Origin of the sequence: Stecheria intestinalis (genome assembly GCF_009696165.1) — a bacterium.
Classification (GTDB): Bacteria; Bacillota_I; Bacilli_A; order Erysipelotrichales; family Erysipelotrichaceae; genus Bulleidia; species Bulleidia intestinalis.
In genome coordinates, this window is the sequence record NZ_VUMN01000022.1 from 1 (window position 1) to 52679 (window position 52679).

General features: G+C 49.3%; 47 protein-coding genes and 5 tRNA genes. 6 read left to right on the forward strand and 46 right to left on the reverse strand.

Annotation, left to right across the window (positions count from 1 at the left end):
* The coding region (gene tnpA, locus FYJ51_RS09085) for an IS200/IS605 family transposase (RefSeq protein ID WP_235897269.1) at window positions 1-376 on the forward strand (376 nt) is incomplete at its 5' end.
* A 73-nt stretch (window positions 377-449) separates the two neighbouring features.
* On the opposite strand, the gene FYJ51_RS09090 is transcribed toward tnpA, so the two are convergent.
* From FYJ51_RS09090 to FYJ51_RS09180, 20 genes are all read right to left on the reverse strand, one after another.
* The gene (locus FYJ51_RS09090; RefSeq protein WP_154505126.1) at window positions 450-1796 is read right to left on the reverse strand and encodes a sedoheptulokinase; all 1347 of its coding nucleotides are present in this window, start codon (window positions 1794-1796) and stop codon (window positions 450-452) included.
* 14 nt (window positions 1797-1810) lie between these two features.
* Window positions 1811-3289, reverse strand: coding sequence for a sucrose-6-phosphate hydrolase (locus tag FYJ51_RS09095; protein WP_154505128.1), 1479 nt, complete (start codon window positions 3287-3289; stop codon window positions 1811-1813).
* 151 nt (window positions 3290-3440) lie between these two features.
* Window positions 3441-4223 (reverse strand): ZIP family metal transporter, encoded by a 783-nt coding sequence (locus FYJ51_RS09100; RefSeq protein WP_154505130.1) that lies wholly within the window; start codon window positions 4221-4223, stop codon window positions 3441-3443.
* An 83-nt stretch (window positions 4224-4306) separates the two neighbouring features.
* Window positions 4307-4540, reverse strand: a complete 234-nt coding sequence (locus FYJ51_RS13745) for a uracil-DNA glycosylase family protein (protein ID WP_235897270.1) — start codon at window positions 4538-4540, stop codon at window positions 4307-4309.
* A 352-nt stretch (window positions 4541-4892) separates the two neighbouring features.
* A tRNA-Gly gene (locus tag FYJ51_RS09110) sits at window positions 4893-4966 on the reverse strand.
* Window positions 4967-4970: 4 nt separating this feature from the next.
* Window positions 4971-5046 (reverse strand) — tRNA-Lys (locus tag FYJ51_RS09115).
* Window positions 5047-5117: 71 nt separating this feature from the next.
* Window positions 5118-5202 (reverse strand) — tRNA-Tyr (locus FYJ51_RS09120).
* 5 nt (window positions 5203-5207) lie between these two features.
* A tRNA-Thr gene (locus tag FYJ51_RS09125) sits at window positions 5208-5283 on the reverse strand.
* 6 nt (window positions 5284-5289) lie between these two features.
* Window positions 5290-5365, reverse strand: a tRNA-Val gene (locus FYJ51_RS09130).
* A gap of 95 nt (window positions 5366-5460) precedes the next feature.
* A complete protein-coding gene (locus tag FYJ51_RS09135; RefSeq protein ID WP_154505132.1) occupies window positions 5461-5916 on the reverse strand; it encodes a hypothetical protein in 456 nt (151 codons plus the stop codon).
* A 1-nt stretch (window position 5917) separates the two neighbouring features.
* Window positions 5918-6724 (reverse strand): metallophosphoesterase, encoded by an 807-nt coding sequence (locus FYJ51_RS09140; protein ID WP_154505134.1) that lies wholly within the window; start codon window positions 6722-6724, stop codon window positions 5918-5920.
* 59 nt (window positions 6725-6783) lie between these two features.
* Window positions 6784-7737 (reverse strand): ROK family glucokinase, encoded by a 954-nt coding sequence (locus FYJ51_RS09145; protein ID WP_105304321.1) that lies wholly within the window; start codon window positions 7735-7737, stop codon window positions 6784-6786.
* Between the two features lie 108 nt (window positions 7738-7845).
* Window positions 7846-9021 carry a cation:proton antiporter gene (locus FYJ51_RS09150; RefSeq protein ID WP_105304322.1) on the reverse strand — a complete coding sequence of 392 codons (1176 nt, stop codon included), beginning with the start codon at window positions 9019-9021 and terminating at the stop codon, window positions 7846-7848.
* Between the two features lies 1 nt (window position 9022).
* Window positions 9023-9367 (reverse strand): hypothetical protein, encoded by a 345-nt coding sequence (locus tag FYJ51_RS09155; RefSeq protein WP_105304323.1) that lies wholly within the window; start codon window positions 9365-9367, stop codon window positions 9023-9025.
* Window positions 9368-9442: 75 nt separating this feature from the next.
* Window positions 9443-9769, reverse strand: coding sequence for a GlpM family protein (locus FYJ51_RS09160; RefSeq protein ID WP_167836566.1), 327 nt, complete (start codon window positions 9767-9769; stop codon window positions 9443-9445).
* A gap of 1 nt (window position 9770) precedes the next feature.
* A complete protein-coding gene (locus FYJ51_RS09165) occupies window positions 9771-11123 on the reverse strand; it encodes a replication-associated recombination protein A (RefSeq protein WP_154505138.1) in 1353 nt (450 codons plus the stop codon).
* 61 nt (window positions 11124-11184) lie between these two features.
* Window positions 11185-11319, reverse strand: a complete 135-nt coding sequence (locus tag FYJ51_RS13825; protein ID WP_268892645.1) for a hypothetical protein — start codon at window positions 11317-11319, stop codon at window positions 11185-11187.
* Entirely contained in the window at window positions 11316-11570 is a 255-nt protein-coding gene (locus tag FYJ51_RS09170; protein WP_154505140.1) for a hypothetical protein, read from the reverse strand. Before FYJ51_RS09170 ends, FYJ51_RS13825 begins: the two co-directional genes overlap by 4 nt.
* Window positions 11571-12011: 441 nt before the next feature.
* On the reverse strand, window positions 12012-12326 hold the full coding sequence (locus FYJ51_RS09175) for a hypothetical protein (protein WP_154505142.1): 315 nt from the start codon (window positions 12324-12326) through the stop codon (window positions 12012-12014).
* A 65-nt stretch (window positions 12327-12391) separates the two neighbouring features.
* On the reverse strand, window positions 12392-13141 hold the full coding sequence (locus tag FYJ51_RS09180; RefSeq protein WP_154505144.1) for a DUF134 domain-containing protein: 750 nt from the start codon (window positions 13139-13141) through the stop codon (window positions 12392-12394).
* Window positions 13142-15117: 1976 nt separating this feature from the next.
* Here FYJ51_RS09180 and FYJ51_RS14005 point away from each other — a divergent pair.
* Window positions 15118-17298 (forward strand): DEAD/DEAH box helicase, encoded by a 2181-nt coding sequence (locus FYJ51_RS14005; RefSeq protein ID WP_456243041.1) that lies wholly within the window; start codon window positions 15118-15120, stop codon window positions 17296-17298.
* 61 nt (window positions 17299-17359) lie between these two features.
* Here FYJ51_RS14005 and gpmA read toward each other — a convergent pair whose 3' ends face one another.
* The 14 genes from gpmA to FYJ51_RS09260 form a co-directional block, all read right to left on the reverse strand.
* Entirely contained in the window at window positions 17360-18103 is a 744-nt protein-coding gene (gene gpmA, locus FYJ51_RS09190) for a 2,3-diphosphoglycerate-dependent phosphoglycerate mutase (RefSeq protein WP_154505148.1), read from the reverse strand.
* 551 nt (window positions 18104-18654) lie between these two features.
* Window positions 18655-20352 (reverse strand): DUF885 family protein, encoded by a 1698-nt coding sequence (locus FYJ51_RS09200; protein ID WP_154505152.1) that lies wholly within the window; start codon window positions 20350-20352, stop codon window positions 18655-18657.
* 103 nt (window positions 20353-20455) lie between these two features.
* On the reverse strand, window positions 20456-21307 hold the full coding sequence (locus FYJ51_RS09205; RefSeq protein WP_154505154.1) for an aminotransferase class IV: 852 nt from the start codon (window positions 21305-21307) through the stop codon (window positions 20456-20458).
* Between the two features lie 111 nt (window positions 21308-21418).
* On the reverse strand, window positions 21419-22738 hold the full coding sequence (locus FYJ51_RS09210; RefSeq protein WP_154505156.1) for a gamma-glutamyl-gamma-aminobutyrate hydrolase family protein: 1320 nt from the start codon (window positions 22736-22738) through the stop codon (window positions 21419-21421).
* A gap of 57 nt (window positions 22739-22795) precedes the next feature.
* The gene (locus FYJ51_RS09215) at window positions 22796-23749 is read right to left on the reverse strand and encodes an ABC transporter ATP-binding protein (protein ID WP_154505158.1); all 954 of its coding nucleotides are present in this window, start codon (window positions 23747-23749) and stop codon (window positions 22796-22798) included.
* On the reverse strand, window positions 23736-24839 hold the full coding sequence (locus FYJ51_RS09220; RefSeq protein ID WP_275656064.1) for an ABC transporter ATP-binding protein: 1104 nt from the start codon (window positions 24837-24839) through the stop codon (window positions 23736-23738). Before FYJ51_RS09220 ends, FYJ51_RS09215 begins: the two co-directional genes overlap by 14 nt.
* Before the next feature lie 12 nt (window positions 24840-24851).
* Entirely contained in the window at window positions 24852-25889 is a 1038-nt protein-coding gene (opp3C, locus tag FYJ51_RS09225) for an oligopeptide ABC transporter permease (protein ID WP_105304340.1), read from the reverse strand.
* A gap of 1 nt (window position 25890) precedes the next feature.
* A complete protein-coding gene (locus tag FYJ51_RS09230) occupies window positions 25891-26826 on the reverse strand; it encodes an ABC transporter permease (protein ID WP_105304341.1) in 936 nt (311 codons plus the stop codon).
* Between the two features lie 79 nt (window positions 26827-26905).
* Window positions 26906-28561: a peptide ABC transporter substrate-binding protein gene (locus FYJ51_RS09235; protein ID WP_154505160.1), complete on the reverse strand. Its 1656-nt coding sequence runs from the start codon at window positions 28559-28561 to the stop codon at window positions 26906-26908.
* A gap of 295 nt (window positions 28562-28856) precedes the next feature.
* Window positions 28857-30506 (reverse strand): peptide ABC transporter substrate-binding protein, encoded by a 1650-nt coding sequence (locus FYJ51_RS09240; protein ID WP_205946272.1) that lies wholly within the window; start codon window positions 30504-30506, stop codon window positions 28857-28859.
* A 326-nt stretch (window positions 30507-30832) separates the two neighbouring features.
* Window positions 30833-32284, reverse strand: coding sequence for a beta-Ala-His dipeptidase (pepD, locus tag FYJ51_RS09245; RefSeq protein WP_205946273.1), 1452 nt, complete (start codon window positions 32282-32284; stop codon window positions 30833-30835).
* Window positions 32285-32298: 14 nt separating this feature from the next.
* Window positions 32299-33939, reverse strand: a complete 1641-nt coding sequence (locus FYJ51_RS09250; RefSeq protein ID WP_205946274.1) for a peptide ABC transporter substrate-binding protein — start codon at window positions 33937-33939, stop codon at window positions 32299-32301.
* A gap of 510 nt (window positions 33940-34449) precedes the next feature.
* Window positions 34450-35334 (reverse strand): YitT family protein, encoded by an 885-nt coding sequence (locus FYJ51_RS09255; protein ID WP_235897271.1) that lies wholly within the window; start codon window positions 35332-35334, stop codon window positions 34450-34452.
* A gap of 127 nt (window positions 35335-35461) precedes the next feature.
* Window positions 35462-36805, reverse strand: coding sequence for an FAD-dependent oxidoreductase (locus FYJ51_RS09260; protein WP_154505169.1), 1344 nt, complete (start codon window positions 36803-36805; stop codon window positions 35462-35464).
* Window positions 36806-36951: 146 nt separating this feature from the next.
* Here FYJ51_RS09260 and FYJ51_RS09265 point away from each other — a divergent pair, with 146 nt between their 5' ends.
* Entirely contained in the window at window positions 36952-37860 is a 909-nt protein-coding gene (locus FYJ51_RS09265) for an RluA family pseudouridine synthase (protein ID WP_154505171.1), read from the forward strand.
* Here FYJ51_RS09265 and FYJ51_RS09270 read toward each other — a convergent pair.
* The 8 genes from FYJ51_RS09270 to FYJ51_RS09305 all read right to left on the reverse strand — a co-directional run bounded on the left by FYJ51_RS09270 (window position 37835) and on the right by FYJ51_RS09305 (window position 42942).
* On the reverse strand, window positions 37835-38305 hold the full coding sequence (locus FYJ51_RS09270; RefSeq protein ID WP_154505173.1) for a YbaK/EbsC family protein: 471 nt from the start codon (window positions 38303-38305) through the stop codon (window positions 37835-37837). The genes FYJ51_RS09265 and FYJ51_RS09270 overlap by 26 nt on opposite strands.
* A 15-nt stretch (window positions 38306-38320) precedes the next feature.
* Entirely contained in the window at window positions 38321-38623 is a 303-nt protein-coding gene (locus tag FYJ51_RS09275; RefSeq protein ID WP_154505175.1) for an AzlD domain-containing protein, read from the reverse strand.
* The gene (locus FYJ51_RS09280) at window positions 38620-39372 is read right to left on the reverse strand and encodes an AzlC family ABC transporter permease (RefSeq protein ID WP_205946275.1); all 753 of its coding nucleotides are present in this window, start codon (window positions 39370-39372) and stop codon (window positions 38620-38622) included. The genes FYJ51_RS09275 and FYJ51_RS09280 overlap by 4 nt, the downstream gene beginning before the upstream one ends.
* A gap of 265 nt (window positions 39373-39637) precedes the next feature.
* Window positions 39638-40447 (reverse strand): BtpA/SgcQ family protein, encoded by an 810-nt coding sequence (locus FYJ51_RS09285; RefSeq protein ID WP_154505177.1) that lies wholly within the window; start codon window positions 40445-40447, stop codon window positions 39638-39640.
* A 13-nt stretch (window positions 40448-40460) separates the two neighbouring features.
* Complete coding sequence (locus FYJ51_RS09290) at window positions 40461-41288, reverse strand: PTS system mannose/fructose/sorbose family transporter subunit IID (RefSeq protein ID WP_154505179.1); 828 nt, start codon at window positions 41286-41288, stop codon at window positions 40461-40463.
* 1 nt (window position 41289) lies between these two features.
* The gene (locus FYJ51_RS09295) at window positions 41290-42036 is read right to left on the reverse strand and encodes a PTS mannose/fructose/sorbose/N-acetylgalactosamine transporter subunit IIC (RefSeq protein ID WP_154505181.1); all 747 of its coding nucleotides are present in this window, start codon (window positions 42034-42036) and stop codon (window positions 41290-41292) included.
* A gap of 19 nt (window positions 42037-42055) precedes the next feature.
* Window positions 42056-42529 (reverse strand): PTS system mannose/fructose/N-acetylgalactosamine-transporter subunit IIB, encoded by a 474-nt coding sequence (locus tag FYJ51_RS09300; RefSeq protein WP_154505183.1) that lies wholly within the window; start codon window positions 42527-42529, stop codon window positions 42056-42058.
* On the reverse strand, window positions 42526-42942 hold the full coding sequence (locus FYJ51_RS09305; protein WP_205946276.1) for a PTS sugar transporter subunit IIA: 417 nt from the start codon (window positions 42940-42942) through the stop codon (window positions 42526-42528). Before FYJ51_RS09305 ends, FYJ51_RS09300 begins: the two co-directional genes overlap by 4 nt.
* A gap of 251 nt (window positions 42943-43193) precedes the next feature.
* Here FYJ51_RS09305 and FYJ51_RS09310 point away from each other — a divergent pair, with 251 nt between their 5' ends.
* The 3 genes from FYJ51_RS09310 to FYJ51_RS09320 all read left to right on the forward strand — a co-directional run bounded on the left by FYJ51_RS09310 (window position 43194) and on the right by FYJ51_RS09320 (window position 47880).
* Window positions 43194-45680, forward strand: a complete 2487-nt coding sequence (locus FYJ51_RS09310; RefSeq protein WP_205946277.1) for a PRD domain-containing protein — start codon at window positions 43194-43196, stop codon at window positions 45678-45680.
* A gap of 44 nt (window positions 45681-45724) precedes the next feature.
* Window positions 45725-46660, forward strand: a complete 936-nt coding sequence (locus tag FYJ51_RS09315; RefSeq protein ID WP_154505189.1) for a LysR family transcriptional regulator — start codon at window positions 45725-45727, stop codon at window positions 46658-46660.
* 92 nt (window positions 46661-46752) lie between these two features.
* Entirely contained in the window at window positions 46753-47880 is a 1128-nt protein-coding gene (locus FYJ51_RS09320; RefSeq protein WP_154505191.1) for an IS110 family RNA-guided transposase, read from the forward strand.
* A 952-nt stretch (window positions 47881-48832) separates the two neighbouring features.
* On the opposite strand, the gene FYJ51_RS09325 is transcribed toward FYJ51_RS09320, so the two are convergent.
* The 4 genes from FYJ51_RS09325 to FYJ51_RS09340 form a co-directional block, all read right to left on the reverse strand.
* A complete protein-coding gene (locus FYJ51_RS09325; protein WP_154505193.1) occupies window positions 48833-49315 on the reverse strand; it encodes a hypothetical protein in 483 nt (160 codons plus the stop codon).
* Window positions 49316-49400: 85 nt separating this feature from the next.
* Complete coding sequence (locus FYJ51_RS09330) at window positions 49401-50645, reverse strand: hypothetical protein (RefSeq protein WP_154505195.1); 1245 nt, start codon at window positions 50643-50645, stop codon at window positions 49401-49403.
* Window positions 50642-51319 (reverse strand): LytR/AlgR family response regulator transcription factor, encoded by a 678-nt coding sequence (locus FYJ51_RS13945; RefSeq protein WP_154505197.1) that lies wholly within the window; start codon window positions 51317-51319, stop codon window positions 50642-50644. Before FYJ51_RS13945 ends, FYJ51_RS09330 begins: the two co-directional genes overlap by 4 nt.
* Window positions 51320-51577: 258 nt before the next feature.
* The gene (locus FYJ51_RS09340; protein ID WP_205946279.1) at window positions 51578-52477 is read right to left on the reverse strand and encodes a patatin-like phospholipase family protein; all 900 of its coding nucleotides are present in this window, start codon (window positions 52475-52477) and stop codon (window positions 51578-51580) included.
* Window positions 52478-52679 lie beyond the last annotated feature (202 nt).

A 52679-nucleotide genomic window follows, 5' to 3' on the forward strand; every position in this document is an offset into this window, starting at 1 on the left:
TAACAAGAATCTGCTCATGGTACATCTGATCTTTGCGACAAAGTATCGCAAAGCCTTACTGTTCGGCACGTTCAGAACTGACGTTAAGCAATACATGTTTGATGCTTGCATCGAACATCACTGGTATATCAGGCGTATGGAGACAGATAAGGATCACATCCATATTCTTCTGCAATATAATCCTATGGATAGTATCACTGGTATCGTTTCGGTGTTCAAACAATACAGCACATATCAGGCGTGGAAAAATCATGGGCATATGCTGAAAAAACATTACTGGAAAGAAAAAATGTTATGGTCAGATGGCTATTTTGCTGCATCGATAGGACAGGTATCTCAGGAAACCATTGAACACTATATTGAGAATCAGGGCTAAACAACGTAAAACCGCCCCGTAAAGGGGCGTGGCTTCTACCGAATGACATTTTGTGAAAAGCACATAGCTTCAGTCAGTCCTGTTCAGCTTCATAGCTGATCATGTTCCGGATTTCTTCCATGGAGTGTTTTCCGGAATTGTACATTGCCATCAGCGCAGCCCCGTACGCTGCTTCTTCGCTGCACTTGGGAATCACCAGTTTCCTGGAGAATATCTTCCGGATGATCTCCCGCTCCACGCTGCTATTCCGGATCCCATTGCCGCTGCCGATCAGCACATCATTTGCGCGAAGATTCTCCGGGACTGACTGATAGAACTCATAGAGTTCTGTGCATATTCCATTCAGGGTGGCAAAGGATAAGCTGCCGGCAGTCAGGTTCCGGTCGCTGATGTTCTGAATCGATCCCCGGAGAGACGGATCGATTCTGGTTCCAGAGAACCTGCTATCCACGCGCAGCTCAGTATCCGTATACATGCCTGCCTGTGCATCCATGAATGCATAAAGGTTCTCCGGCACTTGGGCTCCTGCCATGCGGATCACGCTCTGGAAAAAGTCTCTCAGGATTTTATAAGCTCGGCCTCCGCATAAGCTTGCGCCGACCAGCAGATAGTTACCGTTCAGATAGGGCCGGCAGTCCAGGAGGCGATGTGAGATGATCTGATCCGAAAGGACAGAGATCTGAGAACCTGTTCCGATATTGATCAGAGTGCTGCTATGACCATTCACAGAACCGAAGAAACTTGCCTGGTTATCTCCGATCGCCGCTGAAAGCGGGATGCCATTATTCATACAGCCGATGAGTTTCTCGGAACAGACTTCCGGGAACAGGGAACTGTTCATCCCCGCTTTTTCAATCGCAGTGAAATCAAACCCGCTGGTTCTCAGATCGAATAGTCCCAGGCTTGCCGCATTCGATAAATGCGTTTGCGGGCTTGTGAGATGGCCGAGTTTCATTTCGATAAAGTCGGCAATCGTGCAGATCTTCTTCGCCTGCTTCGGAACTGTTCCATGCATCGTGTCATAGAACAAGGACAGTGATCCGAAACCGGAAGAAACCGAATAACCTGTCTTTTCCTTCAGAAGATCCGCATAGGTCAGATCCTCCTGATATAGTTCATTGCCCCTCTGATCTTCCCAGGTATAGAGATTGCTGCAGGAATTTCCGTCTTCATCAATATAGAGAATGCCATGCATCTGTCCGGTAATGCCGATGCCATCAATCTGAAATTGTTCTGAGACCTCCCTGATAGCAGATGTAACTGCTGACAGAATTACGTCCGGATCCTGAAGGTATTCATTCGTTCTGCCGCTGATATTTGCAGTATTGGGCAGCGTCATCTGTTTCAGCACATCACCGGAGTCCTCTGCCAGGATGAAGCTGATGGTCGAAGTTCCGAGGTCAATTCCAAGGTAATTCATAGAACCTCTCTGATTCAGATCACGAAATCATCTCTGATCGCACGCTTCAGTGTCCACATGCGCAAGAACGTATCGCCAGCTACCTGGAAATGGGTTTCTTCTCCCTTCGGGAAGACTCTGGATGTGAAGACCGCATCGCCATCATTGACAAAGATTTCAATACTGCTGCGGTCAATGAAAATTCTGAGATGTGTCAGACCGTTATTGAGATTTCTCGTTCTGGACTCCCCCTGTTCTTCATTGAACCGGACTTCCATGCCGGATCGGTCAATCGTGATATTTCCAGTCTTCTGATTGTAGTCTAATCTGAGACCTCCCTCTCCATCTGCTCTGCAGAACAGGCGGAGATGATAATCACCAGGACGGCAGTAAAATTCCATCTCGCATACTCTCGGCAGATTGCATACTGCTCCGTTTTCGGCATTGGTCACATCAAGTTCGAGATCGCGGAGTTCCTTAAGCTGCGGCAATGGCTGCTGAACAAGACGGCGGCCGCGGATTCTCAGTTCTCTTGGCAGTGTGAGGCATCCCTGCCAGTCTTCTTCATCGGTCGGGTAGCTGCTGTCCGGAAGGCCCATCCAGGCAACCAGGATTGCTTTGTCCGGATCACTGACATTGTTTGCACAGGCTGCCGCATAGGAATCAAACCCGAAATCCAGCACATGGAACTGGGTTACCGGCTGAAACGTCAGACTATTCCAGTCCATGCTGCCGATGATATAGCCATTATGATTCTTCGAATTTCCTCTGCCGGGAATCGAGAGATGCTGCGGGCAGAACATCAGGATTTCCTTGCCTCCGATTTTCTCAATCGTCGGGCATTCCCACATATCCCCGAAGTTCTCAAATCCAGGCACATTCAGCTGACCAGCAAAGACCCAGCCATGCAGCAGATCTTCACTGCGGTAGATCAGGGCGCAGCCATGATGATCTGCTGTCTGAGCACCGAGAATGATGTAATAGCAATGCATCTCCGGCACATACAGAATCTTCGGATCACGCTGATGTTCCGTATAGTTCGGATTCGGTCCGAATAACGGCAGGGGATACTTCTCGGTCCAGCCATCATCGCGCAGCTTTGCAAGACACGTATACGGATGTCTCACCCAGTTTGCATCCCGGCTGTTGCCAGTATAGTACAGATATAATGAATCTCCGATCGGCATCGCAGAACCGGAATAAGCACCTTTATTGTCATACTCCCGGTCCGGCATCAGGCAGACCCCTAGATTCTTCCAGGTAACAAGGTCAGAAGAAACGATGTGATACCAGTATTTGAGGCCATGTACTGCGCCCCATGGACACCACTGATAGAACAGATGCCATTTGTTATCATGCCAGACAAAGCCATTCGGATCATTCATCAGCCCGGTCACAGACTGAATATGATACGTCTGCCGGAAGTCTGACTTCGCGGTCTTCTCATGCAGTTCCCATAATTCCTGCGGATCTTTCAGAACCCGGTATTTCTCTTCTCTTGTCCATTCTTTCATCGTGTGTATCCTCCCTGCAGCAAAGTCCCAGTTTCTCTGCACAGCTGTCCCTGCAATCTGAATGTAGAAGAAATCCAGGTTCAGCACAAGCCGAAAAAAGCATTCTCTTTCTGACTCGGAAATCCCGAATCAGAAAGAGAATGTGATCAGATCAGCCTAATGCGATATCAAGCACCATCATCAGCGTGAAGCCCACGGCAAATGCGATCGTGCCGAGATTGGAATGTTCCCCGGAACTCATCTCCGGAATCAGTTCTTCCACGACGACATACATCATTGCGCCTGCTGCAAAGCTGAGCAGATACGGCATGACCGGAACAATTGCGTCTGCCAGCAGAATGGTGATGAACCCTGCCACCGGCTCCACAGCTCCGGAGATCACGCCATACCAGAATGATTTCGGTTTCGGCACTCCCTCAGAATGCAGCGGCATTGAGATGATTGCGCCTTCCGGCACATTCTGAATGGCAATACCGACTGCTAAAGCAAGGGCTGCCATGGAAGTGATGCCCATATTTCCCTGATGCAGACCCGCATACAGTACTCCGACCGCCATGCCTTCCGGAATATTGTGAATGGTCACTGCCATCAGCATCAGCATGGTTCTGGAGTAATGTCCAGACTTTCCCTCCGGCCTATCCGCATGCAGGTGAAGATGCGGAACCACATGGTCCAGAACGAGCAGGAACATGATTCCAGCCCAGTATCCGAGCACTGCTGGAATAAACCTCATCGCCCCGCTGGTCGGAGACTGTTCCATCGCCGGCAGCAGCAGACTCCAGATACTTGCAGCAATCATGACTCCGGAAGCAAAGCCGTTCATGACCCGTTCTGTATTCCGGCTCAGCTTATCCTTCAGAAAGAATACCAATGCACTGCCCGCACTTGTTCCCGCTAATGGGATCAGCAGGCCTCTCATAATCTCGCTATTCATAAAATTCCTCCGTACTTATTGATATTTTCTTCTAGGCTCATTATATCGGAATGACTTGCATTTCATGGTTCAAATACTCTCAATCATAGTATTTCATGAACAATCTTCTTCAGATCCGGGATCACCTGTTCTTCAAACCACGGATTCCCTGCCTGCCACCTGAAGTTCAGGGGACTCGGATGAACCATCGGACAGTATTCCGGAAGATATTCCTGATATGCCCTGACCGTTTCAGTCACATTCTGTATCATCCGCTTCTTCAGGTAGTATTCCAGCGAATATCTTCCGATCAGAATCGTCAGCCTGATATCCGGCATCAGCTCCAGAAGTTCCGCATGATAGTCCTTGGCAATGAACTTTCCGGGAGGGAGATCCCCGGAGAATAGAACAGATTCCGGTCAATGCTCATCAGCTTCTCGCCGGACTTATCATCAAACGGAATTCCGGATTGTTCGGATTATCTGCCAGGTGCCTGGCCGATAATCAGAATTCTTGCTAGATTGCTGACCTGAAGTATTCGAGAGATTCCTATTTCCGTATAAGAACGATTCCGGGGATCTGATTTCAGTGCTTCAATGAGTTCTTACATGGTCATGGAATATTCCTTCAAGTCCAATGCGTACCTTTGATAAAGCAAAAGAAAACCGCATCATTGTGCGGTTGCTTTGATGGAGCGGATGAGGGGAATCGGACCCCCGTATGCAGCTTGGAAGGCTGCCGTTCTTCCATTGAACTACATCCGCAGCGTGGTGACTCGGAGGAGACTCGAACTCCCGACCCACTGATTAAAAGTCAGTTGCTCTACCACCTGAGCTACCGAGTCATGGTGGTAAACGGGCTCGAGTGCTGCCCAGTATATATATAGACATCACTAGGATGTTTATATCAAATAGATGGTGGAGACGGGTGGTTTCGAACCACCGAACCCAGTGGGATCTGATTTACAGTCAGACGCGTTTAGCCTCTTCGCTACGTCTCCATCTCTGGTGCCGACTAGAGGAATCGAACCTCCAACCTACTGATTACAAATCAGTTGCTCTGCCAATTGAGCTAAGTCGGCATTCGATGGTGGAGGTTAACGGGCTCGAACCGCTGACCCTCTGCTTGTAAGGCAGATGCTCTCCCAGCTGAGCTAAACCTCCACAGATGCGCTTTTCCTCAAGTGCCCTATTAATATATCATGGCCCAAAATAGGAGTCAACGAGAAATTAACGGCATTTCCAAAGGTACAGATCTGTCATTCTGAATGCTTCAGACGGCCGCGTCTTACCGTGAGATCCAGGCCGGATAATGCCTGCATGGCTGCTTCTGCATCGGTACGGATATTCTGAGAAGAGATACCTTTTTCTTCCAGTTCCTGAAAGACATGTTCTGCCGCAGCGGCATAGTCCCGCTTGTACTGATCGTTCCATTTCTTCCATGGGACGTTCTTCATCTTCTCTGCGTTTTCTTTATGGTATGGAAGTTTTCCCTGCAGCATGAGCACAGCCAGAACCGGGTAGCCAGGGTAGCCCTGCCAGTAGGTTGCGTTATCAGAAGATGAATAGACATTGTCCTTCCAGTCTACTTCATAGGTCTTCTTTCCATCGCTGGACTTCACGAGCGCATACGTATCATGCATGATGATCCGCTCATCAGCGATGGCCGAATATGCTTCATACACTTTCTCAATCGGAGGCATCTTCTCTGGCATATCAGTTCTCCTTCGGAACCAGATTGATCACGACAAGTTCCGGGTTATTGTAAAGTCTCGGGATATGGTGGTAATGGCGTACCAGGCCTCTGCTGATGATCAGCTTTGCCTTGCCGAGGTCATGCATGCCTTCGGTCCATTTCGGGAAGAAGCCTTGCTGAGGAGCAGCGACGCCGATCGAGGTTCCTGGAATCTTCCACTGGCCGCCATGGGCATGGCCGCTGACAATCAGATCGCAGTTGATCTGCCGGTACAGATCTACCCAGTTCGGACGATGGCTTAATAAAATTCTGAAATCATCCGTGGTGAACAGGCCATTGACCTGTTCCGGTGTGAATTCGGATTCGCGATGCCGGCAGGAAATCCCGGCAATCTCCAGTTCTGTTCCGCGGATCGTGATCACGGAGCTCTTCTCATCCAGAACGGCAACACCGGCTTTGCGGAACCGTTCTTTCAGATCCGTGAGGTCCCAGCGGTATTCTTCATGGTTTCCGGTGGAATAGAACATCGGTATATCTTTCAGCTGATTCAGGAGAATCAGGGTATGGTCCTGATGGCGGTGTTCTTCTGCCATGTCTCCAGGCATCAGGATCAGGTCCGGGTTTTCTCCCCGGATCGGGATCTCCAGACCCTTCATGTTCTCTCCATAGGAGTCATCGTGAAGATCAGACAGCAGGACAATCCTGATCGGAGACTTGATTCTTTCATCAGCGATCGTATAGCGGGTAATATCAAGACCCCTCGGCAGGCCTGCGGCTGCAGCAGCAGCAGCTGCCGGGACCAGGAGAAACCATTTCTTATTATTCATCACGTTACCTCAGAAACAGTGTAGCACGAAAAGAAAGGAGCCGCCGCAGCGGCTCCTCATCAGTCTCCGAGTACCTGACGGGCAGCGCCATAGATGCCGGCGTCATTGCCCAGGGTTGCCAGGGCGATCTCCGGCTTCTTCTTCAGAAGCGGAGTGAACTGATTGAAGTACTTCGTGATCAGATCAATCAAGATCTGTCCGGCCTTGGATACTCCGCCGCCGATGACATAGATCTCCGGATCGATAATCTGCGTGACTAAGGCAAGTGCCCAGCCCAGATATCTGCAGCACGTCTCCAGAGTTCCAAGGGCAAGTGCATCGCCCTCCTTTGCACAATCGCACACATCCTTGGCGGTCAGCGCATCGCCGAATTCTCTCATTTTCGAAGGAATCTCGGTATTGGCAAGATTCCGTTTTGCCTCACGGACGATGCCGGTTGCGCTGGCTACCTGTTCCAGACATCCCTGGCCGCCGCAGTTGCAGAATTCCTTTTCTTCTTCGCGGATATGCATGTGTCCGATCTCGCCAGCCAGGCCATGGGTTCCAGTCACGATTCTGCTGTTCAGAATCACGCCGCCGCCAACGCCGGTACCAAGGGTAACCGCAACAAGGCTCGTATGGCCCTTGCCGCCGCCCTGCCACATCTCGCCAAGCGCTGCGACATTGGCATCATTGCCGGCAACAGCTCTGATCTTTCCGCCTAGTTCTGAACTCAGTTCCTTGGCCGGATAACGGTCTTTCCAGCCGAGGTTCACGCATACTGCCACGTGTCCATCCGGTTCAATCGGTCCCGGCACGCCCATGCCGATGCCGGCAAGATCCGTGTCCTGCATGCCCTTTTCTGCCATCTTCTTCTTGATTGAAGCGGCAATGTCCGGAATGATCCATTTCCCTTCTTCATCCTTGCGGGTAGGAATCTCCCACTTATCCATCAGGGCACCCGTTACGGTGAAAAGACCGAGCTTAACGGATGTGCCTCCGATATCAACGCCGATGCAATACTGTGCTCCCATTTTTATTCTGCCTCCGATCATGAAACCCTTTTCATCATTATAAATGCATGTCTGGAAAAAAGCATCTCCAGGAAGAAAAAGAACCGCTTTTCAGCGATTCCTGAATGATTATGCGTTTGCGTGAATTTCGCCAGCACGCTTCAGCGCATTCTTTGTAGCAATCGGTCCGACCACTTCATAGACCAGCGTAGCACTGAGAATGACCGTCTGAATCTGCTGGCCATATTCCAGCGGCAGCTGCGAAAGGGCCAGGGTTGCCATGCCGATCGCAACACCAGCCTGCGGCATCAGAGCCCAGCCCAGGTTGTCTTTGACAACCGGCGGCTGATGGGTGATCGTTCCGCCGAGCCAAGCGCCGAGGAACTTGCCGCCGAACCGTGCGAAGATATAGACGATGCCGATCAGACCGACTTTCGGCAGAACCGCGAGGTTCAGCTGTGCACCGGAAATGACGAAGAACAGCATGAACAGCGGATAGGTCCAGTCATCCACGCACTTCAGAATCTTCTCCGCATCATTGCTGAGATTGACATACATCGCACCAAGTGCCATGCAGAGCAGAAGGTTGGAAAGACCCAGCCAGTCCGCAATGCCTACACCAAGCATGACAAACGCGATGCAGAAGCTCATGCGGTTGGAATGAGAGCGGAAGAAGCGATGGGTCAGCGCCAGCAGAGTGCCAAGGCCTGCTCCGATAGCCAGTGCTTCAATGATATGAAGCAGCGGCAGCAGCACGGTATTGGCTGCAGTCAGAGTCTCGCCGTTGATGATGCTCAGAGCAATGCTGACACAGATGGAATACGCAATCAGCCCAGTCGCATCATCGGCCGCCACCACCGGCAGCAGCATCTTCGTGAGCGGTCCGTCTGCCTTATACTGACGTACCACCAGCAGCGTAGCAGCCGGCGCGGTCGAAGCAGAGAGGGCGCCGAGCATGATGCAGAGAATCTTATCAAAGCCCAGGGCCATCGTGATGCTCATGACGCAGACCACTGCACCCACAGACTCGAGTACCGTGATCAGAAGGGCTGGTCCGCCGATTTCCTTCAGCGTGGAGATCTTGAATTCATCGCCGATGGAGAAGGCGATGAAGCCAAGTGCACACTCTGTGATCACACTGAATGTGGCCAGCTCCTCAGAACCTACGAGATTAAAAACGCATGGTCCGATCAGTACGCCGGCAATCAGATACGCAGTGACATTCGGCAGATGAATGAGCCGGATGAGACGCGTCATCAGAAGACCAGCCGCCATGCAGATGGCAATATAGAATAATGCACTCATATTACTTCGTGCTTACCCCTTCCCAGGTGGTAATCGGCATCGTGAACAGAATACCGGTATTCGGAAGCTTCAGATCGCCTGACACGGAATGAATGACCTCAACTGCATCACTCACTTCTTCATCCTTCAGAACGACCAGAATCATCTTGTTGACCTGACGATCCGGATTCACGAATTTTCTGAGCCCGCCGAAGATGGCCGGCGCATCGACACTGTCTTCATTGACTGCTTTCAGCATTCCCTCGCAATCCACTACAGAGCCTCCATGGAACCCTTTTTCCATGAGCTTCTTCATAATCGGATTCACGCTGTCTTCATGACTCGTGATATAAACAAGCAGCTGCATAATAATCCTTTCCTTTCCTTTGCAACACCCGCATTATAGGCACTTCAGATACCCATTTCAAGGAACAGCATTCTCTCAGTGCTTCCAGAGAAACACCAGAATTCCTGCCGCCATCAGCCAGATGAAAAACGCCCCGCACAACGAGGGACCAATCGTATGTTTCTTCAGAAGCAGATACAGAGACAGCAGAAAACAGAAAAACGGAATCTGGGAAAACATTGCAAACTTCACGGTTCCCATCACCTGCCCTGCGCCATGTTCCTGATACATGAAATAGTATGCAATCATGCTGAGGCCTGGAAAACTGAGCATGATCGCCGAGATAAAATAGACCGGCGACTTCGAGATGAAGTGCACCGCCAGCATGATCAAAGCACCTGCAAGGCATTTGATCCACAGCATCTTACTTTCCTTCTTTCTTTCCCTCATGGCCGTAATCATTCCGGCCGATATAGTCGAAGTACTTCTGAAGCCTTGCTTCATAAGCAACATCGCTGATTTCATAGAACTTCCGGTTCCGGATCGCATCCGGCAGGTACTGCTGTTTCACATAATGATTCGGATAATCATGGGCATACTTGTAGCCCACTCCGCTGCCAAGCCTGGAAGCACTCTTGTAATGTGCATCCTGCAGATAAGCAGGAATCTCCAGATTCCCGCTCTTCTCTACTTCTTCCATGGCCTTGAAGATTCCTTCCGAGCAGGCATTCGACTTCGGTGCAGTCGCAACATAGACCGCTGCTTCTGCCAGGATGATCTGTCCCTCCGGCATGCCGACCCGTTCCACTGCTTCCGCAGCGCTGACCGCAATCTCGAGCGCCCGCGGGTCAGCAGTTCCGCATTCTTCTGCTGCCGCAATCATGATTCGCCGGGAAATGAATCTCACATCTTCCCCGGCCGAAAGCAGCCTTGCCAGATAATACAGCGCCGCATCCGGGTCAGAACCGCGCATGCTTTTGATGAACGCAGAAATCGTATTGTAATGATTGTCGCCATCCTTGTCATAACGGATGTTCTTCTTCTGAATGCATTCTTCTGCCACTGCAAGCGTGATATGCACATAGCCATCGTCTGCCCGGTCTGTTGTCATCACCGCCAGTTCCAGTGCGCCTAGAGCAGCTCGCGCATCCCCGTCCGCCATCTCTGCCAGAAATCTGACGGCATCTTCATCCATCTGTACCATCTCTCCGGCAATTCCTTTCATCGGGTCTTCAAGAGCACGATGCAGGAGCGTGATGATATTTTCTTCTGTCAGCGGCTTCAGCTGAAAGATCCTCGATCTCGACAGCAATGCCCCGTTGACTTCAAAATACGGATTCTCCGTCGTCGCTCCGATCAGGATCACCGTGCCATCTTCTACATACGGCAGAAGATAATCCTGCTGCCCCTTATTAAACCGGTGAATCTCATCGATGAAGAGAATGGTGCGCTGGCCTCTCATCGCATAGTTCTCTTTTGCCTTGGCAACAATCTCTTCGAGATCCTTCTTTCCGGCAATCGTCGCGTTCACCTGATAAAACGCAGCTTTCGTACTGTTCGCAATCACATGGGCAAGCGTTGTCTTGCCGGTTCCAGGCGGGCCATACAGAATAATGGAACTGAGCCGATCCGCCTTGATGGCCCGATACAGCAGCTTTCCCTTTCCGATAATCTCTTCCTGTCCTACGACATCTTCCAGCGTTTCCGGACGCATCCTGGACGCAAGCGGTTCTTCTTTTCTGCGGTTTTCTTCTCCGGCACTCTCAAACAGATCCATGGTGTCATTATATCGTTCATGCCTTTTCTCTGCAGAAGAAAAACCAGGAAAACCCCCTGGTTCACGCCTGAATCACCATCGCCTTTTGAGACAATGCATACAGCCTCATATAGCAGAGGCTGGTGCACATCGGCAGAACATCCTCATTGAGAACCACGCCCGGCACTTCACGGATATACGTTCTTCTCGCCATCATCCTGGCATAGAGATCCCCGGATACCCGGGCATCGAAGGAATCACATCCGTCTGCAGGATCATTCCGCTTCCCAATAATTCCTCAGATCCATTAAATACCGGCGAACACATCCATTCTTCTTCCCCGGCAAGATGCCTCGGATTCAGCTTCCAGTGATATTCCCGCGAAGGAAGCAACTGCTCCATCAGGTCATACAGTTCTCCGCCCGTCATTCCTGCATGGATCTGTTCCAGCCAGACCGCAATGGCCATGAAATACGGAATGCATAGCTTCTCCAGATAGTCTTTCTGTCCCTCCGGCAGTTCCTCTCCTGCATCTGATCCGCGGGCTGTTTATGGAATCACCCGATCTTATGACCAAAGTCTCTGGGATCGGGAGTGGAACCCAAAGGACGTTAGCTGACCTGTGGAAGATCAACAGGGCTATGTGCTCTCTTCTTCCCGCAGCAGTCTGACGATCCTGACATCAGTCTGAGAAACGTTAGTGCAGATGGGTACATAAGCTTCGGCTTGTGTGCTGTGCTGTCACCGAATCGTTTAGCAGACGAAAGTCTGAGGGCACACAAGCCCTTGGAAGCCCCGTCTATCGTGCATCAGCACTTAGGCGGGGAGGTTCACGAGCGTCTCTCCATGTCTCATCAAGTATATTTTCTTCATAAGGGGAGTTCCTTTCTTACCGTCATTCTATCGGAATCAGTCCAGGAACGCATCCCAGCCCTCAAGCTCATCAATCCAGCTCAGCGGGTCGTAATACGTCTTTCTCATGCCATGAGAACGGATCTCATAGCGAAGCTTCTTACTGGATAGAAATGAGGAGGTGGAAATGATGAAGTCCAGCTGCCCGTCATTCAGAACATTCTTTCCGACTGAGACCGTGACATTGTCATATCCTCGCAACGCTTCTGCAATTCTATGAAGATCTGACTCATTCACATAAGAACCTTCCCGGAAAGAACCATGGATATAGGGAGATATTCTGCTTCTCACTTCATTCTCGGACGCTTTCATGGGAGAACTTCCTTTCAATTCCATCATAGCATCGATGAAAAAGCCGGAACACCTCCGGCAAAGAATCAATGGCAGCACGAACCTCCTTCGTGTCCGCAGCCGCCTTCATGATCATGATGATTGCACTGCACGTCTTCCTGGTAATTCAGATTTCCGGAAAGATATGCCTTCACTGCTTCATCTGCACTTCCTGCACAGCCGCCATAGAAGCGGATGCCGGCAGCAGCCAATGCATTCTGCGCGCCAGCACCGATGCCGCCGCAGATCAGTACCTCCGCACCAAGACTTGCTAATACGCCTGCCAAGGCTCCATGGCCCTGTCCATTCGTGCTTCTTACTTCCGCATTCACCACCTGATTGTTTTCAATGTCATAAACCTTGAAATACTCTGTTCTTCCGAAGTGCTGGAAAATCTCTCCGGTCTCAGGATCATACGCTGCTGCGATCTTCATGTTCTTCTTTCCTCCAAGTTCCTTCACAGATCCGACTTTCGCGATGGTTCTGTCTGAGCAGCTTCCGTAGATCGGATCATCTTCGAGCAACACATTGCCGCCTTCTATCTCAAGCGTTTTCCCATTTACCAGTGCATCCGCAATCTTCTCATGCGCAGAATTGAGAATCTTCTGAAACGTCGTTCTAGCAATATTCATCCGTTCCGCACCTTCTGACTGATCCAGATGAATCAGATCAGAAAGGCGCACTGCTTCCAGTTCATCCAGAGTAAGGTTCACTTCTTCCTCTGTTTCATGATCCGGCCGGAATCTGCAGTACTTCGGTTTCTGATAGATAGTCCGCTTTCTGACAGGTCTTGGCATGTATTCCTCTGTTTGTGGCATATGCTATTAACTACATTGTAAATATCAGATCAGAAAAGTCAAATCAGATCAGTGATATTTCCTTCTCTCTTTCCAGATGATAGGATGCACATAGAAAGAAGAACCTGATGATGAAAACTGATGACGACAAAACAGCTCTGCTCAGCAGAGAAGAAAAGAAGAACCTTTTTCATCTGAACGATGATCCGAAGTCGGAAGAACCGATGCGCACGGAAATCGAATGGCGGAATCTGTTTGATGCCGAAACACTGAGACAAGCCAGGAAGCCGGAAACTCAGGAAAAAGTCGATGCTGATATCCGCTGGGGAAGTGCAGATGGATACTATTATCCTGGCCGGGATGAATTTGCTGAATACGGAAGACCGTCGAGAGGATCGTATCGCGGGGATTGCTATTTCATTCAGATCAGAAAATTTCCTGAGCATCCTGGAGAAAAACTGGATCCCTCGAATATCTCATGTACCTGCCGGGAATCACGCAAGGGAATACTCTGCATGCATGAAGCCGCAGTGCTTTATAAGCTGGAGGAAGAGAAAGGCGGGCTGCTGGTTGCGGAAGAGACTTCCAGAGAAGCAGAAAAACGGATTTATCAGATCAGACACGCAAAGAAACAGGCCATGCTGGAAGCAGCACAGCTGTCATACGGAACAGCAGAGCGTCCTGTCCTGGATCTGTTTCAGGATCGTGCTGTTCCAAAAGGACTTGTTCTGTATGATCTTCGAGCTGCGCTGAAGGATTATGTCACGGATGAATTCAGTATCCGGATGGCAGAGCAGGCCCTCATAGAACACCGGAAAGACATTTTCCCATCCTTTGACGAAAACGTGACCAGGGAAGGAAAGCATATCTTAGCCGGAGAAGTGTGGATGGCTGATGATCTCACACATACTCAGTTCATCGCCGGCACCATCAGTCTTCAGGGAAATCAGCTTACCTGCCAGGCAGCAGATGGTTATTTCGATGAAACCAGGACCGTGAAGCCCGCTGATGGCTGGCTGAATATCAATGGTCTCATCATAGTCTCGCTACTCTGGGATAAGATTGATGAGCTTTCTTCGAAGATTCCTGATTTCACCGACGCCAACGCGCTTGGTTTCTTTGCAAGTCTGGAAAAAGCAGAAAATCAGGAAGAAACTGAAGATACCGCTGCAGAAGACAGACGCCTTGAAACCGCCGAACTGCTGCCGCGCATTGCGATGGAAGACGGCAGTGCTAAGCTCACATTCAAAATCCGCAGCGGACCAGGCAGAAGCTTCGTGATCCGCAATCTGCAGGAACTTGTCTGGGCTTGTCATTCCGAGCAGCCCATGGCCCTTTCCAAAACAGAATCCATCGACTTCGGAACATACCGGTTCACGAAAGAATCTCTGCCGCTGTTTGACTTCATCCAGAGAAGAGTCGGCGATGTGGAGAATGTGAATGATCAGATTGAGAACCGGAATATGTTCCGGAATGTGCGCACGCTGAAAGTCGGATCTTCGCTGGAACTTACNGGAGCCGTGCTTGATAACTTCTATGACGCCGCGAAAGGACTGCAGGCAGAATACCAGGACAAGACGAATCAGATCAAAGCAGCAGACATTCCGGTCGGTCATCATGATATTCATATCTCTCTGACTGCGGATCCTGTTCAGGATGCCAGAGGTACCTTTGCAGGAGTTGCCGTGCAGGGACTGATCCCGGTCATGCTGGCAGGGAGCGGCTCACATCGTTATGTGCTGGACAGCAGCGGATTATCAAGAGTCTCCGGAAAAGAGCTCGGTATGATGAAACCATTCCTGGCTGTCGCAGACTCGTCCGGCTATTTTCGTTTCCAGGTCGGCATCGATCATCTGCAGGAATTCTATTACCGGGTAGTACCTGCCCTGCTGCAGAGCTCGTATGTCACATTCACAGACCATGCGTCTGAGCAGGCAGAAAAGATGCTGCCGCCGGAGCCTCGTTTTGATTTCTGGATGGACTGCACAGATCTTTCGGAAGTGGCTGATCCTTCTGCTGCCCTGCTTTCAATCAATGTACCGATCAAGGCTCTGATCGGATCAGGCAATGCCAATTATCTAGTCACGCTCATCGCGAAAGTCAGCTATGAAGATCATCCGGACGAAGAAGCACGTACCTATACCATGTCACCTGAACAGAACGTTCCCTGCACCGAATATCGCGATCATGTTCAGGAGAAACGGGTATCGGACGTTCTGAAGAATCTATTGCCGCTGACTTCTGATCAGGGAAAACAATCTGCTTATGCTGCCTTGATGACAGAAGAAAATCTGTTCCGATTCCTCAGAAGAGATCTCTCCAGGCTGGAACGGTATGGAAGATTACATGGAACCGATGCGTTCCGCAGGCATACGATCCGTCCGGTTCCTCAAGTGAAGATCGGTGTCTCCGTGCATAGCAGTGTTATGGATCTGTCCATGACTTCTGATCTCAGCGAAGAAGAGCTGCTCGGAGTATGGAACAGCTACCGCCTGAAGAAACGGTATCACCTGCTCTCTTCCGGTGATTTCATCGATCTTTCTGATCCAGGCAGTCTGAAAGAGATCGACTCCCTGCTTGCAGGTCTTGAGCTGAAGCCGGAAGAAGTAGCATCTTCCGGAGCATCGCTTCCTCTGTATCGAGCATTATATGTAGATCATCTGCTGGAGGCACATGAACAGATCGTCTCTTCGAGAGATCGGGTATACCGTGCTCTGATCCGCAGTTTCAAGGCTATTGACGATGCAGAGCTGGAACCGCCAGCTGAACTTGCAGATACGCTGCGTCCTTATCAGACGTATGGATATAAATGGATCCGGACACTGGAGAATGCCGGGTTTGCCGGGATCCTGGCAGATGAGATGGGACTTGGCAAGACGCTGCAGATGATCTCCGTACTGCTGGAAGATTACAAAGAAGACTCTTCCCGGTCTCCTTCGCTGATCGTATGTCCTGCTTCGCTGGTCTACAACTGGAAAGAAGAATTTCAGAAGTTCGCACCGGATCTGAAAGTCACGCCGATTGCAGGAAGCACTGTGGTGCGTAAGAAAGCAATGGCAGAGAAAGACACGAAGGTTTATATCATCTCCTATGATCTTCTGAAGCGCAGCATCACCGAGTTTTCCGACAAGCAGTTCTGGTATGCGGTGCTCGATGAAGCACAGTACATCAAGAATGCAGGGGCTGCGGTATCAAAGGCTGTGAAGACCCTGAAGGCAGAGCACCGCTTTGCCCTGACCGGAACGCCGATTGAGAATCGTCTCAGCGAGCTCTGGAGCATCTTCGATTTCCTGATGCCAGGCTTCCTGTATGATCGCAAAACCTTCGAGCAGCGCTTTGAGATTCCGATTGTCCGCAATGAAGACAAGGAAGCTTCTGAAAAGTTGAAGAATATGACAGCACCGTTTATCCTGAGGCGGAAGAAAGCTGATGTGCTCAGAGATCTTCCGGAACGTCTGGAGGAAGTGCGCTATGTTCCGATTTCCGGAGAGCAGGAAAAACTCTATTCGGCTGAAGTAGTGAGACTGAAAAACATGATCGGTCAGCCCGATGAGAGCGGCGCGAAGATCCGGATCTTTGCCGAGCTGACCAGAATCCGCGAAATCTGCTGCGACCCTTCTCTGTTATTTGAAGATTATCATGGCGAAAGCGCGAAACGGGAAGCGCTGACGGAACTGATCCAGCAGGCCATTGACGGCGGCCATCGGATGCTGATCTTTTCGCAGTTCACGTCCATGCTTGCACTGATCGAGCAGGATCTGAAACAGGCCGGCATTGAATACTACATTCTGACCGGATCTACTTCCAAGGAGAAGCGGATTCAGCTTGTTCACTCGTTCAATGAAGGACGTGTTCCGGTCTTTCTGATTTCTCTGAAAGCCGGAGGCACCGGACTGAATCTGACTGGTGCAGATACAGTCATCCATTATGATCCATGGTGGAATCTGGCAGCCCAGAATCAGGCAACGGATCGGGCCCACCGCATCGGTCAGACGAAGCAGGTCACCGTATACCGTCTAATCACGAAAGGAACGATCGAAGAGAAGATTCTGAAACTACAGGAAGAGAAACATGATCTTGCCGAATCGGTACTGAGCGGTGACAGCAAGTCTCTGTCCGAACTGACCAGCGAAGAGCTGATGGAGCTGTTTCGCTGAAGCAGAAGAAAACCGGAACCAGTAAACTTGATTCCGGTCATAAGCCTGAGGCAGTGATGCTTCAGGCTTTCTTTCCCTGATTAGCAACTGCATTCATCTTTGCGGCGATTTCTTCCTGATTGCCGAGGTAATAGTGCTTTACCACATGGAACTGATCATCGAACTCATAGACCAGCGGTACTCCGGTAGGAATATTCACGGAGATGATTTCTTCCTTGCTGAGATGATCCAGATACATGACCAGAGCACGCAGGGAATTTCCATGGGCTGCGACCAGCACGCGCTTGCCATTCTTCATTTCCGGAAGAATGGTTTCTTCATAATACGGAACCACACGCTGCACGGTGGTCTCAAGGCTCTCTGCTAATGGCATAAGATCCTTATCTTCATTGCGGTACATTTCCTGATTGGCAGGATTGCGCGAATCATCTGCTTCCAGCAGCGGCGGTTTCACATCATAGGAACGTCTCCAGATCTTGACCTGAGCTTCGCCGTATTTCTCTGCGGTTTCTGCTTTATTGAGTCCCTGCAGAGCACCATAGTGGCGTTCATTGAGCTTCCAGCTCTTCTCTACCGGGAGCCAGTCGCGGTCCATCTCATCCAGAATATGATTCAGAGTATGGATTGCCCGCTTCAGATACGACGTATAGCAGAGATCGAAGTCATAGCCCTGTTCCTTCAGGAGCTTACCCGCCTGCTTGGCTTCTTCGTGTCCCTTCTCGCTCAGATCGACATCGGTCCATCCGGTGAAGAGGTTTTTCTGATTCCATTCGCTTTCGCCATGCCTTACGAGTACCAGTTTCATATCATCTCCTTTTAATTAGTTAGTTCTAACTTATATGTTAGGAAGAAGCAGGTCATGCCCGCTTTCCTTGTTACATCTGGATTATCTGAAATTGCCGGACTTCTGTCAACGAAGATGATCACTCGTACCGAAGTGCATCGATCGGATTCAGCTTTTCCGCCTTGCTGGCAGGATAGTAACCGAAAAATACTCCGGTGCACCCCCTCCGATCCGGATATTTTTTCCAATCACAGAAAAAGGCATATCCGCATGGAATACGCTTCGTAGATTCATATGCCCTGGAACAGTTCCTGATAGATCCTTCGATCCTCATCCCGGCAGCACAGATCATACGACACCTGCGCTTCCGGGTCAGAAATCGGAATCATGACTCTTTCATGGGAAACTCTTTCATTGCCAGGTCCGTTGCAAAGCATGGCAGCACGGAATTTGCAATGAGTTCCTGGAACGAATACCGTTCTGTCTGAACAAGGAACCTAGAGTCCGGCATCTTGTCGTGCACCATCTGATCCCTGATCAAAAGATCATGCACACACATGATCTTTTTCTGTTCAGAATCCCGGGGCAGTCTTCCCTTCAAGACCTCCGAAGTCATGGAACAGACGATATTGTTCTTCTGCAGTGAGCTTCAGGATCTCTTCAAAGCGATCAATGGAGATATACCCTGCTGAGAACAGCAGTTCCGTGAAATCCTTCCTGGAAAATCCGTACTGCTTCTCCCACCCGGTAAGCTTCTTCATTCCGTAGTAGTAGCAGGTGAAATATCCGGTCATGGATTCATGGGCACGGACCTGTCCTCGCGCAGTCGTAAAGTCCAGTCCGAGCTCTTTCTGATAAAGTGCAACAGCATCTCCGATCGAGCGATCCTGGCAATGCAGCATGAGATCGACAGCGATTCTGGTCGCTGCATGGTGGCGGCGGTACGCGACAAACAGCGGGAAGAATTTATCTTCCGCATAGGTATCCTGGAAGGCACGTTCGGTTCTCAGCGTGGTTCCTTCCAGCACCGGGATCAGCTTCGTGCCGATCTTCACGGTTGCCGGCCTCTCATCCACAGCCATGCGCACATACTGCACATGATGACCAGGATAAGCCTCGTGCAGGGAATTCAGCTTCAGCCATCCGTCCGAGATATTCTTCACGTTGTACTGGTTCAGGAACATCTGTCCCCGCAGCGGGCGATAGCGGAAATCACCGCCTTCATATCCGCCCCAAGGATAGCTGTTTCTGCAGCATTCCGGAGTCGGCATGACGAAACACTGTTCTTCCTCCGGCAGCTTCACATATTCATGGGCGACCTTTCTGGTCCGCTTCAGATATTCCCGTTCCCGCTCAAACATCTCTTCTGCACTGCTGCAGGGCGGCTCATACTTGAAGAGAATGTCTGCGATATCCTGCATGTTCTGCGGCTTCTCCCGGATCTCCAGCGATCCGGCAATTGCAAAGATCTCATCCCTGGTCTTGTCCATTTCTTCCTCATACCAGGAACTCATCTCATCAAGATTCACGCCGAGCTTCTTCTGAAGCAGGATCCGGTATTCTTCCGGGCTCATCTTCAGATGACGGGCAAGGTCTTCCTCCCTGCTTTCTGAAGAAGCAGCATCTGTTCCGTCCGGACTGATTCCGGATGCCATCTTCTTCAAAGTCTCTGCATAAGTCTCAAGGGCTTTCTGAAGCGTTTCAGACATGATCTGCGTGAATCCCGGAAAATAGGCAGGAATCCGTGCAATCTCTTCAGAAACCAAAGCAGCCGAAGAGACCAGCGAAGCAGAGAGATCTGCACGGTTCTTTTCCGGAGTCTGTTCCAGGATGAGCTTCTGCACCGTGCCAGACTCTTCTTCTTTCTGCTTCAGCAGGTCAAGCAAACCCTCCAGCCTTTCCTGATCCGGCTGGCGGTTGCAGCGGGATACGCTTTCCAGCAGGCTGTCAAAGCCGAGATAGATAGACTCCGGATGATATTCTGACGAATCAATCGCATAGCTGAGCGAATCCAGGAAGTCTGCAAAATGATGCTTCATCAGCGCAGTTACAGCATCTGGTGTTTCCAGTGCTTCCACACGCTTTGCAAGTTCTTCCTGTTCTTTCCGTGCCTTGTCAAGATTTTCTTTCGTTGGTATGAAGCAGGGCTTCAGCTGCTCGGAAGTCTCATCCGTATCCTTGCTCACATGGTGATAGAGCTCTGCAAGTGCAAGATCTGTTTCCCGGTATTTCTGACGAAGTGCTTCATACTCACTGCTGTTCTGATTCATATGTCATCTGTCTCCTTTTCTGCCGAGTGATTTCTGTTCTGATGCATGCTTAACATCAGTAAAAATGCATGCACGGCAGACTCATGCATGCATTTCTGAGACTTCATCCAAGTTTCAGTCCGATCTCTCGCTCGATCCGGCCGAAGTAAGCTTTCTGCAATCTGCAAAATAGCTCCGGGTCCTTCATGCCGACCGGCTTTTCATCGATCGTATCAGCATGTGCACAGACTTTGGTCGTGCTGCAGACGATGACTTCATCAGCATCAAACACTTCATCCATCGTGATATCTCTTGCCTCAGTCGGAACACCTTCAGTTTCTGCGATCTCGAAGAGATGCTTGCGGCTGATGCTCGGCAGCACGAGTTCATTGAGAACGGGTGCTAGCAGCTTGCCGCCTTTCAGCAGCAGCAATGCGCTGTGAGCGCATTCGGTCAGCTGATTGCCGCGATGGAAAATCGACTCATTGCAGCCGGCTTCTTTTGCATGTTCAGCTGCCATGACATTCGGGATCAGATTCAGGGTCTTGATATTGCAGTGAAAGAATCTGGTATCTTCATCCGTGCAGAGCTTCATCGGATGAGAATAATCGATCGGCTTTCCTTCGGAAACCGTGATCAGCAGCGTCGGCTTGTTCAACGGATCCGGGAATACATGATTTCTCGCACAGTTGCCGCGGCTGGACTGCCAGTAGATGGTAACTTCGCCCTTTCCGGCGGCGTCCACGCACTTCTGGATTTCAGCAGTGAGTTCTTCCCGGCTGAGCGGGAAATCAATTCTCATCATCCGGCACGAGTTGTAGAACCGGTCCAGATGATCTTCCATAGCGAAGAGCTTGCCGTCATTGGCAAACGTCACATCATAGACCCCATCTCCGAAAAACAGAGCACGGTCCTGCATCGGAATCCGGATTTCATCTACCGGTCCCATCACGCCGTTGTAATAGCCGATCTTCATAACTGTTTGCTTCTTTCCTCCATAAAACCAGCATCAGACAATATGGTCTTTTCCAACTGATACGATTCAGAAATCTGCTGCGAAAATGTTAGCTTGTTCTTATTCTGCCAATCACGATTTCTTTCCGCACCGTTTCACGAGATCCTGAAACAGGCGATTCATAATTGGATTGCTTTCGGTCAGTCCTTCCGGATGCCACTGTACGGCAATGATCAGTCCTTCTTCATCTTCCATTGCTTCAATGACGCCATCCTTGGCATGGCCAGAAGCTTTCAGTCCTCTGCCGAGTTCCTTCACTGCCTGATGATGCATGGAATTCGTCATCACTGATTCCGTTCCGAACAGCTTCTGCACATAGCTGTCTTTTTCCAGCTGAACAGAGTGGTGCAGATAGGAACGCTTGTATCTCTGCACATGCTGCAGAACATCCGGACGGTAGTCCGTAAGATCCTGCCAGAGCGTTCCGCCCCGCATGACATTCAGGAACTGAATGCCGCGGCAGATGCCGAGCATCGGAATCTGATGCGCTTCTGCATAGTCATAGGCATTCTTCCATGCCTCATCCATCTCCGGACGGACGGTGCCGCACTTCTGTTCTGCTTCTTCTCCATACAGCAGCGGATCCACATCCTCACCGCCCGGGAACAGAACCCCATCTACTCCGGAAAGAACGCTCTCCGGGTCAATGCGCAGCGGTTCACACGGGATGATGACTGGCGTTCCGCCATTGCTGAGTACTGCATGGATGTAATCTGCATTGCAGTATTCCTTCTCGGAAGAAATGAACAATCCTGGTTCACTCATGAACGTTCCGCCGAGGATGCCGATTACTGGTTTCTTATAAAAGAGATAATAGCCAGGATCCCGGTTTGCAGTATCTGCCGCCAGCACTTCTGCAGTGGTCAGCACAATATTTCCTTTCAGCTGAACCTTTCCCTTTCTTCCCTCTTTTTCGAACTTTCCTTCGGAAAGACTCGGATCAAGAATCGAGAACAGCTTCGTTTCCGGATCATAGTCGAATATATAGATATAATGACCGCCGCTGGAGAAGACGCCGATATGATCATCATGATCTCCGCCGACATTGGCAATGCAGGCGCCGCCATGAGCGATGCAGTCGATGACATCTTCCTCGGAATCGGACTGAACCAGATTCAGTCCGAATTTCTCTGTCAGGGCTTTTCCGAATACGACCATGTCTGTGCCCGGTTCCAGGTTTGCTTTGCTTGCATAGGAAAGCTGCACAAGATCCTGAAGTGAAACTTCACGGTTCCTCAGATCCTTCAGCATCATCGCCGCCGAGCAGATGCCGCATCCTGCTTTCTCGATATTTCCGGATTCATAGAGTTCCGGATACTGCTTCTTTCCGACATCCGTGAGGTATGGAATCTCGGGATGCTGATTCTGATTGATATAGTATGTGCCTCTCATGAATTTCTCCTTCTGAACGAAAACCTGCAGAGAAAATGTCTGCAGGTTCCTGACTGGTCAGTCCGTATATTTCTGTGCGGACCACTTTGCGAATTCTTCATCCGTTGCAATGACGGAATGCGTCTTTGTCAGCTGATGAACCGTTCCTTTGCTGTAGTCAACGCCTTCTTTATCCTTATCGTAGGAAATCGACTTGCGCTGCTTCTCGACAATCGGATTCGGATGCGGAATTGCGGAAAGCAAAGACCTCGTATACGGATGAATCGGATTCGAGAAGATTTCATCCGTGGTTCCGGTTTCTACAATGTAGCCCAGGTGCATGACGCCGATGCGGTCGGAAATATATTTGACCATGGCAAGGTCATGCGCGATGAACAGATACGTGATACCCATCTCGTCCTGCAGATCCTTCATCAGGTTGACAACCTGTGCCTGGATACTGACATCGAGGGCAGAGATTGCTTCATCGGCAATGACCAGTTTCGGATGCATGATGAGTGCTCTTGCAATGCCGATTCTCTGTCTCTGGCCGCCGGAGAACTGTGCAGGATAGCGGGTTGCGTGTTCACGCGACAGACCGACACGGTCGAGAATGGAATAGACTTTCTCATCCAGGTCTGCCTGGTCCTTATACAGATGATGCAGCTCCAGACCTTCCGCGATGATTTCCTTGACCTTCTTGCGCGGATTAAGGCAGGCCATCGGGTCCTGGAAGATCATCTGCATGTTGATGCGGAGATATGCTTCATCTTCCTTGGACAGCTTTCCGGAAATATCATGACCATCGAAGATGATCTTTCCAGCGGTCGGATCATAGAGACGGATGACTGCACGGCCGGTGGTCGACTTGCCGGATCCGGATTCTCCGACCAGACCATACGTCTCACCCTTGAAGATATCGAAGCTGATCCCATCCACTGCTTTCGTGGTATATGTACGGCTGATGCGGAAATACTGCTTCAGCCCTTCCACGTGCAGCAGCGGCTGACTGCTGTAATCAATGGCGGTCATAGAGCTCGTCCTCCTTCTTCATCTTGGCAATGCGTTCCTTCAGCTGTTCCGGCATCTCTACCTTCGGAGCCCGCGGATCGCAGAGCCAGGAAGCTACACGATGCTTGCCGCCGACGTTGTACATCGGAGGTTCAGCCTTGTAGTCGATCGCAAGCGCATACGGATTTCTGGGGGCAAATGCATCTCCCTGAATCCGTTCCAGCAGGTTCGGCGGAGTGCCCGGAATCGCAAACAGACGCGTGGAGTTCGTATCGGTATCCGGCATCGATGCCAGCAGGCCCCAGGTATAAGGATGGCGCGGATCATAGAAGATCTCGTTGATATCGCCCTTCTCGATGATGCGGCCTGCATACATGACATCGACATAATCAGCAACCTTCGCAACGACGCCGAGGTCATGCGTGATATAGATGACGGAGATATTGTGCTCTTCCTGCAGGCGCTTGATCAGTTCGAGGATCTTGGCCTGGATCGTGACATCAAGAGCAGTAGTCGGCTCATCGCAGATCAGGATGTCAGGATTGCAGGCAAGCGCAATTGCGATGACGACTCTTTGCCGCATGCCGCCGGAGAGCTGATGCGGGTATTCCTTGAAGCGCTTCTCCGGATTCTCGATGCCGACTTCTTCGAGAAGCTTCATGGCTCTCGCCCTGGCTTCTTCCTTGCTGGTATGTTCATGGGTCAGGATCGGTTCCATGATCTGCTTGCCAATCTGCATGGTCGGATCGAGCGAAGTCATCGGATCCTGGAATACCATGGCAATGTATTTGCCATTGAAGCGATAGCGGATTTCTTTCTGCGTGAGCTTCGTGAGATCAACCGTCTCACGTTCGCCCTTCTCATTCGTGAACGTGTAATTGATCGTTCCGGAATCAATGCGGCCATTGTTGGCAAGGATGCCCATGATGGTCTTGACGGTGACAGACTTGCCGGAACCGGATTCGCCGACGATCGCAATCGTCTCGCCGCGGAACAGATCCATGCGGACGCCGCGGATGGCATTGACTCTTCCGGAAGCGGTCTCAAAGGAGATATTCAGGTCTCGGATGGACAGAACCCGGTCTTCTTTCTTTCTCGGAATCATTGACATAAACGTTCCTCCTTATCCTTGCTTCTGGTTCGGGTCGAATGCATCGCGGATGCCATCAGCGAACAGGTTGAAGCTCAGCATGAGCAGCGCCAGTACGATGATCGGAGCAATCAGGATAAACGGATGAATCGTCATGGACTTGTAGCCATCCGAAATCAATGAGCCAAGCGATGCCTGCGGAGGCTGAATGCCGAGACCTACGAACGACAGGAATGCTTCTGTGAAGATTGCATTCGGAATCGAGAACATCGACATAATGATCAGCTGTCCGAAGATATTCGGCATGATGTCTTTGAAGATGATGTAGAAGCTCTTGGCACCGAGAGTTCTCGAAGCTAATACGTATTCAGATTCCTTGAGCTTCAGCATTTCAGCACGGGAGATTCTCGACATGCCGATCCAGCCGGTGATCATCAATGCAAATACGATGGAGCTGATGCCGGACGGCATGACCAGTCCGAGCAGCGTCACGACGACGAGGGTCGGAATACCATTCAGGATTTCAACGATTCTCTGCATGACCATATCGACCTTGCCTCCGAAGTAGCCGGAGATCAGACCATAGGACATACCGATCACGATATCGATCGCTGCTGCCGCAAACGCAATGATCAGAGATACACGGGTACCTTCCCAGACTCTGGTAAACAGGTCACGTCCGTTGGTATCGGTTCCGAACCAGTGATAGACGTCCGTGAATCCTTTCTCTGCATAGACATCAACACCCTTTTCCGTTCCGCGGAAGATTCCGATATTCTCCAGTCCCTGGATTCTCGGCGGAAGCGACTGCTGGGAGAGATCGATGGTCTCTGCACCATAGCCAGAGATCATCGGTCCGATGATTGCCATCACGATGATGATCGCGATGATGATCAGTCCGAATACTGCACCTTTGTTCTTTTTGAAATGCACCCAGACATCATGGGCATAGGAAGTAGTCTTGTAAACCTTATCATGAAGCTTTTCATTCCGCTGCACGAAGACGAAATCGTCACTCGTGAAGTCATCTACGATTTCATCGGTCAGCTCTGGTTTCATTGCCTCACTCATCTTACTTTTCTCCTTTCGCCACACGGATTCTCGGGTCGATGACGCCATACAGAATATCAACGATCAGCATCATGATGATGTACATTGCCGAATACACGAATGCACAGGCAATGACAACGTTATAGTCATTCGACTGAATCGCCTGCACCATCAGCATGCCGATGCCCGGAATTGCAAAGACTTTCTCGACAACCATGGAACCAGTCAGCAGGTTGACCAGCAGCGGTCCCATGATGGTAACGAGCGGAATCATCGTATTGCGGAGTGCATGATGCATGATCAGCGGACGCTCTCTGACACCTTTTGCCTCAACGAGGGAAATATAATCAGAACTCAGGACATCGATCATTTCCGAACGTGCAAAACGGGAGATATTCGCCATCGGGAACATCGCCAGCGCGATCGTCGGCAATACGGATGAATTGACAGGATTGTTCGAATTGTAGAGGATCGGAGCCCACTTCAGCTTGAAGCCGATGTAATAAGCAAGCAGGAGTGCAAAGACGTAGGAGGGAATTGACACACCTAGAATGGAGACGATCGAGCAGAGAGAGTCGATCCAGCTGTTATGATGAAGTGCAGCCGCAATACCCAGCAGCAATCCGAGAATCGAACCGATGACCATGGCCTGCGCGCCGATGCGGATCGAAACCAGAAGCGGGTTTCCGAGAAGATCCGTGACATTGCGGTTCTTGTTGATGACATAAGAGACGCCGAGATCTCCATGCAGCATATTCTGCAGATACTTGAGAAATCGGATGAAGAACGGCTGATCCAGTCCGTACTTTGCATAAAGGGCAATCTTCTGTGCTTCAGTCAGCTTTTCATCGTTGAACGGAGAACCCGGCATCAGGTCCAGCATCAGAAACAACACGAAGATAATCACCAGCAAGGTCAGAAGACTGATCACCAATCGTTTCAGAATGTATTTTGACATTTGTTATCCTTTCTAAAACCATAACAGAGCGAGTAAACCCCTCGCTCTGTTATTGTCTGTCAGTTTCAGTCCCGGCAGATTACTCTGCCTTTGTCAGATGACGATAGGAATCAACACCAGCATTATGGAACTCAATGCCAGTAACCTTCGGATTGATCATCATTGCGCCGCCATTCTGGTAGACCGGGCACATTGCATAATCATCCAGGAGCATCTTCTCAGCTGCGATCAGATCAGCCCAGCGAGCCTCTGCATTCGCCGCATCCTCGCCTGTCTCAGCCTTGTTCATCAGAGCATTGTATTCTTCATTGCTGTAGGAGCCAGTGTAGCCAGCTCTGTCAGACTTGAAGAGATCGAGGTAGGTCTGCGGATCTGCATAGTCAGGACCCCATCTGGTAAGACCGATCTCGTAATCATGATTCTGCATGAGTTCAAGACGAGTCTTCTTAGGCTTGGAATCCAGGTTGACCGTGATACCCGGCAGGTTGGTCTGCAGCTGCTGCTGCAGGTTCTCTGCAACTGCCTTGCAGGCTTCACTGTCTTCAAACAGCAGGGTTACAGTCACATCTCCGCCGAGTGCTTCCTTTGCTTTTTCGTAAGCAGCCTGTGCTTCTTCAACATTCTCAACAATCAGGTTGCCTGCAGTTTCACGGTAATCCTTGCCATCCGGACCATAAGCGAATTCCTTCGGAATGAATCCTTCTGCAGCTACAGAACCATCCTTGAGGACGTTCTCTGCAATTGCCGTACGATCGATTGCCTTGGAGATTGCTTCACGGAGATCCTTGTTCTGCAGCGTCGTATTATCGAAGTTGTAGTCAAGTCTCCAAGCATAGCCCTGCAGACGTGTGGTGAAACCTTCTGCATCCTTGTAAGCATCAACCTGCTCACTAGCAAGCTTCACGACATCGATGTTTCCGCTCTGGTATTCCAGCATTGCGGACTGGGTATCCTGCAGGAACTTGAAGGTCACGTTCTCAACTGTGATGTTGTCTGCATCCCAGTAATCCGGGTTCTTCGTGAACGTGTACTGGTTGCCAGTCTGCCAGTCGGTCATCGTATACGGGCCGCAATACAGCAGATCAGAAGTGCTCTGCGCGAAGTTGGCACCTTCGGACTCATAGAATGCCTGGTTCAGCGGGAAGAATGACGGGAATGCCATCAGCGGCAGCAGGAATCCGCACGGCTGAGACAGATGAACGACGAAGGTCTTATCATCCGTTGCCTCAACACCAAGTTCGCTGAGATCCTTTGTGCCGGCGATGACTTCATCGGCATTCACAACTCCGATCGTGGAAACGATGAAGTTATATTCGGATGCGAGATCCGGGCTGACCAGACGCTGCCAGCCATAGACGAAGTCTGCAGCCGTAACCGGTTCCCCGTTCGACCACTTGATGCCATCTCTCAGATGGAATGTGTAAGTAAGACCATCTTCACTGACATCCCAGCTCTCGGCCAGATCCGGCTGTGCCTGAGCATCTTTGTCCAGCTGGGTAAGACCGCCGATGCACATGGACTGCATGATGAAGGAGTTTCCATCAGTAGCGTACTCATAGTCCATCGTGTTCAGATCTGCATCGATTGCTACGGTAACGGCAGATCCGGCACCTGAAGCAGCCGCCGCGGTACTTCCGGAGGAACTGCCGCCTGAACTGGAGCTGCCTCCGCTGCTGCAGCCCGCCAGCATCGCCATTGCCAGCCCGGCCGTCAGCACTTTTCTGAAGCTTTTCATTATTTCATTCCCTCCTCTCTGGAATACTTAGCATTTTATTTTTGATTTTCATAATTTTCAACATATTTTTGACATTTTTTCACGTAATTTTTTATTTTTTCATTTAATATCATTTATATTTTCATCAATTTCGTTTCTGAAACTGGAATCTCCCCTTTCTTTAGAGTTTCCCATACATGCATTGCCGAAGCCGCATTCAGTGCCATTATCATGCATGAATTCCGTTCCAATAAAAGGGCTTTCCGGATTTCTCCGGAAGCCCTCAGTTTCTTCGCCAAGCTATTCTGAAAAATTTTCAGTTTTTGAAATACATATGTCGATACGGAGCACCGCCGACCATCAGATAGTAAATACCGCCGATATCCGGATTGATCATCATTGCCCTGCCGTTCTGATAGATCGGGCAGATTGCATAATCTTCCATGAGAATCTTTTCAGCCTCGATCAGATCAGCCCAGCGAGCCTCAGCATCTGCAGCATCTTCCCCCGTTTCAGCACGATTCATCACCGCATTGTACTTCTCATTCTGATAGGAGCCTGTATAGCCAGGCATGTCAGACTTATAGAGATCCAGATACGTCTGAGGATCCGCGTAGTCAGGCCCCCATCTGGTCAGGCCGATCTCATACTCATGCTTATTCATGAGTTCCAGACGTGTCTTCTTCGGCTTGGAGTCCAGATTGATCGTGATACCCGGGAGATTCGTCTCAAGCTGCTGCTGCAGATTCTCCGCAACGGCCCTGCATGCTTCGCTGTCTTCAAACAGCAGCGTCAAAGTCACATCTTTGCCCAGTGCTTCCTTCGCCCGTTCGTAAGCAGCCTGCGCTTCTTCGACATTCTCATCAACCAGATTTCCTGCCGTCTCGCGGTAATCCTTGCCATCCGGTCCGAACGCAAACTGTTCCGGGATGAATCCCTTGGCAGCGATTGAGCCGTCTTTCAGCACATTCTCTGCAATGGCAGTACGATCGATTCCCTTGAAAATTGCTTCACGCAGATCCTTGTTCTGCAGCATCTCGAGATCGTAATTGTAATCAAGTCTCCAGGAATACGCCGCCAGTACCTGGGTAAACCCTTCGGCATCCTTATAAGCATCAACCTGCTCGCTGGCCAGCTGAACCACATCAATATTGCCGCTCTGGAACTCCAGCATTGCCGACTGAGTATCCTGCAGGAACTTGAACACGACTGTCTCCACCTGCGTATGGTCCGCATCCCAGTACTCCGGATTCTTCGTGAACGTATACTGGTTTCCTGTTTCCCAGCCAGTCATCAGATACGGCCCGCAATACAGCAGATCATACACACTCTGTGCATAGGAGTCCCCCTCTGATTCATAGAACGCCTCATTGAGCGGAAACAGAGACGGAAATCCCATCAGTGACATCATGAATCCGCAAGGCTGTGACAGATGAACCACGAATGTCGAATCATCCGGTGCCTCTACCCCAAGCTCGCTCTTGTCAGCTTCACCGCTGATCACTTCCGAAGCATTCACGACACCGATCGTCGTTTCCAGGAAGTTATACTCAGACGCAAGATCCGGGTCAGCCAGGCGCTGCCATCCGAAGACGAAGTCGGCAGCGGTCAGCGGTTCTCCATTCGACCATTTCAATCCTTTCCGCAGATGGAAGGTGTAAGTCAGGCCATCTTCGCTGATTTCCCAGCTCTCTGCAAGATCAGGCTGCGGCTGTCCGTTCTCGTCGATCTGCACAAGCCCAGCCATGCACATTTCCTGCATTGTGAAGGAGCCGCCATCGGTAGCCACTTCATAGTCCATGGTGTTGAGATCTGCATCCATCGCAATCGTAATTGCTCTCTTGTCCCCTGAAGCAGAAGCGCTGGCAGAACTGGTGCTGGAAACCGCCGCAGAAGCAGTGCCAGAACTGCAGCCAGCCAGCACAATAAATAAAACGAAACACGTCATTCTTCGAAAGCTCATCATCTGAATCCCCCTCCTCTCTGGTAATAAGAGCATTTTAGAATCCTCCCGGTGATTTTCAACGATCTTGTGAATTGAATTTTCAAATAATTGAATTATTATTGATTTTTATTTCTGTTTTATTTCATATTTTTCAGTATTCTGCCTATTTTCCTTATTATTCTAGCGATTTCAGTATTATTTTCTGTATTTCATATGTTTTACCGTTTTTTTGTCCATGAATTTTCTGCTTTCTGATGACGCTGCCTCTGAAGCAGAAAAAACCGCBGTATTCTGCAGAATACAGCGGCACTTCATCAAGTTCAATCTGTTCAGAACACCGGAAGCTCTCACTGAATCCCCTTTTCAACACATTCTGCAATGATGCCTCTCAGCGTCTGATAGCCTCTTCTGAAAGAAGCCAGATCCAGTTCCTCATCATAAGTGTGATAATACCGGCAGTCCGCCCCGAGCGTGCAGATATCCAGACCAGGATGGAGGGCAGCGAAGATGCCGACTTCGAGGCCCCCATGTTCTGCCTCAGCCTTCAGCTCTCTTCCTTGTTTCTTCATGACTTCCGCATAGATTTCTCTCAGTTCAGAATGCTCTGCATACTGCCAGCCAGGGAAGAATTCCGTATACCGGAAGCCGACTTTGCAGCGGCTCGCAAGTGTCTTCAGGATTCCGAGCAGGTCTGCCGATGCAGAATCAAACATCGAGCGGATCAGCCAGGTTACAGTGATCCGATCCTCGAAAGTCTCTGCAGTACCTGCATTCAGAGAGGTAACCGTAAGTCCGTTCAGTTTCGGATCCATGCTGCGATGCTGGAATCCCTGCGGTGCCAGCCAGATGAAATCGAGCAGATTCTTCGTCGAAACTTCATCGGCAGCTTTCTCTTCCGGTTTTGACGCAGAGACAATGCAGGAAAAGCCCGGATCGGAAGAATGCAGTTCTTCCGAGATCTTTTCCGCGCTTGTCTGAATAGATGCTCTGATCTCAGGTTCTTTCGAAGAAGAAGCGAACCGGAAGGAGCACGTTCTCGGGATTGCGTTTGCCTTCTCATCGCAATTCAGGGAAATCGCCCGTACCTCAATTCCATTGCGGATCATCTCTTCTGCAATTCGTGCTGCAATGCATACTGCATTTCCGCGTTCCCGATGAATATCAGCACCGGAATGTCCGCCCTTCAGACCGCCGATCTGCATTTCATAGACCGCACTCTCATTTGCAATCCAGTTCAGCTTCGCATCCATGTATGCATACTGTCCGCCAGCACAGCATAGATCCGTGATTCCTTTCGAACAGCAGTCCAGAGATAAGAGACGATCCGCCCGGATCGCTTCCGGCTTCAGATGCATCGCACCGCCAAGCCCCACTTCTTCCTGAACAGTGAAAAGGCATTCCAGCCGAGGATGAATCAGCGTATCATCTTCCAGCACTGCCAGCATCCACGCAACCCCGAGCCCGTCATCTGCGCCAAGCGTAGTATCTTCTGCTTTCAGAAGCCCGTTCTCTTCCTTCAGCCGGATCGGGTCTTTCCGGAAGTCATGATCGGAGCCAGGCCGCTTCTGAGGAACCATATCCATATGTCCCTGAAGAATCAGTGCAGGTGCCTGTTCATATCCAGCCGATGCAGGCTTCTCGACAATGACATTCCAGACTTCATCCTGCTCTGCTTTCAGTCCATGTTCCTCTGCAAACTTCACGATGAAGTCGCTGATTGCTTTTTCATGATAGGAAGGTCTCGGTATTTCCGAAATCTTCCGGAGCCAGTAAATCGGTCTTTCCGAATCGGCCTGCATCTTCATTTCTCCTTTCATTCTTTGACCATATGACGGTAGGAACCCGTGCCGATGACCAGAGAGAGATACCCTTTCACGGAAGGATTGACCATGATTGCGCCGCCCTCCTGATAGATCGGGATGATGCCATGATCTTCAGCAACCAGAATATGTTCTGCAGCAATCATGTCCTGAAAGCGAGCTTCTGCATCCGCAGCATCTTCGCCGCCTGCCGCTTTCGTCTCCAGTTCATCGAATTGTTCATTGCTGTACTGGCCGCCATTCATCGTAGCACCGGTCTTCATGATATCCAGATAAGACTGCGGATCTGCATAATCCGGAACCCATCTTGTCAGAACCATTGAGAAATCATGGCTCAGCATCAGCTCGATTCTTGTCTTCTTCGGTTTCGGAGAAAGCGTCACGGTAATGCCAGGGCAGGCATCCTGAATCATCTGCTGCAGATTCTCTGCTACCTTGCTCGTCTCATCGGTATCGTCATAGAGAATTTCTATGGAGGCATCATGGCCAAGTTCCTTCACCGCCTCTGCATAGCATTGTGCAGCTTTTTCCGGATCATACTCCGTCAGATCTCCCGCTGCATCCCGGAAGTCTGTTCCATCCGGGCCGGAGGAAACATCCTTTGCAATCAGTCCGTCCGCTTCAATTGCGCCGGTCTTCAGTGCTGAATCACAGATTGTCTGGCGATCTACCGCATAGCTGATCGCTTCGCGGAGCTTTGCATTGGAGAGATCCGGATCTTCCATATTCGGAGCCAGCCACCAGACACCGGATGTCAGCGTAGAGATATATCCATCTTCTCCCTTGTATCGATCGACCATATCGCCAGTCAGCGTAACCAGATCCAGATTCCCGGAATCATACTGCAGCATTGCTGTCTGCGAATCCTGGATATAGGAGATCACGATTTCCTGCTGAGGATAGTGCTCTGCATCCCAGTAATTCTCATTGTGCGTGAAGGTATAGGAATTTCCGGCAACCCATTCCGTCATCGTATAGACACCAGAGTAGAGCATGTCATCCGGCGTCAGCGCATACTGATCTCCTTCCGCTTCCACGAAGCTTTCCGGAAGCGGATAGAACTGCGGGTTCGACATGCAGAAGAGCAGATAAGAGCAAGGAACATCAAGATGAATCACAAATGTCCTGTCATCCGGCGCTTCCACCCCGAGCTGAGAAGGATCCATCGACCCGTCAATCACCGCCTGCGCATTTGCAACATGAATCGAATCCATGATATAGCTGTATTCCGAAGCAGTGTCAGGATCCACCAGGCGCCGCCAGGAATAAACGAAATCAGAAGCTTTGATCGGGCTGCCATCGGACCATACGATTCCGTCTCTCAGATGAAACGTATAAGTCAGACCATCTTCGCTGACCTCCCAGCTTTCCGCAAGATCCGGAGCCAGTTCCTTGTTTTCATCGAACTGAACCAGTCCCGATTCGCACAGCGACAGCATGCTGAAGGATGTTTCATCGGTAACCAGAGAAGAATCCATCGTCGTCATGTCATTCGTCACGGCTATCACAATCGGCCGCGATCCCTCCGCAGAGCCGCTGTTTTCTGATGCCGCCGCTGCCTTGGCGTTCCCGGAAGCCGAGCACCCCGCAAGCATGGCAGCTGCCGCTGCATACATCATCTTTCTGAATTTCATTTCCTTCTTTCCTCCTGTCCAGCACTTCATTGAGGATCTGGATGAAATTCCGGAAAAGAAAAATCCCGGAAGAATCATCTCCCGGGACGCATTGATCTCTGCGCGGTACCACCCGTTTTCAGAACTTCTGAAGCTCTGCACTCACTGGATCCATCAATCCATTCCTCTGTAACGTGAAGATCACGTCTTTCCCTACTGCGGATGTCCATTTCAGGATCGAAGGCTCAGGAGCCAGTAACCATTCTGCGCATATGCGGCCTTTCACCAGATGCCGCTCGCTTGACTATGCACATTGAGAACGATGTCTCTCCGTCAGCGCCATTTCTTTATATCACGTGCTGTGACGATCTCTACTATATACTAGAGAAAATATTTTTCAAGGAATTTTTGATCTAATCTTTCAGGATTTGAAATTCTTTTCATTCTAGTATGGTCCCCGAGCTTCTGACGGGCTGTCTGGCTATTGTGAATGCATTTCTTCTCAAGACACCATGTCTGTATCAGGAAAGATCAGTCTTCCTCTTTTCTTCCGGAAGTCTTCTCCGGAAATGCCCGCTCTTTCAGATGCTTGGACCGGTAGTGCATATCACTGACTTTATAAACTGTCACAAACGCTTCGGGATCCGTGCGATCCAGATAATTCATGAGCTTCTGGAATTCCGCCTTGTCCACTACCGTGATGATCTCATCGTGTTTCTGCAGATGGTACGCACCGATCGCTTCATAGATGGTTGCACCGCTGTGAAGCTCATTGAGAATATAGTTCCGGATTTCCTGTTCTTTCGGAGAAACGATGCAGACTCTTCGCTTCAGGTTCTGATCGAAGATGAAATGATCCAGCACGATTCCATTCAGGTAAGTTCCAAGCAGACTGATGATCACGGTCTTTGCATCATAGGCAAACGCGGAAGAGAAAGCGATCGCAATCCCTGCCGCAGACATCGCCTTGCCAAGATCCATACGCAGGTATTTATTGAGCACTTTCGCAATAATATCAATTCCCCCGGAAGACGCATTCCGATTGAAAAGGATGCTCAGGCCTATGCTCACCGTGAATACATAGCAGATCACATCAAGAACCTGATCTCCCGTCAGCGACTGAAACCCTGGAAACAGCCTCTCCAGCAATGCCAGAAATGCAGGCATCAGAAGCGAAGTATAGACCGTACGGAAGCCGAATTCATGGCCGCAGGTCAGAAAGCCGACAATCAGCAGAACAAGATTCAGGATCATCGTGATTGCAGAAACCTGCATCGGCACGAAATGATGCAGAACAATCGCAAGTCCGCTGACGCTGCTGACTGCAGCATGACTCGGGACCAGAAAAAAGAATACCGCCGCAGCAATGATGGCAGTCGCTCCGCTCAGCACAAGAATATCTTCCGCTTTCTTCATGACATTCTCCATTTCTCTGTTCAGATGTTACTTCTCTATGTTAGCCAAACCAGAAGACAGAATCCACATAGGGTGATGAATTCTCAGCAGCAGGAAGAAAAGAACCAGGCTTTAAGAGCCCGGTCCTTTAAAGGGAGAACAGATCATTCAGACTTTCTGACATGGTCGGATGAGTGAAGATGAAATTCTTCAGGACATCTGCTTTCAGATTCTTATCCATGGCAAGCTTCACGAGGTTGATCATCTCAGGTGACTCCGCGCAGAACAGTTCTGCACCAAGGATGGTTCCGTCTTCTGTGATCAGCGCTTTCAGCATGCCTTCCTGCTTACGCAGGACCTTGGCCTTCGGAACTGAAGATGCCGGAAGTGATACCGTGCGGTAACCGATCCCCTCACGCTGTGCTTCTTTTTCGTTCAGGCCGACTCTGGAAAAAGGAGGATCCAGGAAAACAGAATACGAGAATGCCCCGCGGTTCTCTATCGTCCTGGTTCCGCTTCCGTTCATATCATCCAGGATAATCCTGCTGTCATCGAGCGAAAGATAGGTGAACTGAAGCTTTCCGAGCACATCTCCCGCTGCCCAGATATGGCGCTGTGCAGTACGCAGATGTTCATCCGTCTCGATGCCGCCCCTTGCATTCAGGGCAATGCCTGCTCTTTCGCAATGCAGGTCAGCGGTATTCGGTCTCCGTCCGGTCGCAAGAAGGATCGCATCTGCTTGCAGCGTCTCTGATTTTCCATCCGCTTCATAAGCAAGAACATTCTCCTGGATTCCTGAAATCCGGGCCCCGGTGATGATCCTGACGCCCTTGCGCTCAAGAACGGACCGGATTGATGCAGCGAGATCTTCATCTTCCTTCGGAAGAAACTCCTTCTGATCCTGCAGAACCGTAACGCTGCTGCCGAACTCCCGGTACATCGAAGCAAACTCCAGACCGATATAGCCGCCGCCGACAATAATCAGATGTTCTGGCAGAGTCTCAAGATCCATAAGAGTCTCAGACACATGGACATATCTGCTCTGATCTGCTCCGGGAATCGGCGGGATCACCGGCACGGAGCCTGTATTGATGATTATCTGCTTTCCCTGCAGCAGGATTCTTCCCTCGGCAGTATCCACAGCCAGATGAAATGCATCTTCGAAGGATGCAGTCCCATCGATCACGGAAACTCCGGCAGCAATCAGCTTGTCATAATTCGCCTTGCGAAGCGCAGCGGTCAGAATCCGTTTCTCCGCAATTGCCCTCCGGTAATACTCTGCCTTCTCTTCCAGCGGGCCATCCGGCGAATGCATTGCATCTTCGATCAGCCGCTTGGAAGGAATGCAGCCGACATTGATGCACGTTCCTCCATACATGCCCGGATCTTTCTCGATCAGAGCAACCTTCCTTCCTGCAGCCGCAAGCTTTGCCGCGATTGTCTTGCCTGCTTTGCCGAACCCGGCAATCAGCACATCATATTCTGTTATCATCTGGCCCTCCTTCTCTGCGGATTACGTGTAAAGTCATAATCCCAGCTTCATGATGACAATATAGCATAGCAGACCGATCGAAGCTGAAAACATGCTCAGAAGCATTTTCTCAGTCCGCCTCTCTGCGGATCTGCTAAAGTTATTGCATGAATGCAGAAAGCCGTCCGGGAACGATTACGTTTTTTCATCTGAAAGAATTCGAAGGAAAGACCATTGAAGACTTCCTGCTCTTCTATCATCAGTCCTCTTCCAACCGCAGCCGCCTGATTCAGAGCAGAGCTCTGGAAATCAGCCATCGGCCAGTCAGGGATCTGCATGCTATCCTTCAGAAAGGGGACACCATCACCATTCATCTCCCTCCAGGAGAAGTAGATCATGTGCCATCAGAAACTCCCTGCCAGGCGGTCTATGAAGATGACTATATTTTTGTCGCCCATAAAGAACCAGGCATGATCATTCATGGCGACCCGGACGATACTTCATGTCTGGCAGCAGAAGCCGCAGCTTATCAGCTGGAGCATAATATCCACGCTCCGGTCCGCTATATCCACCGCCTCGACCGCGAAACCACCGGCCTGGTCCTCTTCGTGAAGAATCCGTTCTTCCAGCCCTGGTACGATGCGATGCTGGAAGAAAAGAAAATATCACGCCATTATCTTGCCATCACCCGCGGCTCTGCCATGCCCGGGCAGAAATTCACATTCCGCGGAAAGATCGGAAGAGACCGCCATGTGAATGGAAAATACCGGATCTCAGATACCGGAAAAGAAGCAGAAACCATTGTCCGCTGCCTGCAGAAGAAAAAAGGATACCTGCTCATGGCATGTACCCTGAAAACCGGACGGACTCATCAGATCAGAGTCCACCTCTCCTCCGCTCATTTTCCGATCGTCAACGACCCGCTCTACGGAACCCCATCCGTTCATTTCCGCCATATGGGGCTCTGGGCAGAAGAAATGATCCTCAAAGATCCCTTAACCGGAGAACAGATCACCGTCCATGATCTTTCTGATCCGGATTATCAGTTCTTCACTCTGGAAGCGACGTCACGCTGATCCATTCCTGATAGCCGGAATATTTCTCAAGCTCGGCAAGCGTCAGCTTCACGGCATTATTCACCGAACCGCATGCCGGATAAACATACTCAAACCGCTTCAGGGATTCATCCAGATATACTTCGCAGCCTTCCGGAAGTCCGAAGGGACATACCCCTCCGATCGGATGAGAAGTTCTTTCCGCTACTTCGTCTCCTTTCAGCATCTTTGCTTTCTTATGAAACTTCTCCTTGTATGCATGGTTGGAAATCTTCGCATCTCCTGCCATGCAGATGAGAACGGTTCTTCCATCCACATCAAATGCCATGGTTTTGCAGATTTCTGCCGGGGCACATCCGATATCCTGCGCTGCCAGTTCAACCGTAGCGCTCGAAGAATCAAATGTCATGATCCGATCTGCAATTCCTTCTTCTTCAAACTGTTTCCTCACACTCTCTGAAGACATCTTCTTTTCTCTCTTTCAAAGCTGCAGAAACCCTGCAGCAAGCACTGCTGCGCAGCATCCTGCTGCGGTTGCAAACAATCCTGCATTCTTCCAGCACAGCAGAATTCCGATCCCAAGTGCCAGCAATCCCGCAGTCATAGACCCCGATGCATTCAGAATTGCCGGAAAAGTCATCACTGCCAGCGTCACATAGGGCACATAGTACAGAAACGACTTCACGAACCGGCTCTTCACAGGCTTTCGGAACAAGGTCATCGGGATTGCCCGGATCGCATAGGTCACTGCAGCCATGACTGCAATATATGCTATCGTACTCATTCTGTCACATCCTCCTTCGCCGGGAACTTCCAGGCAGCTGCAGCTGAGATCAGCACGGTCAGGAGAATCGTCCGGGTTCCTTCAGAAAGCTGACTCACATAGGGAACTGCACTGCAGATATCACTTGCCGCAAAGCTCAGAAACACCAGTCCGGCCAGCACCCGGTCCTTTCTGCAGGGAGGAATGATGATTGCCAGAAACATGBCGTACAAAGCAACACTGAGTGCTTCGACAATCAGGGCAGGAAGTGCAGAACCTGCAATCACCCCGAGCATGGTTCCTGCTGCCCAGCCTGGAATTGCGACAAGAGAAGCACCATACCAGTAAAAGGGGTTCAGAGAGCCATTCTGAGCCATGGAGATACCGAATAATTCATCTGTGATATTGAAGCTGATCAGAAACCGATGCCTGATCGGAATCTCAGAGGAAACCTTCTGGCTCAGAGAACAGCTCATCAGAAAATACCGCGCATTGGCAATCAGGGTCATGAGTGCGGTCTCAAATAGAGAAGCTTTAGAAGCAATCATCGTGATTCCCGCATATTCCCCTGCTGAAGCCGTATTCAGAATGCTCATCATCAGTCCTTCTGCAGGCGAAAGACCAGCATTGCGCATCGCAATGCCAAGCGCAAATGACACAGCAAAATAACCAGTCATGATCGGAATCCCATCTCTCATTCCTTCCAGGAATACTTTCCGGTTCCCGTTCATCCGAGTTGTCTGTTCGAGTTCTGCTGTCCCAGCTGTCATATCCGCTTTCTCTCCGAGTCCATTATCAGAGCAGAATATTGATTAGTAAAATGAATTTAAATGATGAACAGATAAGTTTTTCTTATGCACTGAACTGTTTATGAAAGACGTCATTCCAGGCATTCTCAGCAGATCTGATCCAGCTCAGTCTGTCCGGCCGCTTTTGCTCTGAAAGATCCGTCTGGATATCATGCAGATTGAAAACCAGGCTTCTAAGCAAAGCCTGGTCACGAATTCCATGGATGATCTTTTCAGCAGATCAAACTTATCCTTTTGCTGCTTCGATGAATTCCTTTGCACGGTCATAGTCTACCTCGTTATAGAGATAGCCATCCCGTTTGATGGAGGTTCCGACAATCACCCCATCCGAGTAGTTCAGCAGAGTTCTGATATTGTTCTTGTTGGACCCGCTTCCGAGAATCAGCGGAATATCCGGGAACTGCTTCTTGATAGAAATGAAATGTCCTTCTTCAGGCGGCAGGCCTGCATGCGGGCCGCCGATCAGCATGCCGGAGATGGGCATCACCCCGAATCCCGCTTCAATCTGCTCTTCTGTAGTTCTGCTGTCCAGGCAGGTTCCTCCATGCGCTTCGAAATACGTATAGACATGCACATCTTCTGCATCAATCTGACGCCGATAGCGGAAGATATCACCCGGGCAGTAGGACTGCGGCCCGAATGAGCCAGTATACGAATTCGACACATAAGTACGGATGAACTTTGCACCGATCGCATGTGCCACTGCTATGGAGGCGTACGGATCAATCAGCACTCCGCATCCATACGGAATTGTCAGGTTTCTGGCAACTTCTGTGGCAATTCTCGTATAATCTGCTACGATTTCCGGTCCCACGGTATTCAGGTATGGGCGGTCTCCTTCATTTGCGAAGACGACTGCATCAAAGCCGAGCTTCATGAAGATCGCAGCATCGTGATTGAGACGTTCGATCTGCTTCTCCAGACTGTTTTCTTTTTCGTAGTACGGGGTACCCGGAAGGGCCATCATATGCAGGCATCCGATTACCGGTTTTTCTGTTCTGAATAGTTTTCTGTGTTCTTCAAGCAATCTGCTCATTCTGTTCTCCTCTTTACGCAAGAATTCCAAGCAGAGAAAGGATGACGGAAGCGATCATCATGTAAACCATCACGGTTGTTGGCTTCTTACCTTTCTTCAGCTGGCGATATACAATCAGGAAAATCACAAGCGGAATCAGCTTCGGAATAATGGAATCCAGCAGATCCTGCATGACAATTTCCATTTCTCCGATGTGGAAATCCAGCGGCGTAACAACACCGATATTCTTGGCCACCAGTGCCCCAAGCACCGCCATGCCGACAACACCAAGAGATTCTGTGACTCTCTTTACCATGCCGCCGGAAAGCAGCTTGACCACAGATTCCTTGCCGAGCTTATAGCCACGGAAGAACAGGAACCTGGAAACACCGATCGCATAAACACTGAACAGAACCACGAACAGGATCGGTCCCAGCGGGTTTCCATTCTTTGCCATGTCAATACCGACACCAAGCAGGATCACCTTGACAAGAGACTGAGTAACCGTATCGCCGATTCCGGCAAGCGGTCCCATCAGGGCTGTCTTCAGATTGCGGATCGCATCAGCATCCACATCTCCGCTATTTGCACGTTCTTCTTCCAGCGAGCATACAATGCCAGGAACAATTGCACCCCAGGTATTCTCGGTGTTGTAATACTCCATATGGCGAGTCAGAGCAGCACGTTTTTCTGCTTCATTATCACCATAGAGCTTCTGGATCGCAGTGGTCATCGTATGGCAGAAGCCAAGGCCCATCAGACGTTCCCAGTTGTAGCAGATCTGGCCCCAGCAGATCCAGTCCCACCAGGTCTTATTCAGCTCTTTCTGTGTCAGAGTCTTCTTTTCTTTTGCTTCAGTCATGTTACTCACCCTCCTTGCCGCCAAGATAGAAGTAATGGAGAATTGCCAGTGCTGCACCGATGATTGCGATGCCCATCGTGCTGATATTCAGATATGCCGCAGCAACAAAGCCGATGATCAGGAACGGAATCAGGGTATCTTTTGAGAGAGACTGCATCAGCATTGCCATTCCTAATGCAGGCATCATATGTCCGATCAGCTGCAGAATCTTGGTCAGCTGGTCCGGAATCGAACTCATGAGACTCTCGAAGAACGGGCCACCCAGATATACGCAGAGGAATACCGGAATGAAATAGAAGATGAACGGGAAGATCTGCGAAGCAAACAGGTTCATGCACTTGATTCCCTTGATGTTTCCTTCTGCAGCATACTGATCCGCTTTATGAACCCAGATCGGATTCAGAGACATCTTTGCATTCTGAGCAAGCACCCCAAGCAGTCCCAGCGGGACAGACAGAGCAAGTCCGGTCGACGGATCAGCTTTTGCAAGCATGGTCATCGTGACGCCGAGATAGCCAGCAATTGCCATTTCATTCGGAAGCGAGCCTCCGATTGCAAGCAAGCCGACATAAGCCTCCATGATCGTGGCGCCTACGCTCAGTCCATACGGGACATCGCCAAGCAGAAGACCGCACACCAGACCTGCGACGAGCGGCGCGCCGAAATAGCACGACCATCTCAGCCACATCGGGAAGGCTGAAGAAACCAGCCAGCAGAGTAAACCGATAATAATAGCGATACCAAGCATATTTTTCCTCCCCTTTCTCTTATGAGATATGCTCTTTCATACTTGTTCTGGAATCACTGGACAGCATCTGCAGGTAGACATCCACTCCGAGATTCATCAGTTCTTTCACCATGCCGATTTCTTCCTGGCTCATGAATACCCGTTTGGTCACTGGCTTCCTGCTCGGTCCGCTTCCCATATTTCCGATGTCGAGTTCCTTCATCGGATAACCGAGCTTTACAAGCTCTAGCGGAGCATCAACATTCTTGAACAGAAGCATTGTATTGACGGAATCCTCATTCCCGCTCAGTTCTTTCATTGCCTGCTCGCATGTCATCACCTTTGCTTTCACGCCAGTCGGAGCAGTCATCTCCAGAACCTGTGCCATGAAGGTATCTTTTGCAAGCTTGTCATCAATGACCAGAATCCTCCTGATCTGCAGAACTTTAGACCATGACGCAATTACCTGGCCATGCAGCAGACGTTCATCAACTCGGGACAGAACTACACTCATTTTTCGCTTTCCTCCAGTTTTTTCTGAAAATCGATGATCCCGGCATGTCCGCTTTCAACAGCCTGTGCAGCAAGCTGTTCAACCGGAAGGCTCTTCACCAGCGTGCTGAGTTCCAGAAGCATCGGAAGATTCATGCCAGTCACAATCCGAACCCTCTTTTCATAGATACCGGGCTGCTCGCCATACACCTTTGCCAGTGTGATCAGCGGGCTCCCTCCGAACAGATCTGTGACAACCAGAAGAGGTTCAGGATTCTTCAGAGCGTCACGGATATCTGCTTCATATTTCCGCATATCCCCATCAGCTGGCTGAAGGATGCAGGAGAACTCCGGAACATCGCCGACAATCAGTTTCATGGTGCTGTACATCTCTTCGCACAGTCTTCCATGACTCAGAAGTAGTATTCTTGTCATATGTTTCCTCGCAATCACTAATTGAAATATATTGAGTCCCATTAACTGTGTCAATTTTTCCTTATCATGCATGTTTTTTCATGCTCTGTGCACGCTTATTTCTCTATTATTTCAGCATTTATAACACTGTTTTCTGCTTGTGTGCTATTATTTAAACAGCATTTGACACACATCTCTGCATCTAAGCTCCTGTTCAGAACATGAGCCGCACTATTTTATGAACTGATTGCACTTTTTTCTGGGGTATGCAGATGAAAAGACTTGAGAAGATCCTCAGCATCATTGATGAAGAAACCAGAAAAGCTGCTGCCAGCAATACCCTGGACAAAGCAGCTCTTGATACTCTTTATATTTCTCAGCTTGCCGGAATCGATCGGACGAATGCATCAAAAATCATGAACCGGCTCTGGCGGGAAGGAAGCCTGATCAAAATTGAGGGCCATCCGGTGATCTATCTGAGCCGGAGAGTCCTGCAGAAAGCATATGATGCGGACAATCTTCCGAACACGATATTCAGAGGCGATTCTGTTACCCGATATCTGAAAGAAAAAGGCAGCAATCTAGAAACAGCTGATGATCTCTATGAAAAGATCATCGGTGCCGATGGATCCCTTCATGATCAGATCCGGGATGCAAAGTCTGCAATCATGTACCCGCCGTACGGCCTGCCACTTCTCATCATCGGAAATCCAGGAGTAAACAAGCTGAAGATTGCAAGCTGCCTGCACGAATACGCACGGAAAGCCGGGCGGAAACCAGCAAATTCAAAATTCATCCTGGTCGAATGCTCCGGGTACCATTCTGCAGAATCCGTTTCATCGTTCCTAACGCTGATCTTCGGATCTGCAAAAGAGAATGACCGCGGATACCTTTCCGCATGCACTCACGGAACGCTCTATTTCAGCAATCTTCCATTGCTGCATCCGATTGCTCGCAATGCCATCACAGATCTCCTGGACCGCGGCATGTATACCCGGGAAGGAGACTCCGCTTCTCATCCGCTTGCATGTTCCATCATCGCCTCTGCGACTCCGGAAAAGACAGAAGATCTTGATTATCTGAGCAGATACTTTCCGGTCACCATCCGTCTTCCAGACCTCGATCAGCGCGGCATCTATGAAAAAACAGAAGAAGTTCTCGCCTTGTTTGAACAGGAAGCTGTTTCGATCCGCCGGACAATCCGGATTTCCAAGGATATTCTCAATCTCTTTGTTCAGATGGATTATCCAGAGAATCTTTCCGGAATGCGGGCGGAAGTAAAGCAGGCCTGTGCCAGAGCATTTCTGACTTCTTCCGAATCCCTCTCAACGATTATCGTCAGCTACCAGCATCTTTCTCTGAACATGCTGTCTTCCAGGGAGCAGATATCCCGGCTTTCGGCCGTCCGCAGTGTTCTTTCGCTGATCGATACTGACTACATCCTGTTTGAAGCAGGTGGGCACTGCACAACCCTGGATATCTTTCAGAAGCTTCCTTCCAAGCTGGAAATCAGCCGTTTTGATCAGTTCCTGGATAAGCTCGATACAGATACTTCCTCCGTGATCAGTGTCAGCGATTTTATTTCAGAAAATATCAGCACCATTGTGAATTGCGGAAATGCACAGCTGAAAAAGATTGATATTCAGATCAATCCGGTGGTTTCCCAGGTGTTTGAAGAAACACTTCAGAAAACTCCGTTTGAGGAGTTATACAGCCGCAATCCCCGCCTGCTGAAAGGCCTGATGCTGCATCTCACCAACCGGCTGAATCAGCTTGAGGAGCAAAACGATTCCGGAACCGGGATGAAGATCGAATCTTCGAGGGATCTCGTGGAAGGAACGATAAAGATTGCGGATGCTATCTCCGAAAGACTGGGATCCATTTTTCACGTTTCTTTTCCGGAATCAGATCTCTATTTCATCGCTATGTATCTGACGATTGCAGAGAAATGGGACCAGAAGGAAATGGTTCCCCTCCTGATCATCTCCCACGGAAAATCGATTGCCACGCAGCTGAAGGAATACCTCGATACGATCTACCGGAAGCAGATTCCGATTTCTGCGATTGATTATATCCCGGGCATGCAGATGAACGATCTCCTTGAGCTCGTTACCATCCGCTGCAATGAGCTGGATCACGGGCAGGGCATCATCATCGCCGCAGATGGAAGTCCCTTTGAAAATGTCAGCGACTACATTGTCTCAACCCTGCACATCCGCTGCCGGTGCGTGAAGTGTTCTTCTCTGGACGGTCTGATGAAGATTGCTGATCGTATCAGCAGATATCAGTCTCTGGAGCAGATCATGCTGAGCATCGGCGCCGAATCAGATACGCTATCCGCACCTGCCCCTCAGCCAGTTTCCTCTGGCAGTCAGAGTATCATCTATCGTCTGACCAACGAATTCCTTCAGCCTTCTCTGACATTTCTCTATGCTTCCAAAGCAGTGGACGCTCTGATGCTGTCACTCTCAGGAATTCTCGAAGACCTCCATCTTCCGTATACGAATGAACTGGCCACCAAATTTCTCTGTCATTCCGTGAATATGCTCGAGCGGGTAATCCGTTCGGACCCGCTTCCATATCCGAAAGTCAATTCTTTCATCCGTTCCAATCTGAATGTCTATCAGACTATTGAAAATAATCTGCAGAATGTGAACGAACTCTATGGAATCTCTATTCCGAAAGAAGAAATCGCTTATATCACCGAAATTCTGCTGGAGCCCCTGAATGCAGAAACTTCTCAGAGATCCTCTTCTTGAAATCGTTTCTTTCTCTCGTTATGCTTTCTGAATAAGAGATACTTATGGACAGCCGCTATCAGATCTTCATTCAAGTCGTACAGGAAAAGTCTTTTACCAGAGCAGCAGAAATCCTCGGATACTCTCAGTCTGCCGTCAGCCAGGCAGTGCGCTCCCTGGAGAAAGAACTTGGTACTGCATTGATTGAAAGATCCAGAGAAGGCATCTCCCTGACCGAAGACGGAAAAGAGTATCTTCCGTATCTTCGCTCCATCATTGCGGGAGAAGAAGCACTCCAGGCCAAGCAGAGAGAGATGACAGGTCTTACAGACTGCGTGATCCGGATCGGTACTTTTACCAGTGTCAGCAGGAATCTGCTGCCTCCTCTGATGCGTTCATTCCGCAAAGAATATCCCCTGGTCCGCTTTGAGCTTCTCCAGGGAGAATATGATTCCATCACAGCAGATATCCTGAGCGGAAGACTGGACTTCGGATTCGTGAATCCGGAATTTGTCTCAGGTTTAGAAACCGAAGCTATTTACAGTGATACGATGATGGCCGTTCTGCCGTTATCAGAACCACTGGCAGAGAAAAAATCCGTTTCTCTGAAGCAGCTGGCAAAGCTTCCTTATATCCTGCTGGACGAAGGCGAGCACAGCGTTGCCATGAAGGCCTTTCAGAATCTGAGCCTCAAGCCGGATATCCGCTTCAAAGTCACGGATGATTATTCGATCCTGACGATGATCCGCCAGAATATGGGGTATTCCATCATGTATCGCCTGACACTCGCTGGGTTCTCAGAAGGAGTTGCCGTCCTCTCCATCGAAGAACCGGTGAAACGCACGATTGCCATGGGCTGGAGAAACTATGAAACACTTCCCCTTGCCGCAAGAAAATTCATCGAGCACATCCGGACTCATGCTCCGGAAGTGCTGTCCCATTTAGAGGAAAGCGGCGTAAACCCCAGGTGCTTTAGACAATATGTAAAAGCCCTCCATTAACTTGTGTGTTCGAGGATCATCCCGCATACTTGTTATTGGCTTAATTAAAAAGATGGGGGAAGTTGCCTCATCCAAGAAAGGAAGGCCTTTACATGATAGCATACGTTGGAATTGATGCACACACTACAAACTACACTCTCTCAACTTATCTTGAAGGATCAGCAGCACCTGTGAACACCAACGCCTATTCTCCTTCTATTTCCAACATCGTAAACTACTGCAAGGNGATCAGGAAAAAGATTGGAAATGATACAGAGATCATTGTCGGATATGAAGCGGGCTGCCTCGGGTTTAAACTGAAGCGTGATCTTGAGGAGAAGGGTCTTACCGTAAAGATCCTTGCCCCTGCTTCGATTACCGGAACAGAAATCAACAGACGGCGCAGGAAGAAAACAGACAAGCGGGATGCTGAAGCGATTGCGAGGTCACTGAAGAATCATGAATACAGTGAAGTCTATACCCCTGATGAAGAAGATGAATCAGTACGTGATTTCATCCGTATGCAGCAGGATCACAAGAAGCAGCTCAGAGTGATCAAACAGCAGATCTGTGCCTTTACTACCAGGCACGGATATCAATTTACGGATGGTAAGAACTACTGGGCGAAGAAACACCTGAAATGGCTTAAGGAGCTTCCTCTGGAGGGAGTTAACAAGGAAACGCTGGATTCTTACCTGCTGTCCTATGAAACAGTTTCTGATCGCATTGATCAGATGAACAAACGCATTGAAGAGATTGCTGAAACGGATAAATACCGGGAAGCAGTTCACAAGCTGATCTGCTTTAAGTCAGTGAAAGTACTTACCGCTCTGGCTGTGATTGTGGAAATCGGAGATTTCACCAGATTCGTTAAAGCAAAGAACTTTGCGGCATTTCTGGGCCTGGTTGCAGGAGAACTCAGCAGCAGCGATGATCAGAATCAGACGGGAATAACAAAACAGGGAAACACCTTTTTGAGAAAACTACTTGTCGAATGTGCACAATCTTTCTCAAGGGCATCATCTGGCAAAAGTGAAGCACTGAAGAAGCGGCAGGAAGGCAACGCTCCTGAAGTCATTGCATATGCGGACAGAGCGAATGAACGCCTCCGGAAGAGATACATGCGTCTTGTGCTTCACAATCGAAAGAACCATAACAAAGCAACGGTAGCCATAGCACGTGAGCTGGCATGCTTTATATGGGGAATGATGACAGGCAATATTCATACTGTTCTTGCTTAAAATGATTCTATCGATTATCAGGCAGTCAAGACTTGCGTTGAGCACTTCAGATCAGGAAATCATTGAATGACCTAAAAACAAAGAGGAGGATAAGAATTAGATTGAAGGCATCAGGAAGGAGCAGCCCGGATTTGAACTGGATGGTTCAGCTATCTGCGGCGGGGCTATGATGGCACCTTTCCATGGTGATCCACGATTTTAGACAGCAGAGCTGGCGGCGAAACCATTGGCCTGTGGGGTGGGAGAGCAGTTGTCCCTGATACACGTATAACAGAATGGCTAAATACCGCGAACTGTTGAAAATCCGAGACTCTTTCCTCATGCCTTCAACAGCAAAGGAAAAATATTGAATCAATCTGAAACTAACACTTGACATTGGCTTTTACATAACAGCCCTAGGTAGCTCACTGTTTCTCTTTGAATCTGATGAATAGATTGACAAAGAACAGCACAACAAATACCACTCCATTAATTTGTTCAGCTATTTTTGTATTCTTATCAACAGTCCAGAGAACCAGGAATAAGATAAACTGGGCAAAAAGGATAACATTTAGAAGCTTCATCTTTTTCATAGTCATATGGCAGCAAATTGATATTCATAATACCCAGAATTGCACGGGAGAGAGTTTCTTGGTTCGCAACCAGGTATGTATCCTGCGTGTTAAGTTCCTGTAATTTGGTATTTTCCCGTTTTTGCATTCGAGCCCAATGATTGCAGCAAGTACTTATAAGCAATCTCACACGGATTCGCTCCAAACATCCATTCAATAATCGTACATGCAGTAAAAGCAGTACTAATCACCGCCCATATAGTTCCAATATTTCATTCGATTGTCCAGAGGATCCTCAGAAGCAATATATTCTATCATCCCATTAGAATCTATAGGTATTGCTTAATTGGTCTGATTATTGCTCATTCAGTATCTTTTTCGAGCAAAACAGACGTGTATTTCTATTCATTCTGAAGATTTGTATCCTGAAACATTTCCAGCAGAACCATGTCTTTCTGGTACCTGGTGGGGGAAGCTGTCCTCAGTTTTTCAGGAATCATGTCGCCGTTGTAGTAATAGATGTGCTTAATCATAGGAACCTCTGTGTATGTATTAGTGATTGGAATTGATTTATAGATGTTCCTGCCAAACAGAAGATTCCATTTTGTCGTCTGGATCGTGATATACCGGCTGTGATCATCAAGTGTTCCCGATTCGAAATGAGTGATCTGCTTGCCGGTATAAGCCGCAAAATAATTATCGAACTGTTTATAGACATAAATATTGGGCGCTTCCTCAGTGGTCCCGTCAGAATAGAAATAAGTTCCTCCTGTATCAGAATACCTGACGTTGACAACCGCGTTGGAAAGTTTCAGGTAGGCAATTGCCAATCCAAGCAGAAGAATCAGAAGGACGATCAGCAGATTTCTCGATGACTTTTTCATAGGGAGCAATCCTCCTTGCCGTGCCCATTATTGCATCTTCAGACTTCTTCAAGAACAGCCTGAGTCTATCTGGTCCGATTCTGGTTTATCCGGTTCTCTGATTCAGAAGTGCACGGAAATCCCCTGAACGATATCCATCATTGGCAATACCGTCATATTTCCTAATCAGATGTCTGATCATCGCAAGTTCTTCCTGATTAAATTCATAGTCATTACTTTCTGACCTTGCAGGAATAGTTCTAATGTGAAGCAGTATCATCTCTCCCTGGCCTGTGATCGTGATCTCTGCGGATCCGGAGGCTTCAGTTCTATGAGGATAGAGCACCTGAATTATGGTAGTGATGAGAATTGCTAGATCAGAGAAATCAATCTGTTCCGTTCCGCTGAGCTGATAAATCATTCGAAAACATAAATTATGATATTCCGCTCTAAGATAGCGAAGTGCAGCATCCAGACATTCATTCTCCAGCACTTTCACTTCATATGACTGCTGAAGACTTTCCGCCAGGAGAGCAGATGCTTCATCGATTCTGTTTTCTTTCAGAAGTCCGATGATCTTCAGAGTTTCTTTTCTCTGCCGGTGGTGTTCCTTCAGTGTTTCAATTGCCTGATCTCTCTGAATCTGCATTGCGGTCCTGCTCTGGTTCATATTTGCCGCAATTGCATCCGCTTGCTGCTGGTGTTTCTCATTGAGAATTGTCCGTTCAATGAAAAACACAAAGACCAGCGGATAAATAAATGCAGGGATGATCGCCAGAGGCTGTGCTCTTCCACGGATTGTTGCAATCATCAGAATCGAAAAGCCAGCAGCAATCACAACATTTCTGGAATCTTCAATCTGTTCAAAATCATGGTATCCGAAATATAAGCGCAGAAATACTGCATAGAAACAGCGAAGAATCCAATACAGCGGACTTGCTCCCCAGCTGTAATATACATCTGTATCTTCCAGCGCAAGTCCATACAGGGAAGAAGAGTATTCCAGAACCACTTGTTCCAGAACCATAGCACAGACATCAAAAAGGATCGTGATCGCTGCCAATGCTGTGGATTCTTTCCGGTTATCCTCCAGTCCTCCGTAAAACTGAATAAAATACGCGCAGCATTTGAATGGAATCCCTAACAGAAACAAAGGAAGCATATTCTGCGTGCCATATGTAAGCGGCAGAAGAATACGGTCCTGAAGAATCATCGAAAGGCTTGTGATCAGCCAGGAAATCACAAGATACAGATACAGGTCCATTTTCCTGAAAGTATCTTTATGAGCAAACGGAACAATAGCGAAAATCACTCCCAGGAACATTTCAGATAAAATACCAAGTTCCGTCATTGGATCCTCCTCAGAAACATTTCCTGAACATGTCTTCGTTCTCTCCTGCTTGGATACAGACGCGTGCCGTCAAATAATTCCAGCGCTTCCGGATTGATGCTTCGGACATAATCCAGATTCACAAGTTCGGACTGATTTATCCTGCACAGGTCCGGGAGGATCTCCTGGCAATGCTGGATCGTTTCCGCAGCCAGTTGATATACCATTTCTTTCCCAAAACTGATATAGATTGTTCTGCCTCTTTTTGCAACATACTGCACCATGGAAGGATGAAAAGAGATCACCCCTGTTCTGGTTCTGATCTGCATTGACGGCATAAAATATCTATTTCTGATTATCTGAAGTCCCGCTGATAATTCTTCATCTGTCATGCTTTTTGTCAGAAATCCAGCAACCTTCGGTGCGAAAGCATCCATAACCCGCTCATTGCAGGACGTAACATATACGATGAACGATGCATGCATGGAAATCTCCCGAGAGCAGCGGATCCCATCTTCTTTCCAAAGCTGGATATCCAGAAGCACAAGCAGGTAATAACTGCTGCTCGCCAGAAATTCAGAGCAGGAAGAAAAGACGGAAATTACAGCTTCAGGAAACACCTTACCTGCAAGATTCAGAAGACGATTCTGATCATCTTCTGAATCGTCAATGATACAGATCGGATATTGTTCCATGAAGTTCCCCTTGAGTTCAGTATTTCATATTCTGCATAAAAAGAACAGGGAAACGTGTCCATTTTCAGAACAGTGCCGAAGCCTTTGCTCCATAATATTTCTCGTCTGAACGTCAGTCTTCTTCAGAAAAACAGCTTCCAGGTGGACAATGGCATTAAGTTACAGCATTGAAAAAACACTCGCCATCTTCCGAAACGAGTGTTCTTTGATCAGAAGTCGATGCAGCGTGTTAACTTACTGACATTGGCCAGGAGGAAGCTACTTTCTCAGATATTCCTTCAGGGAAGGAATGATTTTCTTTGTCTCGTTGTATCCCTGCCAGTACAGATCCCCGAGCTTATTCATATCTCCCTCAAAGCGGGAAATCTCAACCGGTTTTACCGGAGCCATAATGAACAGGCGTCCCTGTTGTTCCAGATGTTCAATCCGGTCCAGCAGAAGATTGTAAGCAGGTGCCTCTTCCAGAAGATCTCTCATGAATTCCGGATAGTTATGATACTCGGTCCGGATAATCTGTGCCGGTTTCTTCACCGGCTTGCGATAAGAACGATCTCTGGTCTTCAGAACGACGATCTTCTCATAGCCCTGATCCAACGCCCAGTCAACCGGAATCTTGCAGGCAACGCCCCCATCCAGATACTTTCTTCCATCAATCACAACTGGTTCTGATACATACGGAACCGTTGCACTTGCCTGGATTGCTTTCATGATGTCGGAAGTCTTGCCGTGTTCAAAGAAAACATTTCTTCCAGTCTCTAAATCTGTTGCAGTTACCACAAATCTGCGGTCCGGATTATTGAAAGCTTTCTCATCCAGAGGCTCTTCTTCTGATAACGTTGTGAAGCAGTGACTGAATCCAGTGATCCCGTGCTCATGAATCATTGCCCCGAGACCGCAGTATTCCGGATCGTGGCGATAATGCAGGTTGATGCGGGCAGAACGGCCGATCTGCCCGGATACATAGCTGAATCCGCTCATCGCTCCAGCCGAAACCCCGATCACGGTCTGAAAGTTCAGATCTGCTTCCATCAGAGCATCCAGTGCCCCCTGCGTATAGAGACCGCGCCATGCCCCGCCTTCCAGGACAATGCACCCTGGCGTGATATGATCGCTGGCACGTCCCTTCGGAATCCGATCAAGTCCCTCATATATCTTCATAGTCATTTTCTCCGGGAGTATTCTATCACGGGAATTTTCTGCTGCCGGCTTCAATCGTGCTGATCTGTATAGTTCCTTCACTTGTAAAAGTTAACGCAACCCCAGTATTGCATTAAGTATGTCTGAACAAGAAGTTATAAAGGGCTTGCATTAAGTAGATCTGAAACGGTTCTTCCTTTAACATTTAGATATCAGCCAGATT

Coding starts and splice junctions, on each gene's coding strand:
- FYJ51_RS09090 (WP_154505126.1), bottom strand. CDS start 1,796: ATGAATTACCTTGGAATTGACCTCGGAACTTCGACCATCAGCTTCATC.
- FYJ51_RS09095 (WP_154505128.1), bottom strand. CDS start 3,289: ATGAAAGAATGGACAAGAGAAGAGAAATACCGGGTTCTGAAAGATCCG.
- FYJ51_RS09100 (WP_154505130.1), bottom strand. CDS start 4,223: ATGAATAGCGAGATTATGAGAGGCCTGCTGATCCCATTAGCGGGAACA.
- FYJ51_RS13745 (WP_235897270.1), bottom strand. CDS start 4,540: ATGCCGGATATCAGGCTGACGATTCTGATCGGAAGATATTCGCTGGAA.
- FYJ51_RS09135 (WP_154505132.1), bottom strand. CDS start 5,916: ATGCCAGAGAAGATGCCTCCGATTGAGAAAGTGTATGAAGCATATTCG.
- FYJ51_RS09140 (WP_154505134.1), bottom strand. CDS start 6,724: ATGAATAATAAGAAATGGTTTCTCCTGGTCCCGGCAGCTGCTGCTGCT.
- FYJ51_RS09145 (WP_105304321.1), bottom strand. CDS start 7,737: ATGGGAGCACAGTATTGCATCGGCGTTGATATCGGAGGCACATCCGTT.
- FYJ51_RS09150 (WP_105304322.1), bottom strand. CDS start 9,021: ATGAGTGCATTATTCTATATTGCCATCTGCATGGCGGCTGGTCTTCTG.
- FYJ51_RS09155 (WP_105304323.1), bottom strand. CDS start 9,367: ATGCAGCTGCTTGTTTATATCACGAGTCATGAAGACAGCGTGAATCCG.
- FYJ51_RS09160 (WP_167836566.1), bottom strand. CDS start 9,769: ATGCTGTGGATCAAATGCCTTGCAGGTGCTTTGATCATGCTGGCGGTG.
- FYJ51_RS09165 (WP_154505138.1), bottom strand. CDS start 11,123: ATGGATCTGTTTGAGAGTGCCGGAGAAGAAAACCGCAGAAAAGAAGAA.
- FYJ51_RS13825 (WP_268892645.1), bottom strand. CDS start 11,319: ATGATGGCGAGAAGAACGTATATCCGTGAAGTGCCGGGCGTGGTTCTC.
- FYJ51_RS09170 (WP_154505140.1), bottom strand. CDS start 11,570: ATGGCCATTGCGGTCTGGCTGGAACAGATCCATGCAGGAATGACGGGC.
- FYJ51_RS09175 (WP_154505142.1), bottom strand. CDS start 12,326: ATGAAAGCGTCCGAGAATGAAGTGAGAAGCAGAATATCTCCCTATATC.
- FYJ51_RS09180 (WP_154505144.1), bottom strand. CDS start 13,141: ATGCCAAGACCTGTCAGAAAGCGGACTATCTATCAGAAACCGAAGTAC.
- FYJ51_RS14005 (WP_456243041.1), top strand. CDS start 15,118: ATGGACTGCACAGATCTTTCGGAAGTGGCTGATCCTTCTGCTGCCCTG.
- gpmA (WP_154505148.1), bottom strand. CDS start 18,103: ATGAAACTGGTACTCGTAAGGCATGGCGAAAGCGAATGGAATCAGAAA.
- FYJ51_RS09200 (WP_154505152.1), bottom strand. CDS start 20,352: ATGAATCAGAACAGCAGTGAGTATGAAGCACTTCGTCAGAAATACCGG.
- FYJ51_RS09205 (WP_154505154.1), bottom strand. CDS start 21,307: ATGAAGATCGGCTATTACAACGGCGTGATGGGACCGGTAGATGAAATC.
- FYJ51_RS09210 (WP_154505156.1), bottom strand. CDS start 22,738: ATGAGAGGCACATACTATATCAATCAGAATCAGCATCCCGAGATTCCA.
- FYJ51_RS09215 (WP_154505158.1), bottom strand. CDS start 23,749: ATGACCGCCATTGATTACAGCAGTCAGCCGCTGCTGCACGTGGAAGGG.
- FYJ51_RS09220 (WP_275656064.1), bottom strand. CDS start 24,839: ATGTCAATGATTCCGAGAAAGAAAGAAGACCGGGTTCTGTCCATCCGA.
- opp3C (WP_105304340.1), bottom strand. CDS start 25,889: ATGAGTGAGGCAATGAAACCAGAGCTGACCGATGAAATCGTAGATGAC.
- FYJ51_RS09230 (WP_105304341.1), bottom strand. CDS start 26,826: ATGTCAAAATACATTCTGAAACGATTGGTGATCAGTCTTCTGACCTTG.
- FYJ51_RS09235 (WP_154505160.1), bottom strand. CDS start 28,561: ATGAAAAGCTTCAGAAAAGTGCTGACGGCCGGGCTGGCAATGGCGATG.
- FYJ51_RS09240 (WP_205946272.1), bottom strand. CDS start 30,506: ATGATGAGCTTTCGAAGAATGACGTGTTTCGTTTTATTTATTGTGCTG.
- pepD (WP_205946273.1), bottom strand. CDS start 32,284: ATGCAGGCCGATTCGGAAAGACCGATTTACTGGCTCCGGAAGATTTCG.
- FYJ51_RS09250 (WP_205946274.1), bottom strand. CDS start 33,939: ATGAAATTCAGAAAGATGATGTATGCAGCGGCAGCTGCCATGCTTGCG.
- FYJ51_RS09255 (WP_235897271.1), bottom strand. CDS start 35,334: ATGAAGAAAGCGGAAGATATTCTTGTGCTGAGCGGAGCGACTGCCATC.
- FYJ51_RS09260 (WP_154505169.1), bottom strand. CDS start 36,805: ATGATAACAGAATATGATGTGCTGATTGCCGGGTTCGGCAAAGCAGGC.
- FYJ51_RS09265 (WP_154505171.1), top strand. CDS start 36,952: ATGAATGCAGAAAGCCGTCCGGGAACGATTACGTTTTTTCATCTGAAA.
- FYJ51_RS09270 (WP_154505173.1), bottom strand. CDS start 38,305: ATGTCTTCAGAGAGTGTGAGGAAACAGTTTGAAGAAGAAGGAATTGCA.
- FYJ51_RS09275 (WP_154505175.1), bottom strand. CDS start 38,623: ATGAGTACGATAGCATATATTGCAGTCATGGCTGCAGTGACCTATGCG.
- FYJ51_RS09285 (WP_154505177.1), bottom strand. CDS start 40,447: ATGAGCAGATTGCTTGAAGAACACAGAAAACTATTCAGAACAGAAAAA.
- FYJ51_RS09290 (WP_154505179.1), bottom strand. CDS start 41,288: ATGACTGAAGCAAAAGAAAAGAAGACTCTGACACAGAAAGAGCTGAAT.
- FYJ51_RS09295 (WP_154505181.1), bottom strand. CDS start 42,036: ATGCTTGGTATCGCTATTATTATCGGTTTACTCTGCTGGCTGGTTTCT.
- FYJ51_RS09300 (WP_154505183.1), bottom strand. CDS start 42,529: ATGAGTGTAGTTCTGTCCCGAGTTGATGAACGTCTGCTGCATGGCCAG.
- FYJ51_RS09305 (WP_205946276.1), bottom strand. CDS start 42,942: ATGACAAGAATACTACTTCTGAGTCATGGAAGACTGTGCGAAGAGATG.
- FYJ51_RS09310 (WP_205946277.1), top strand. CDS start 43,194: ATGAAAAGACTTGAGAAGATCCTCAGCATCATTGATGAAGAAACCAGA.
- FYJ51_RS09315 (WP_154505189.1), top strand. CDS start 45,725: ATGGACAGCCGCTATCAGATCTTCATTCAAGTCGTACAGGAAAAGTCT.
- FYJ51_RS09325 (WP_154505193.1), bottom strand. CDS start 49,315: ATGAAAAAGTCATCGAGAAATCTGCTGATCGTCCTTCTGATTCTTCTG.
- FYJ51_RS09330 (WP_154505195.1), bottom strand. CDS start 50,645: ATGACGGAACTTGGTATTTTATCTGAAATGTTCCTGGGAGTGATTTTC.
- FYJ51_RS13945 (WP_154505197.1), bottom strand. CDS start 51,319: ATGGAACAATATCCGATCTGTATCATTGACGATTCAGAAGATGATCAG.
- FYJ51_RS09340 (WP_205946279.1), bottom strand. CDS start 52,477: ATGAAGATATATGAGGGACTTGATCGGATTCCGAAGGGACGTGCCAGC.